The sequence below is a fragment of the Paenibacillus sp. NRS-1781 genome (assembly GCF_050467745.1).
Classification (GTDB): Bacteria; Bacillota; Bacilli; order Paenibacillales; family Paenibacillaceae; genus Paenibacillus; species Paenibacillus terrae_A.
In genome coordinates, this window is the sequence record NZ_JBITPI010000021.1 from 1 (window position 1) to 57671 (window position 57671).

The 57671-nt window shown below is 48.8% G+C and carries 60 protein-coding genes and 1 riboswitch (1 of these 61 running past the window's edge); of the genes, 57 read left to right on the top strand and 3 right to left on the bottom strand.

Annotated features, from left to right (window positions below):
- Window positions 1-203 precede the first annotated feature (203 nt).
- Window positions 204-623 (top strand): hypothetical protein, encoded by a 420-nt coding sequence (locus tag ACIFO6_RS07845; protein WP_430039751.1) that lies wholly within the window; start codon window positions 204-206, stop codon window positions 621-623.
- A 346-nt stretch (window positions 624-969) separates the two neighbouring features.
- Here the strand turns inward: ACIFO6_RS07845 and ACIFO6_RS07850 are convergent, their stop codons facing one another.
- Window positions 970-1494: a hypothetical protein gene (locus tag ACIFO6_RS07850; RefSeq protein ID WP_430039754.1), complete on the bottom strand. Its 525-nt coding sequence runs from the start codon at window positions 1492-1494 to the stop codon at window positions 970-972.
- Window positions 1495-1896: 402 nt separating this feature from the next.
- Here ACIFO6_RS07850 and ACIFO6_RS07855 point away from each other — a divergent pair, with 402 nt between their 5' ends.
- The 10 genes from ACIFO6_RS07855 to rsmI all read left to right on the top strand — a co-directional run bounded on the left by ACIFO6_RS07855 (window position 1897) and on the right by rsmI (window position 9820).
- Window positions 1897-2082: a sigma factor G inhibitor Gin gene (locus ACIFO6_RS07855; RefSeq protein WP_025682457.1), complete on the top strand. Its 186-nt coding sequence runs from the start codon at window positions 1897-1899 to the stop codon at window positions 2080-2082.
- 145 nt (window positions 2083-2227) lie between these two features.
- Window positions 2228-3811: an aminotransferase class I/II-fold pyridoxal phosphate-dependent enzyme gene (locus ACIFO6_RS07860; protein ID WP_430039757.1), complete on the top strand. Its 1584-nt coding sequence runs from the start codon at window positions 2228-2230 to the stop codon at window positions 3809-3811.
- A 102-nt stretch (window positions 3812-3913) separates the two neighbouring features.
- On the top strand, window positions 3914-4561 hold the full coding sequence (gene tmk / locus ACIFO6_RS07865) for a dTMP kinase (RefSeq protein ID WP_430039760.1): 648 nt from the start codon (window positions 3914-3916) through the stop codon (window positions 4559-4561).
- 74 nt (window positions 4562-4635) lie between these two features.
- A complete protein-coding gene (locus ACIFO6_RS07870) occupies window positions 4636-4965 on the top strand; it encodes a cyclic-di-AMP receptor (RefSeq protein ID WP_430039763.1) in 330 nt (109 codons plus the stop codon).
- A gap of 200 nt (window positions 4966-5165) precedes the next feature.
- A complete protein-coding gene (locus tag ACIFO6_RS07875) occupies window positions 5166-5609 on the top strand; it encodes a YaaR family protein (protein WP_404521360.1) in 444 nt (147 codons plus the stop codon).
- A 150-nt stretch (window positions 5610-5759) separates the two neighbouring features.
- Window positions 5760-6755 (top strand): DNA polymerase III subunit delta', encoded by a 996-nt coding sequence (holB, locus tag ACIFO6_RS07880; protein WP_430039766.1) that lies wholly within the window; start codon window positions 5760-5762, stop codon window positions 6753-6755.
- 138 nt (window positions 6756-6893) lie between these two features.
- Window positions 6894-7694: a PSP1 domain-containing protein gene (locus ACIFO6_RS07885; RefSeq protein ID WP_014279023.1), complete on the top strand. Its 801-nt coding sequence runs from the start codon at window positions 6894-6896 to the stop codon at window positions 7692-7694.
- Window positions 7695-7721: 27 nt separating this feature from the next.
- Window positions 7722-8096, top strand: a complete 375-nt coding sequence (yabA, locus tag ACIFO6_RS07890; protein WP_430039769.1) for a DNA replication initiation control protein YabA — start codon at window positions 7722-7724, stop codon at window positions 8094-8096.
- Between the two features lie 90 nt (window positions 8097-8186).
- Window positions 8187-8939, top strand: a complete 753-nt coding sequence (locus tag ACIFO6_RS07895; RefSeq protein WP_430039772.1) for a tRNA1(Val) (adenine(37)-N6)-methyltransferase — start codon at window positions 8187-8189, stop codon at window positions 8937-8939.
- Window positions 8939-9820: a 16S rRNA (cytidine(1402)-2'-O)-methyltransferase gene (gene rsmI, locus ACIFO6_RS07900; protein WP_430039775.1), complete on the top strand. Its 882-nt coding sequence runs from the start codon at window positions 8939-8941 to the stop codon at window positions 9818-9820. Before ACIFO6_RS07895 ends, rsmI begins: the two co-directional genes overlap by 1 nt.
- 124 nt (window positions 9821-9944) lie before the next feature.
- On the opposite strand, the gene ACIFO6_RS07905 is transcribed toward rsmI, so the two are convergent.
- Window positions 9945-10199 (bottom strand): AbrB/MazE/SpoVT family DNA-binding domain-containing protein, encoded by a 255-nt coding sequence (locus ACIFO6_RS07905; RefSeq protein WP_007428005.1) that lies wholly within the window; start codon window positions 10197-10199, stop codon window positions 9945-9947.
- Between the two features lie 330 nt (window positions 10200-10529).
- Here ACIFO6_RS07905 and ACIFO6_RS07910 point away from each other — a divergent pair, with 330 nt between their 5' ends.
- From ACIFO6_RS07910 to ACIFO6_RS07970, 13 genes are all read left to right on the top strand, one after another.
- Entirely contained in the window at window positions 10530-11813 is a 1284-nt protein-coding gene (locus ACIFO6_RS07910; protein ID WP_430039778.1) for an HD domain-containing protein, read from the top strand.
- Between the two features lie 41 nt (window positions 11814-11854).
- Window positions 11855-12625 (top strand): TatD family hydrolase, encoded by a 771-nt coding sequence (locus ACIFO6_RS07915; protein WP_430039781.1) that lies wholly within the window; start codon window positions 11855-11857, stop codon window positions 12623-12625.
- 201 nt (window positions 12626-12826) lie between these two features.
- Window positions 12827-13109, top strand: a riboswitch (cyclic di-AMP (ydaO/yuaA leader).
- Between the two features lie 269 nt (window positions 13110-13378).
- The gene (locus ACIFO6_RS07920; RefSeq protein WP_430039784.1) at window positions 13379-14527 is read left to right on the top strand and encodes a G5 domain-containing protein; all 1149 of its coding nucleotides are present in this window, start codon (window positions 13379-13381) and stop codon (window positions 14525-14527) included.
- 147 nt (window positions 14528-14674) lie between these two features.
- Window positions 14675-15220 carry a ribonuclease M5 gene (rnmV, locus tag ACIFO6_RS07925; RefSeq protein ID WP_430039786.1) on the top strand — a complete coding sequence of 182 codons (546 nt, stop codon included), beginning with the start codon at window positions 14675-14677 and terminating at the stop codon, window positions 15218-15220.
- Between the two features lie 7 nt (window positions 15221-15227).
- A complete protein-coding gene (rsmA, locus tag ACIFO6_RS07930; protein ID WP_430039865.1) occupies window positions 15228-16112 on the top strand; it encodes a 16S rRNA (adenine(1518)-N(6)/adenine(1519)-N(6))-dimethyltransferase RsmA in 885 nt (294 codons plus the stop codon).
- Between the two features lie 148 nt (window positions 16113-16260).
- Window positions 16261-17157 (top strand): sporulation peptidase YabG, encoded by an 897-nt coding sequence (gene yabG / locus ACIFO6_RS07935; protein ID WP_283656357.1) that lies wholly within the window; start codon window positions 16261-16263, stop codon window positions 17155-17157.
- A gap of 200 nt (window positions 17158-17357) precedes the next feature.
- A complete protein-coding gene (veg, locus tag ACIFO6_RS07940) occupies window positions 17358-17636 on the top strand; it encodes a biofilm formation stimulator Veg (RefSeq protein ID WP_044646031.1) in 279 nt (92 codons plus the stop codon).
- 164 nt (window positions 17637-17800) lie between these two features.
- Window positions 17801-17980, top strand: a complete 180-nt coding sequence (locus ACIFO6_RS07945) for a small, acid-soluble spore protein, alpha/beta type (RefSeq protein WP_283654048.1) — start codon at window positions 17801-17803, stop codon at window positions 17978-17980.
- A gap of 156 nt (window positions 17981-18136) precedes the next feature.
- Window positions 18137-18991, top strand: a complete 855-nt coding sequence (gene ispE, locus ACIFO6_RS07950) for a 4-(cytidine 5'-diphospho)-2-C-methyl-D-erythritol kinase (protein WP_430039789.1) — start codon at window positions 18137-18139, stop codon at window positions 18989-18991.
- A gap of 185 nt (window positions 18992-19176) precedes the next feature.
- Complete coding sequence (purR, locus tag ACIFO6_RS07955) at window positions 19177-20016, top strand: pur operon repressor (protein ID WP_430039791.1); 840 nt, start codon at window positions 19177-19179, stop codon at window positions 20014-20016.
- A gap of 162 nt (window positions 20017-20178) precedes the next feature.
- On the top strand, window positions 20179-20466 hold the full coding sequence (spoVG, locus tag ACIFO6_RS07960) for a septation regulator SpoVG (protein ID WP_007428016.1): 288 nt from the start codon (window positions 20179-20181) through the stop codon (window positions 20464-20466).
- 345 nt (window positions 20467-20811) lie between these two features.
- Complete coding sequence (gene glmU / locus ACIFO6_RS07965) at window positions 20812-22209, top strand: bifunctional UDP-N-acetylglucosamine diphosphorylase/glucosamine-1-phosphate N-acetyltransferase GlmU (RefSeq protein WP_430039793.1); 1398 nt, start codon at window positions 20812-20814, stop codon at window positions 22207-22209.
- A 59-nt stretch (window positions 22210-22268) separates the two neighbouring features.
- Window positions 22269-23222 carry a ribose-phosphate diphosphokinase gene (locus ACIFO6_RS07970; protein WP_025682473.1) on the top strand — a complete coding sequence of 318 codons (954 nt, stop codon included), beginning with the start codon at window positions 22269-22271 and terminating at the stop codon, window positions 23220-23222.
- Between the two features lie 68 nt (window positions 23223-23290).
- On the opposite strand, the gene ACIFO6_RS07975 is transcribed toward ACIFO6_RS07970, so the two are convergent.
- Window positions 23291-23491 carry a hypothetical protein gene (locus tag ACIFO6_RS07975; RefSeq protein ID WP_025682474.1) on the bottom strand — a complete coding sequence of 67 codons (201 nt, stop codon included), beginning with the start codon at window positions 23489-23491 and terminating at the stop codon, window positions 23291-23293.
- Between the two features lie 75 nt (window positions 23492-23566).
- On the opposite strand from ACIFO6_RS07975, the gene pth reads away from it, so the two are divergent.
- The 33 genes from pth to dusB all read left to right on the top strand — a co-directional run.
- Complete coding sequence (gene pth, locus ACIFO6_RS07980; RefSeq protein ID WP_430039795.1) at window positions 23567-24127, top strand: aminoacyl-tRNA hydrolase; 561 nt, start codon at window positions 23567-23569, stop codon at window positions 24125-24127.
- Between the two features lie 87 nt (window positions 24128-24214).
- The gene (locus ACIFO6_RS07985; protein WP_137061098.1) at window positions 24215-24445 is read left to right on the top strand and encodes an anti-sigma-F factor Fin family protein; all 231 of its coding nucleotides are present in this window, start codon (window positions 24215-24217) and stop codon (window positions 24443-24445) included.
- Window positions 24446-24576: 131 nt separating this feature from the next.
- Entirely contained in the window at window positions 24577-28104 is a 3528-nt protein-coding gene (gene mfd / locus ACIFO6_RS07990; RefSeq protein ID WP_430039797.1) for a transcription-repair coupling factor, read from the top strand.
- Window positions 28088-29206 carry a foldase protein PrsA gene (locus ACIFO6_RS07995; RefSeq protein ID WP_430039799.1) on the top strand — a complete coding sequence of 373 codons (1119 nt, stop codon included), beginning with the start codon at window positions 28088-28090 and terminating at the stop codon, window positions 29204-29206. The genes mfd and ACIFO6_RS07995 overlap by 17 nt, the downstream gene beginning before the upstream one ends.
- 167 nt (window positions 29207-29373) lie before the next feature.
- On the top strand, window positions 29374-29916 hold the full coding sequence (gene spoVT, locus ACIFO6_RS08000) for a stage V sporulation protein T (RefSeq protein WP_134911735.1): 543 nt from the start codon (window positions 29374-29376) through the stop codon (window positions 29914-29916).
- Between the two features lie 142 nt (window positions 29917-30058).
- Window positions 30059-31864, top strand: a complete 1806-nt coding sequence (locus ACIFO6_RS08005; RefSeq protein WP_430039801.1) for a putative polysaccharide biosynthesis protein — start codon at window positions 30059-30061, stop codon at window positions 31862-31864.
- 163 nt (window positions 31865-32027) lie between these two features.
- A complete protein-coding gene (gene mazG, locus ACIFO6_RS08010; protein WP_430039803.1) occupies window positions 32028-33527 on the top strand; it encodes a nucleoside triphosphate pyrophosphohydrolase in 1500 nt (499 codons plus the stop codon).
- 300 nt (window positions 33528-33827) lie between these two features.
- Complete coding sequence (locus ACIFO6_RS08015) at window positions 33828-34100, top strand: HU family DNA-binding protein (protein WP_007428028.1); 273 nt, start codon at window positions 33828-33830, stop codon at window positions 34098-34100.
- Window positions 34100-34378 (top strand): RNA-binding S4 domain-containing protein, encoded by a 279-nt coding sequence (locus ACIFO6_RS08020; protein ID WP_430039805.1) that lies wholly within the window; start codon window positions 34100-34102, stop codon window positions 34376-34378. Before ACIFO6_RS08015 ends, ACIFO6_RS08020 begins: the two co-directional genes overlap by 1 nt.
- Window positions 34379-34527: 149 nt before the next feature.
- A complete protein-coding gene (gene yabP, locus ACIFO6_RS08025) occupies window positions 34528-34812 on the top strand; it encodes a sporulation protein YabP (RefSeq protein WP_014279048.1) in 285 nt (94 codons plus the stop codon).
- Window positions 34809-35387, top strand: a complete 579-nt coding sequence (gene yabQ, locus ACIFO6_RS08030; RefSeq protein WP_430039807.1) for a spore cortex biosynthesis protein YabQ — start codon at window positions 34809-34811, stop codon at window positions 35385-35387. The genes yabP and yabQ overlap by 4 nt, the downstream gene beginning before the upstream one ends.
- A 4-nt stretch (window positions 35388-35391) precedes the next feature.
- On the top strand, window positions 35392-35721 hold the full coding sequence (locus ACIFO6_RS08035; RefSeq protein WP_430039809.1) for an FtsB family cell division protein: 330 nt from the start codon (window positions 35392-35394) through the stop codon (window positions 35719-35721).
- A 123-nt stretch (window positions 35722-35844) separates the two neighbouring features.
- Window positions 35845-36381 carry a S1 domain-containing RNA-binding protein gene (locus ACIFO6_RS08040; RefSeq protein ID WP_430039811.1) on the top strand — a complete coding sequence of 179 codons (537 nt, stop codon included), beginning with the start codon at window positions 35845-35847 and terminating at the stop codon, window positions 36379-36381.
- A 514-nt stretch (window positions 36382-36895) separates the two neighbouring features.
- A complete protein-coding gene (gene spoIIE, locus ACIFO6_RS08045; protein WP_430039813.1) occupies window positions 36896-39403 on the top strand; it encodes a stage II sporulation protein E in 2508 nt (835 codons plus the stop codon).
- Window positions 39404-39530: 127 nt separating this feature from the next.
- Window positions 39531-40280: a hypothetical protein gene (locus ACIFO6_RS08050; protein WP_430039814.1), complete on the top strand. Its 750-nt coding sequence runs from the start codon at window positions 39531-39533 to the stop codon at window positions 40278-40280.
- Window positions 40264-41205 carry a protein kinase domain-containing protein gene (locus ACIFO6_RS08055; protein WP_430039867.1) on the top strand — a complete coding sequence of 314 codons (942 nt, stop codon included), beginning with the start codon at window positions 40264-40266 and terminating at the stop codon, window positions 41203-41205. The genes ACIFO6_RS08050 and ACIFO6_RS08055 overlap by 17 nt, the downstream gene beginning before the upstream one ends.
- A gap of 64 nt (window positions 41206-41269) precedes the next feature.
- On the top strand, window positions 41270-42718 hold the full coding sequence (tilS, locus tag ACIFO6_RS08060) for a tRNA lysidine(34) synthetase TilS (protein WP_430039816.1): 1449 nt from the start codon (window positions 41270-41272) through the stop codon (window positions 42716-42718).
- A gap of 47 nt (window positions 42719-42765) precedes the next feature.
- The gene (hpt, locus tag ACIFO6_RS08065) at window positions 42766-43305 is read left to right on the top strand and encodes a hypoxanthine phosphoribosyltransferase (RefSeq protein ID WP_014279057.1); all 540 of its coding nucleotides are present in this window, start codon (window positions 42766-42768) and stop codon (window positions 43303-43305) included.
- A gap of 97 nt (window positions 43306-43402) precedes the next feature.
- Window positions 43403-45445 (top strand): ATP-dependent zinc metalloprotease FtsH, encoded by a 2043-nt coding sequence (gene ftsH, locus ACIFO6_RS08070; protein WP_430039818.1) that lies wholly within the window; start codon window positions 43403-43405, stop codon window positions 45443-45445.
- 278 nt (window positions 45446-45723) lie between these two features.
- The gene (gene nadB / locus ACIFO6_RS08075) at window positions 45724-47337 is read left to right on the top strand and encodes an L-aspartate oxidase (RefSeq protein ID WP_430039820.1); all 1614 of its coding nucleotides are present in this window, start codon (window positions 45724-45726) and stop codon (window positions 47335-47337) included.
- A complete protein-coding gene (gene nadC / locus ACIFO6_RS08080; RefSeq protein WP_430039822.1) occupies window positions 47327-48217 on the top strand; it encodes a carboxylating nicotinate-nucleotide diphosphorylase in 891 nt (296 codons plus the stop codon). Before nadB ends, nadC begins: the two co-directional genes overlap by 11 nt.
- Window positions 48218-48223: 6 nt before the next feature.
- Window positions 48224-48991: a type III pantothenate kinase gene (locus ACIFO6_RS08085; protein WP_430039824.1), complete on the top strand. Its 768-nt coding sequence runs from the start codon at window positions 48224-48226 to the stop codon at window positions 48989-48991.
- A gap of 223 nt (window positions 48992-49214) precedes the next feature.
- Window positions 49215-50099 (top strand): Hsp33 family molecular chaperone HslO, encoded by an 885-nt coding sequence (gene hslO / locus ACIFO6_RS08090; protein ID WP_430039826.1) that lies wholly within the window; start codon window positions 49215-49217, stop codon window positions 50097-50099.
- A gap of 20 nt (window positions 50100-50119) precedes the next feature.
- Window positions 50120-51064, top strand: a complete 945-nt coding sequence (locus ACIFO6_RS08095) for a peptidyl-prolyl cis-trans isomerase (RefSeq protein ID WP_430039828.1) — start codon at window positions 50120-50122, stop codon at window positions 51062-51064.
- A 217-nt stretch (window positions 51065-51281) separates the two neighbouring features.
- Window positions 51282-52220 carry a cysteine synthase A gene (cysK, locus tag ACIFO6_RS08100; protein ID WP_430039830.1) on the top strand — a complete coding sequence of 313 codons (939 nt, stop codon included), beginning with the start codon at window positions 51282-51284 and terminating at the stop codon, window positions 52218-52220.
- Between the two features lie 128 nt (window positions 52221-52348).
- On the top strand, window positions 52349-53971 hold the full coding sequence (locus ACIFO6_RS08105) for an anthranilate synthase component I family protein (protein WP_430039831.1): 1623 nt from the start codon (window positions 52349-52351) through the stop codon (window positions 53969-53971).
- A 5-nt stretch (window positions 53972-53976) separates the two neighbouring features.
- Window positions 53977-54552 (top strand): aminodeoxychorismate/anthranilate synthase component II, encoded by a 576-nt coding sequence (gene pabA, locus ACIFO6_RS08110; RefSeq protein ID WP_430039833.1) that lies wholly within the window; start codon window positions 53977-53979, stop codon window positions 54550-54552.
- 3 nt (window positions 54553-54555) lie between these two features.
- Window positions 54556-55452, top strand: a complete 897-nt coding sequence (locus tag ACIFO6_RS08115) for an aminotransferase class IV (protein ID WP_430039835.1) — start codon at window positions 54556-54558, stop codon at window positions 55450-55452.
- Complete coding sequence (folP, locus tag ACIFO6_RS08120) at window positions 55449-56294, top strand: dihydropteroate synthase (protein WP_430039837.1); 846 nt, start codon at window positions 55449-55451, stop codon at window positions 56292-56294. The genes ACIFO6_RS08115 and folP overlap by 4 nt, the downstream gene beginning before the upstream one ends.
- A gap of 21 nt (window positions 56295-56315) precedes the next feature.
- Window positions 56316-56678 (top strand): dihydroneopterin aldolase, encoded by a 363-nt coding sequence (gene folB / locus ACIFO6_RS08125; RefSeq protein ID WP_430039838.1) that lies wholly within the window; start codon window positions 56316-56318, stop codon window positions 56676-56678.
- 9 nt (window positions 56679-56687) lie between these two features.
- Window positions 56688-57236, top strand: coding sequence for a 2-amino-4-hydroxy-6-hydroxymethyldihydropteridine diphosphokinase (folK, locus tag ACIFO6_RS08130; protein WP_430039839.1), 549 nt, complete (start codon window positions 56688-56690; stop codon window positions 57234-57236).
- On the top strand, window positions 57188-57388 hold the full coding sequence (locus ACIFO6_RS08135; protein ID WP_430039841.1) for a helix-turn-helix domain-containing protein: 201 nt from the start codon (window positions 57188-57190) through the stop codon (window positions 57386-57388). The genes folK and ACIFO6_RS08135 overlap by 49 nt, the downstream gene beginning before the upstream one ends.
- A gap of 45 nt (window positions 57389-57433) precedes the next feature.
- Window positions 57434-57671: the 5' end (the start) of a tRNA dihydrouridine synthase DusB gene (gene dusB, locus ACIFO6_RS08140; RefSeq protein WP_430039843.1), read on the top strand. It continues 791 nt past the right edge of the window; only the first 238 of its 1029 coding nucleotides appear in the window; its start codon is at window positions 57434-57436; the stop codon falls past the right edge of the window.

The following is a 57671-nucleotide window of genomic DNA, read 5'->3' on the forward strand; positions in this document are numbered from 1 at the left end:
TGAGATTGTGGTCCTTTTTTGCGTATGTATATTTTAAAAATACTCTTACAAAAGGAAGGTAACATTTTTGTTACGGAATGTTATTGGAAACCCGGTATAATATAGGTACTGAATCCCATATACACACGCTGCATTCTTGCAGAATTATGCAAATTCTTGAATTGGGTTTGTATAGTGAATCAAGCTGGTAAGGAGGGAAGATCATGCGGCGAAATAAATGGCTTGCTCTATTAGTGCTATTCAGTGTCGCTGTCGCGATCCTTACCGGGTGCGGGACAGAGGAGCCTTCTTGGACATCGTTTGAGGGTGCAGCGAACGAAAAAACGTTTCCTGTCCCTAAAGAAGCGAGTAAAACTGATCGGGCTAGCAGTAACTCAGACATGGACTATGTACGCTATGCATTACCGGCTTTGAAGGAAAGTGATAGCTTGCCTGCTCCCTATCTGGAGGAAATTGCAGCCTGGGGCTGGACGGAAGAACCGAATCTATCGACTTATAATCAAAAAGTATTTCTGAAAAATAAGCTTATGGTGCACTTGTCTGTGCATGATGGTTCTTTTACTGTATTGGTCCCGAAGGATGGTAAAGCTGCTGCGAAAAGCAAAAGTGTAGATCTTAATTAGTAATTCACTGTTCTCGGCCTGGATACAGAGGGCTGCGGATATAGGGCTGTTTTAGGTAAGTCACAAGCGACCTCAAATGTAGCAGATAAGATGCTGTGTATAATGAACGATAAAGCTGGATATAAGGAAGCACTCAAAACTGCTGTTAAGTAGATGGGGCTTCCTTTTTTATATTGATTGGTATATTAGAGTGTTAAAGATGGTAGTGTGGAATGGTGAGGGGAATAAAAAGGAACAACCTTATAGGGCTGCTCCTTTTTTGATATGGGGTTCTAGCTTATGGGAGATGGGAGATATGCCAGATCAGGTATAAGCTTCTATCTATATGGATAGATGAATGGCTAGCCTACTGCTGATAATATGAGGCATCTTCATCGGTGAACTTCAACATGCCATCTTTCCTTTCGCCTGTGAGACGGCTCAGGATGTATAGGCGCGGTGCAATAAGCCACAGATGCCAAAAGAGCAAGGATACAGTAAAGGCTGGCGGAGACCAGAGAATGAATACAGCGAACAAGCAGATGCCGATCCATAGTGTATGTATATGCACACGGCGAAAGAGGCCGTAGCCTATGTACTGATCTGTCATATAACCCAGCCACGGCAGCTTGCGGTGAAATGCCCAACGCTTGCGGAAGGATGTTTTGCTTATGAACAGTACAGATCGGGAGATCACGAAGTGTACCCATAAGGTCAGGAAGAAAGCTAGAACAAACAAAAACAGGCTAGTCCATGAAAAGGCAAGAAGCAGGAAAAGAAGCATAATAACAGGCAACGAGATGTGACTCCATATCAGCTGACGCGGAATACTGATTTTTTTAATGAGCTTGTAGTGATAGTAGGTAGCTTTGGTTCCGGTTTCCTCTGTCATGCAAACAGTCCTTTCATTAATCTACTGCATCACAAATGGCTTCTCGACCGCCCACCCCGGAAAAAGGGACGGTGCTGCGCTCATGCGGCTCTGACAAGCACTAAATTGCTTGGGTAAGGCTATAGAATGATCGGCTTCTAGTGTGAGCCAACCTATTCTATACTTACAGGGAAAAGCTATTACGAATGAAGTATGAAACGGCTCCAATGAAAGGGTATCCATATGTAGGAGCTTTTCTTATTATATCGGCATAGACGGCTGTTTTTTAAACATGTGGGTACAAACACCATAAGGGCTCACATGGAATATATATAGAGTATATCGTCGAGCTGGGCTATGAAAAGGTTTAAAATAGTAGAAAGTGCCCATACTAATAGTAAAAGAAACAAGGGTGGGATGGATATGCATGATCAAGGCGGCCACCGCTGCATTATATGCGGACAACACAAGCATGAAGGCATCTTTATCGTTTCCGAGTTTATCTGCGATGCGTGTGAGGCTGAAATGGTGCGCACGGATGCGACAGACGCCAAATATCATTTTTTTATTGATCAACTAAAGCAAATTTGGGTACAGAAAAATGCATAATATCCTTTGTCAGCTAGTCTTTAAAGGGTTAGTATTCCAGGGCCTGTCGGTACGGGCTTTTTTTTCTGTGAGTAAAAGTAGGATTCCGCTTGATTTTACGATAAAATAGGGTAGATATAAAGCTTTGTTTCGGAAGGATTGCAGAATGATGGGGAAAAAGGCTTCACACGCACCATTAATGGAAGCTCTATTACGTTACCGGGCTCAAGGCAATGCTTCTTATCATGTGCCTGGCCACAAAAATGGACAAGTATATGAAAATGAAGATATTGCATCTCTCTTGAAAGAAGTAATGTCTATTGATGCGACCGAAATTACCGGACTGGACGATTTGCATCACCCTGAGGATGTGATCCGTGAGGGCCAGGAGCTGGCGGCGATGTGCTTTGGTGCAGAGGACAGCTTTTGGCTGATTGGAGGAAGTACAGTCGGTAATTTGGCAATGATTTTGACCGTGTGTACGAAACCGGGGGATTTACTGCTGGTACAGAGAAACGTACACAAGTCAGTCCTGAATGGTCTTATGCTGTCTGGGGCTGCTGCGGTATTTCTGGAGCCGAAAATAGATACGACCAGCGGGCTTGCGGTTGCTCCATCGACGGATACGATACAGACCGCATTAAAAGCCTATCCTTCCGCCAAAGGGGTATTGATTACGCTGCCTAACTACTATGGGATGGGTTATGATCTGACAGCAACGGCTAAAGCCTGTCATGCGGCCCATGTGCCCTTGTTGGTGGATGAGGCGCATGGTGCCCATTACGGGCTGCATCCCCGTTTGCCGGCTTCTGCTTTGTCCTGTGGGGCTGATGTGGTCGTCCAATCGACACATAAGATGCTACCAGCCATGACGATGGGAGCCATGCTACACGTGCAGGGGGGACGGATCAACCGGGAGCTGCTTCGTCAGCGACTGGCAATGGTGCAAAGCTCCAGCCCTTCGTACCCGCTCATGGCTTCGCTTGATTTGGCAAGGCGGCATATTGCGGTTCATGGGGCGAATGCCTTTACGGAAGGCTTGGCGGCAGCAGATGCTTTTAGAAAAGGTCTGAAGCAGCTTCCACGCTTTCTTCTCGTTGAGCCTATTGAGCAAGCGCCTCAGGGGAATGAGGCCCAAGAGGGCATTACAGAGCGCTTGGAGAGGGATGGAGAGAAGGTGGACGGCTATTCGACCCATGACCCTTTTAAAATGGTGCTGTACGATGCATTTGGTGTATTGGATGGCTTTGGCTTAAAGCATGAGTTGGAAGTGTATGGCTGTATTCCGGAGATGAGTGACGAAAAACATGTTGTTTTATTGTTTACGTTAGGCTCCACGATTAGAGATACTAATCACCTGTTGCAGGCTCTTGTGCATATAAATAATGATATACGGTTTAAGGGGACGGCTGGTGGGCCGGGTTCCATGCAGAAGGAGCAATGTGGACCAGATTTGGATTTTTCCACGTGGAACAATGATATTCCTACAGTTTACTCTATTCCGGTGCAGTTTGGACTTCAACCAGTTCAATCGAATCAGATGGAGGTAGTATCTGTGGAGGACTCCGCTGGCAGGGTGGCTGCGGAAATGATTATCCCGTATCCTCCAGGTATTCCACTGCTATACGCAGGAGAAATGATTACGGAACCGATTGCTCAACGAATGAGACGTCTCCGGGATTTGGGAGCCAAATGGCAAGGGGCAGCAGATGAAAGGTTGCTTACAATTCGGGTATTCCGTTTAAAATAAAGATTAGATGTTGGAGACTTAACCAATAAAGAAGACTGAATAAGAGAAGCAAATGAGCCTGTAGGTGACTCTTATTTTTCAGGCTGGAAAGCAGGGAATGGCATGAATCGCAAAGGAATTTTTATTACGCTGGAGGGGGGAGACGGCTCCGGTAAAACAACGATGATTCAACGGCTGGCCAAGTTTATGGAGGAAGAAGGCTATCCAGTTGTCACGACGAGAGAACCAGGCGGGATCGAAATTTCGGAAAAGATCCGCTCTATCATTTTGGACCCTGCCCATACCAGTATGGATGCCCGGACAGAGGCGCTTCTGTATGCGGCGGCCAGGCGCCAGCATCTGGTAGAGAAGGTAAAGCCGGCTATTGAAAAGGGAGCTATCGTATTATGTGATCGTTTTGTGGATAGCAGCTTGGTCTATCAAGGGTTTGCGAGAGGGATCGGTATGGAGGAAGTGGCTTCGATTAATCGTTTTGCGGTGGATGATTGGGAACCGGATGCTACATTTTATCTGGATATCGAACCTGAATTGGGATTGGCCAGAATTCATGCGTCCCGGGGAGAGGGAATGGATCGCCTCGATATGGAGAGTATATCTTTTCACCACAAAGTACGAGAGGCGTATCTGGAGCTTGCCCGCAAATTTCCGGAGCGAATTACGATTGTCGATGCATCTCCCGCAACGGAGCAGGTAGAGCAAGTATTGAAGGATTTGCTGAAAAAGCGGTTTATTCAAAACTTTAGCATGTAATTGTCGAAGGATATACGGTAAAATTGAGCTAGGGACTAGCTTGTTCCTAATATGGCTTGAAGGAGGAATACAGGATGAAGCTGATTATTGCGATTGTGCAGGATAAGGATAGTAACAGATTATCCAGCGGACTGGTGAAAGCTAATTTCCGTGCTACCAAGCTGGCGAGTACAGGCGGATTTTTGCGAGCAGGGAATACGACGTTTATGATCGGTGTCGATGACAATCAGGTGGGCTCGTTGATGAATGTCATTCGCAGCAGTTGCAAGGTACGTGAACAGCTGGTCACACCCGTTACCCCTATGAGCGGGACAACGGACTCCTATCTGCCTTTGCCTGTTGAAGTACAGGTGGGTGGAGCGACGGTGTTCGTGATGCCTGTAGACCGTTTTGAGCACTTCTGAATCTACACAAAAGGACCTATTCTGCCGATATGATAGAGGAATTGCCTGTTTCTTGCCCGTATCATGGGAATGAGGAACAGATCCACTATAACGGTAGCGCCAAGGCGCAGTCCCTGGAAAGCCGCTATGTTCCCCCAGTTCCATGTTGAGCTGTTCATTAAAGGGAAAAGCGGAAGTATTCGGGGGGAAAGCAGGTTTATATGAAAATAAATCCGGGCTATCGCCCTTTACAGAGTACGTTGTCTACCAATGAAATGAATACGAAGCCGATTCAGCCTAAGAGCTTTTCCGATGTTATGCAGCAAAATGGGGAGCGGGCTTCGCATGAAGAACTGAACCGTCGCTTCAAAGAAATTCAGATGCAGGGAGACCGTCTGGCGCGCTCGATGACGATTCGTGAGCTGAAGGCTTATAAGATGCTGGTGAAACGCTTCCTGGAGGATACGGTTCGGCGTGGCGTGTCGATGAAGGACACAAAGGGCTGGGATCGCCGGGGACGCAGCAAGCGGTATAAGCTGATTGATGAAGTGGATGAGCTGTTGCTCAAGATGGCAGATGATCTGCTCGAAACCGAGCAAGGCAAGATTGAGCTTTTGCAAGGAGTCGGTGAAATTAGAGGGCTGCTGATTAATCTCTCGTTTTAAATGTAGACCCTTTCATAAACGAATACAAACGGGCTGTCGCCACGAAGGAATAATCTGCTTGCTGATGATGCTGGCAGATTATTTTTGACTATATTCATGTAGGCAATGGTTGGAGATATGGAAAAATAGCAGCAGAATAGGTGAGGAAATATGTCTTTCCAAAAGATAATGGGTCAGGATATAGCTAAAAAAATGCTGCAAAGCGCACTTCGGAATGAGACGGTCAACCATGCCTATGTATTTAGCGGGCCGCCGGGAAGCGGACAGATGAAGATGGCGCAGACCTTTGCCAAGGCATTATTTTGTGAGCGAATGACGGATGATGCATGTGGCGAATGTCTGTCCTGTCGTAAGGTAGAGCATGGAAATCACCCGGATCTGTTTATCGTAGAGCCGGATGGAGCTACAATTAAAATTGACCAGATTCGCGGACTTCAGCGCATATTCTCTTACAAATCGGAAAGCTCCAATCCGAAGGTATATATTATCCAGCAGGCGGATACCATGACAGTGCAAGCTGCAAACAGCCTGCTTAAGTTTCTGGAGGAGCCTCAGGTTCCAGTGGTGGGTATACTCATTTCCGAAAATGGACAGGCATTGCTGCCTACGATTCAATCACGGACGCAGCAGGTTCCTTTTCATGCTTTACAGCCTGAAGTGATGATGCAGGCCTTAATCGGGGAAGGCTATACGGCCGGACTTGTTCGGTCGGCGGTTCATATTGCCTCGGGACTGGAATCATGTAGAGAAATTCTCCAGCAGAATTGGTTTGCAGAAATTAGAAACGTAGTGTTACAATTAGTGAAGGAGTCCATGAGCCGGGGAAGCTCGTCCATTATTCTCGCTCAACAGAAGATTTTTAAAACTGGACTTTCTGAACACCTGGATATTCTGTTTCATCTGTTTCATTTGTGGTTCAAGGATATGCTTCATTTCCGTTACGGAAGGCACGAAAGCATTGTTTTCATAGATCATTTGGAGTCCGTCTCCAAATTGGCAATCACCCGCAGCACGGAACAATGGGTCTCTTATATGGATTTGGCCGCGAATTGCAGGAAGAAGCTCCGTTTTCACGTCAATGGTCAATTGTGTGTAGAGCAGCTTTTGATTGGGTTGTCCGATACAAGCGGTTCCATCACCGGCTAACAGGAAGGCGCGCTTGTTCCACTCTGCACAATCCGCGACGCCAGGTTCCCGGTTTGTGCGACAGTGAGACTTCAATTGCGGCCATTCGTAACATGTCGGCTTCAAATGAGGTTTAGTGGCATACAAGGGGGTTAATTTTTGTATAGTGTAGTGGGTGTCCGTTTCAAGAAGGCGGGCAAGACTTATTATTTTGATCCGCTGGACCTTCCGGTGGAGAAAGAAAACTGCGTTATTGTAGAAACCGCGCGCGGTATCGAATATGGCAAGGTTGTGGTGGGCAAAAAAGAAGTCAATGATTCGGACGTTGTCCTGCCCTTAAAGAAAGTCATCCGTATTGCCGGAGATGATGACGCTCTTGTTGTAGAAGAGAATAAACTGGCGGCCAAGGATGCATTTGGTACGTGTTTAAATAAAATCAAAGACCATGGCCTTAAAATGAAGCTGGTAGACGTGGAATTTACATTTGACCGCAATAAGATCATTTTTTATTTTACGGCAGAGGGCCGTGTGGATTTTCGGGAGCTTGTAAAGGATTTAGCCAGTATTTTTCGTACACGGATTGAGCTGCGGCAGATCGGAGTACGGGACGAGGCTAAAATGCTGGGCGGGATCGGTCCTTGCGGACGTATTCTGTGTTGCTCTTCGTGGCTGGGAGATTTTGAACCGGTATCCATTAAGATGGCGAAGGATCAGAGCTTGTCGCTGAATCCGACGAAGATTTCCGGGTTGTGTGGAAGATTGATGTGTTGTCTCAAGTTCGAACATGATAACTACGAGAGCATGAAGGAAGAATTGCCGCAGGTTGGCAAGATGGTCGTCACCTCTCTCGGAGAAGGCAAGGTCGTAGGCGTAAATGCTGGACATCGCACAGTACATGTTCAACTGTTTGAGATTAGCAAGGTCAAGGAACTTCCAATGGACGATGTAGTCGTCAAGTAAACCATTAGGTTGCTTCGGGGTGGAAACTTGGATAAATTAAATGTTTTTGCGCGTATTCACGAAATGGAAACCCAAATGGGACAGTTGCATAGTGATCTGGGTGAATTGAAGCTGGCAGTTAAAGAACTGCTGGAGGAAAATCAACGACTAACGATTGAAAACGAACAGGTGCGAAAGATACTCAAACGTGAAACCTCCAGAGAAGAAAAGGCGGCAAAAAGGCCGAAACTTTCTCCTCCGATTGTCATTAAGGATGAAGAGGAAACGGGTGAGGTTGTGGGCGAAGGCCACGACAATCTGGCAAGGCTGTATCATGAAGGATTTCATATATGCAACGTGTATTACGGACATTTGCGAACGGAAGGCGATTGCCTTTTCTGTCTGTCATTTTTGAATAAATAAAAAAAAGCCGTAGGAGCAAGGTGCCTACGGCTTTTTTTGTAAGGAAGTATGGGTTTAGAACGATTTGGGGTAAAAAGATGGGAGAGCGCTATGTACGAAAATGAACAGAAGTCTGAACGAATTGATGATCTATTGTCACATAATTTGCGTATTATCCAAAGTGATGAGGTGTTCAGCTTCTCCATGGACGCGGTTTTGCTAGCACGGTTTGCCGGTATACCGCAGCGTGGGAAGATTTTGGATCTATGTACAGGTAATGGGGTTGTTCCCCTGCTGCTAACGACACGAACCAAAGCTGCTATCGAAGGAATTGAAATTCAACCGCGCTTGGCAGATATGGCTAGACGCAGCGTCAGCCTGAACGGATTGGAGGCAGCGATTCAGATTCGGGAAGGCGATCTACGTGAGTTGGTTCAAATCACGGGACATGGTGTATATGATGCAATTACGGTAAATCCCCCCTATATGCCGCTAAACGGTAGCGATATTAAGCTAAACCCTCATCAAGCGATTGCACGTCATGAGGTGCATTGTACGCTGGAGGAGGTCATTCAGGCATGTACCCGGCTTGTCCGTAACGGTGGCAAAGTATCCATGGTTCATCGTCCGCAGCGGCTAGGTGAGATTATAACCCTGATGCGTGCCAACAGACTGGAGCCGAAACGGATTCGGTTTGTCCACCCACGGGCTCATATGGAGGCGAATATGGTGCTCATCGAGGCGCTATGTGATGGTAAGCCGGAGGTTCGTCTGTTGCCGCCGCTCATTGTATATCAGGAGAATGGGAATTATACTCAGGAAATAAGGGATATCTATGGAGAAGTAAGCAAGGGGGATTTATAGTGAAGGCAGCGGTGCAAAAAAGTTTTATAACCGGCGGAGAGGAACGGGGCAAGCTGTATCTCGTTGCGACACCGATTGGTAATCTGGACGATATGACCTTTAGGGCGATTAACACCTTAAAATCGTGCAGTATTATAGCAGCAGAGGATACGAGGCAGACGCGCAAACTGCTCACACATTTTGATATCACGCCGGAAATGCTATTCAGCTATCATGAACATAATAAAGCTGCCAGTGGGCCTGAGTTGATACGTTATATAATAGAAGGAAAAAATTTGGCACTGGTTAGCGATGCAGGTCTGCCGGCCATTTCGGACCCGGGTTCGGATCTGGTCAAGCTGGCGCTAGAGGCGGATGTTAGCGTTATTCCCATTCCCGGGGCGAACGCAGCATTGTCAGCTTTGATTGCCTCTGGACTGGATACGGAAAGATTTACATTTGCCGGATTCCCTCCACGAGAGAAAAAAGATCTGGAGAGGCTGCTACAGTCATTTCAGGTATCTCACGGCACGATCCTGTTTTATGAATCCCCTCATCGTATTGTGCGGACGTTGACGGTATTGAAGGAAACACTGGGAGAACGCAGAGTGGTGCTTGCACGTGAGTTGACCAAGCTGCATGAGGAATGGTTACGAGGAACGGCGGAGCAATGTCTTGCCAGACTGGAGGAGCATCCACCACTTGGTGAATATTGCCTGGTAGTTGAAGGGAAAAGCGAAGCAGAAGAGGAAGAGGAGCGACAGGCATGGTGGCAGTCCTTATCATTGGAGGCCCACGTTGCGCATTATGAGACAGAAGGGCTGACACGCAAGGACGCTATGAAGCGTACAGCTACCGACCGCTCCATTTCCAAAAGGGATGTATATAACGCTCTTTTATAAAAACTTCCTTACACAAAAAAGGGCCTTCCAACGGTTGGGTTCAAACCGTGGAAGGCAACAAGGAGTGTATATGAAAAAGGTTAGAATTAACAATCTCTTATGAGTCTATTATATACTAAAAATCTTAGTTTGTCACAGGTGTTGGAATTTCTGAGATGCAATCTTGACAAACAATTTTCCCTTTAAAGTAAATTACGTTCTCGGCGTTGCCGCAGAAGATACAAGCAGGCTCGTATTTTTTGAGCATAATGCGTTCGCCATCAACATAAATTTCCAAAGCGTCTTTTTCGCCAATACCCAATGTGCGGCGCAATTCAATTGGAATAACAACACGTCCGAGCTCGTCAACTTTTCTTACAATACCAGTGGATTTCATCATAATAAATCAGGCTCCTCTCGCCTTTAAAATAATATAAGTGTCATGATTCGACAAATTTTTCTCTTTTCTGATATTTACTATACCAACGATTCCCAAAACAGTCAACCTTAAAAATTTGCTAACAGCTTGATTATGCAAAAATATTTTGAATAAAGAGCATGATGTGTGTGTATTACCTTATTTTATTGATGATTTTAGCCATTTGTCGATTTGGAAATGTCGAAAATCTATAATTCGACATAATACGACAAACGATGTCGAATGAAGGAGATCGTTTAGGATTTTATTGTATCTTAATCCATTATTCAGAATATTAAAGGAGCTGATATCTTGCACCAGCCACTTAGTGAAGAAAAAGTTTTTAAGGACCCGGTACATAACTATATCCATGTTCAGGATACAGTGATATGGCGTTTGATCAATACTCCAGAGTTCCAACGCTTGCGCCGCATTCGGCAGTTGGGTACATCTTATCTTACGTTTCATGGAGCGGAGCATAGTCGTTTTTCGCATTCGCTAGGTGTGTACGAGATTACACGGCGTATTATTTCCCAATTTGAACGCGGCGAATTTTCCGATTGGCCGAAGGAAGAAGGTTTAGTCGCGCTGTGTGCGGCTTTGTTGCACGATGTGGGGCATGGTCCGTTTTCCCATTCCATAGAAGAAGCCTTTCATATGAACCACGAGGATTGGACATGCCGGATTGTATTGGGGAATACAGAGATTAACGCTGTGCTGAAGCAAGTCGATGAAGAGCTTCCAACGAAGGTGGCTGCGGTCATTGCCAAAACGTATGACAAGCCAATTGTCGTTAACCTGATCACAAGCCCACTGGATGCGGATCGCATGGATTATCTGCTGCGGGATGCTCACTCGACAGGCGTCAATTATGGCACCATTGATCTGGATCGTATTTTACGGCTGTTGCGTCCTCATAATGGAAGAATTGTAGTGAAGGAGTCAGGTATGCATGCGGTAGAGGATTATCTGATGTCACGCTATCAGATGTATTGGCAAATTTATTTTCATCCTGTGACGCGCAGCTCGGAAATTTTATTGCGTAAGATTTTCAAGCGGGCGAAGGAGCTGTTTGGAAACGGATATGAGTTTAGTTTTCTGCTGGAACCGTTGCCGGATCTCTTTCGGGGAGAGCTTACGGTGGAACAATATTTGATGCTCGATGAGTCTTTGATTCAGACAGTATTCAGTCAGTGGAAACAGGAAAAGGACGAGATTTTAAGCGATTTGAGCGCCCGTTTTATGGATCGCAAGCTGTATAAATATGTAGAGATTGAAAATATGGATACAGATACCATTGACGACATTCGGACAGCGCTGAAGCAGGTTGGTTTACATCCCGAATATGATCTGGAAATTGATTTTCCGACGGATCTTCCTTATGATGTGTTTCGGCAGGGTGGCTCGACGGACAACCAGATTTTACTGCTTGGACGTAAAGGAGAAGTGAGAGAAATTTCCGAAGTATCGGAAATTGTGCGCTCCATTAGCGGTATTCACCGGGGTAAATATCACATGTACTATCCCCAAAACAAATTGGATGGGGTAAAGGACAAGCTTCCTGCCGAAATAAGGAATTATTTTGTCAAACAATAGACAAACATATGCCAATAAAAGTAAATAAGGGGACATGAATTTTGAATTTATTTGACACTCATACCCATCTGGATGCGCCGCAATTTGACGAAGATCGGGAAGAAGTTATAGCACGTGCTGTCGAAGCGGGAGTAACCCGCATGATTAATATCGGATTTAATCGTGAGACGATTCCATCCACGATGAAATTGGCTGAGACGTATGATTTTATTTATGCGGCAATTGGATGGCACCCACAGGATGCGATTACGATGCAGGAGGGGGATTTGGAATGGATTGCATCGTTATGCAGTCATAAGAAAGTCGTGGCGATCGGGGAGATTGGTCTGGATTATTATTGGGACACATCACCGAAGGATGTACAGCATCGGGTGCTACGCAACCAGATTGGACTGGCTCGTGAGCTGCACATGCCAATTGTCATCCATAACCGGGATGCGCATGAAGATATTGTTAAGATTTTGCGTGAAGAAAAGGCGAGTGAGGTTGGCGGAGTCATGCATTCCTTTTCCGGAAGCTGGGAGACGGCTAAAATGGTGCTGGATATGGGCTTTCACCTCTCTTTTGGCGGACCCATAACGTTCAAAAATGCCAAGCAGCCAAAGGAGGTACTCGCACAGGTGCCGCTGGACCGTCTGCTCATTGAAACGGACGCTCCCTATCTAACGCCCCATCCGTTCCGCGGGAAGCGAAATGAGTCCGCACACGTGGGACTGGTCGCAGAGGCGGCTGCCCAAATCAAGGGAATTACGGTGGAGGAATTAGTGTCAATAACGACCCAAAATGCCTTGGAACGATTTGACATTAAGTGAAAAAGTGAAGGAATCGATCAAAATAAAGAGATAGACGAAGCTAATCATGAATTTGTTGCAGGAAACTCGAGAATATTACAATATTTTAACCGAATATTTTAAAAAATGTACTTGAAACCTGCTTTACAACATGCATAGAAACAGGATATCATCTTTTCAGTGAATTGTTGTTTGAGTGTAAACATCAACAGCTCATTTCATGAACCAGTCTCGCTGAGTCCCTTTTACAGGGAACGGGGGAACCGATATGGCTTACAGTACGTCCGGCGTATGGCAAGAAGGGAACGTCTCTTCCGTCCAGCCGGCTCGACCGAAATTCTTTTCCCGGATGGGATTGAACAGGTGGAGGGGCCGTATTTCGATTTCTTTCTGGGTCTTCGGGGTGAATGCGAAGGCGACCGCCATGAGCGGTTGACCCAAGCTAGGGCGTCTCTCTACGTCCGAACCCGACAGCTAACCCCGTAAGCGTAACAAGAGAGAAGCCATCTCGTGCATGATTTTTCCGCATATTCGCACATGCCGGAAGCCACGAAAGAGCTCTCTAGTCTCTTTTTCTGGCTTTTTTTGTTGTGAATAAAAGAAAATCTGTCATCATACTGTGATTAAACAGGGGAGGACAGCATGCCGCGAAGACGGGTACATGGTGCAGGACAGTCGCATTACGGGCTTGTCTTGTAGAAAATCTGTTATAGTCACGTCAATCTCAACTATGTCTTACTCCAGACGGCGGGCTATGTAAGGAGGACGGAGGAAATGGGCATTTTCCAAAAAGAGGAGACCCATGAGTCACGCTCATCCAGCATGTCTTACGTATTGCGTTGGAAGCAAGAAAATGTGCGCCAGGCTGCTTTGGTTGCTATTTTTCTAATCGCACTAACGATTATGATTTCAATTCTGGTGTACACTGAATCTAAAAAACAGGTCTTTTTTGTCATCGATGGTAAGGCATCTGCGGTAGAAACCCGGCAATCCCAGCTCCAAGATTTGCTCAAAGAGCATTCGATTTCACTTCAGCCGCATGATACGGTTTCGATGCCGCTGAACGGAGCAGTACAGGATGGGGATCGCGTAGTCATCAAACGTGCCAATCAGGTCAAATTATCCTTAGCCAACGAGACGAAAAAATTGTACACAACAGAAAATACAGTAGAGGGTGCCATTCGCACCTCGGGCTATAAATTATCGTCAAATGATAAAGTTTATCCTGCTCTGGATGCTTCTGTTTCGTCTAACATGGACATAAAAATCATCCGTGTGAAGAAACAGCAGGTTGAACAGAAGCAACAGGTACCTTATCAGGTCATCAAAACGGCCGATCCAAGTCTCTATAAAGGTGATAATCGGGTCATCCAAAGCGGTAAAACGGGTGTTGTGGTCCAGCATGTTCAAAAGGTATACCATGACGGAAAATTGGTATCCAAGCAGCTGGTAAACAAGGAAGTCGCACAGAATCGTGTGGATAAGGTGATTGCGGTAGGAACGAAGAAAAAACCGGTCGTTCTGGCTGCTTCTGTCGGTCCTGAAGATGCCGTTAAGGCAACACGGGTTAGTTCGGACAATGCTGTCCGTAAAGCAGGTGTGAATTTTAAATATAACAAAGTATTACAAAACGTCTCCATGACGGCCTATTCGTCACAGGAGCCAGGTATCGGTACACGTACCGCATCCGGCACGCGTGTCACGGAAGGACGCACCATCGCTGTCGATCCGAGTGTGATTCCAATCGGCTGGTGGGTATATATTGAAGGGGTGGGCTTCCGCCGTGCGGAGGATACCGGTGGCGCAATTAAAGGCCACAAAATCGATGTGTATTATGAGAGTTTGAGTCAAGCCAATCAGTTTGGTCGCAAGCACGGTAAAACCGTATATGTGATTGGACCCGTGAAGCCTGAAATGAACTAAAAACGTGTTGTATATGTTTAGGGCAATGCGATAGTATTAACATCATAGTTATGCCATGCTAAGAAGAGGATACCCTCTTCTTATTTTGTTTTCAAAAGCAGGGAAAGATGAATATAGCTGACTGTGTAGCAGTGGAGGGAAACGCAAATGATCAAGGAAGTGATCGTGGTAGAGGGTCGGGATGATACGGTCGCTATTCGCCGTGCTGTCGAAGCGGATACGATAGAAACGGGCGGCTCAGCCATTAATAAAATGACGCTGCGCAAAATTGCGCTGGCGCAGGAGCGGCGGGGTGTCATTATTTTGACCGATCCCGATCATGCAGGGGAGCGTATCCGCAAAATTATCGCCTCCAAGGTGCCTGGCTGCAAGCAGGCCTTTATACCAGAGGCAGAAGCGACGCGCAAAGGGGATATTGGCGTGGAGAATGCCTCGCCTGAAGCGATCAGACATGCTCTGGCACGGGTGCATACGACGGTGGAAGGGGCCGATCCGCTAATTGATTGGGCGGACCTGATTGACGCCGGGCTGATCACCCACCCGAATGCTGCTGCACGACGTATGGCTTTGGGTAATATGCTGGGTATTGGTTACTGTAACGGTAAGCAGTTACATAAACGGCTCGCTGTGTTCCAGATCAGCCGTGAGGAATTTGCCGGTGCGCTGGCACAAATTGAAAGTGAAGGAATGTGATATCCGTATGACAGGGATTCAAAATATAGCAACACCGCGGCGCACGAAGGAAATTATTCAGCGGCACGGGTTTTCGTTCAAGAAGAGCTTGGGACAAAACTTTCTGATTGATCAAAATATTCTGAACAAGATCGTGAATGCTGCGGGATTGGACGAAACGAAGGGCGCACTGGAGATCGGTCCGGGGATTGGCGCTTTGACCGAGAAGCTGGCGCAATCGGCCAAGGTAGTTACAGCTGTCGAAATTGACCAGCGGCTTTTGCCTATTCTCGAAGAGGTGCTGGCCCCTTATGAGCATGTGAAGGTACGCCATGGGGATGTGCTGAAGCTGGATTTGCGAGAGGTGTTTGCTTCCGATTTTGCCGGGGTCAGTAAAGTGAGCGTCGTCGCTAATCTGCCGTACTACGTCACTACACCGATTCTGATGAGGCTGCTGGAGGACAAGCTCCCTCTGGAGAATATTGTCGTCATGATTCAAAAGGAAGTGGCTGAGCGTATGGCAGCGTCTCCTGGGACGAAGGATTACGGCAGCTTGAGTATTGCAGTGCAATATTACAGCGAACCCGAATTGGTCTGCATCGTACCGAATACGGTATTTATTCCCCAGCCGAATGTAGAATCGGCGGTCATCCGTTTGCGTGTGCGGGAAGTGCCTCCGGTAGAGGTGGTGGACGAGCAGCATTTCTTCGAAGTCGTACATGCTTCATTTGCCCAGCGTCGCAAGACCATTTCGAATAACCTGAAAAGCCGCTTCTTTACCAAAGAGAACAGGGACACGCTGGAGCCGCTGTTGCTTCAGGCAGGCATAGAGCCTTCCCGTCGGGGCGAGACGCTGAGTATCGAGGAATTTGCGCGTCTGAGCGCTGTGTTGCTGGAAGCCGGGATTTCCTGACCTGACGTACGAGCTATCGCTTAGCAGCAATCAGAGAGTCTCTGGTTGCGCTTTGCACGGTTGTGGCTGGTTTGTATAAGCTCTTGAGCATGATAAGGAACCAAACTGTGCATTCACCCATACGATATGGGAGGGGTGATACAGTGTGATGATTTTAGGAGACTTGGTCGTTCGAAAATCGTATGGCGGAGATGTCACGTTTCGCGTTGAGGACATCCAGCGGGATAAAGCGATCATTAAAGGGACGGAATTTCGGCTTCTTGCCGATTCCCCTGTGAACGATCTGGTCAAGGTGCCTGCAGACCAGATTAGCGGGAAGACACGGCAGGCCCATATTAAGGCGGATGAGTCTCTCAATCTGTTGCAGCAGGCACGACAGAAGCAAGCAGCCCGCAGTCAGGCGGCTTTGATCGGGGAGTGGAGTGATCCGGTGGAGTCGACGTATTTTGAAATGCCCGGCAAGGTACTTCATCTGGATGGGGACCCCGGCTATTTGAAAAAATGTCTCAGCTTATATGAGCAGCTTCGCGTTCCTGCAGAGGGACATCATGTTCACGAATCAGCTATGGCCGACACGTTGTATCGTCTGCTTCCCCGTATTCGCCCGGATATCGTAGTCATTACCGGACATGACGGGGTGTTGAAGCAGCCACAGCCTTATGATTTATATAGCCTGAAAAGCTATAAAAATTCGCAAAATTTTGTGGCGGCGATCCAGGTAGCGAGACAATATGAACGTCATCTGGATTCATTGACGATTGTGGCGGGAGCGTGTCAGTCCCATTTTGAAGCGCTGCTGCGTGCAGGAGCGAACTTTGCCAGCTCACCAGGGCGTATACTGATTCACGCGCTGGACCCGGTATATGTGGCTGCCAAGGCTGCCTTTACGTCGATCCGTGATACAGTGAACATGGGCGACTTGTTTCATCAGACGATTAGTGGCAGCCGTGGCGTAGGTGGTATCGAAACCCGGGGAAGTTATCGTATCGGTTTGCCGAAGCTGGAAAATTTGTCGACTCTTAAAGTAACGCCTTCCGCAATCTAAGGTTTGAACCTGTTAAATAGGATTTATCTGGATAAAAAGCCTCTGTGTACAGGGGCTTTTTGGCATTTTTATACGCATATTCCTGTTCGCAAAAAATTAAATTGACAACTTATTTTTCGGGTTGATATAATATTTAGCTTGATTTGACATTGTCTCTAAAATTCGTTATAATGGACAAGGAAAGAGGTGGTCGTTAGGCAATGGCTAAAAATACGCTGTTGGAAATCAAACGCAGTCTCGACGCACATGTAGGGCAAAAAATTTTGCTGCGGGCTAACGGCGGACGCCGTAAGACCGTCGAACGAACTGGTGTCTTGGAAGAAACGTACCCTTCTGTTTTTATCGTCAAGCTGGATCAGGAGCAACAAACGTTCAAGCGTGTCTCCTACAGCTATGCTGACATTCTTACCGAGTCGGTAGAAGTTACCGTCTATGATCCCGACTCCCATACAAGTGTCGAATGTTTTGACACACCTTAATTGATTTTATGTAATCTATACCGGCTTTGCAGGTTTAACGGCGGCTTCGTCATTCCAAATGACGGGGCCGTTTTGTATATATGGGGCAGGATGAAGCATCGCGTCTTTGCGCATACTAAGGCGGGAATGATCTTCCTTATTCCACTGCCGAAGGAGGCGTACGCATGAGTCGGAGAAGACGAGGTGTCATGTCGGAAGAGCTTAAGTATGAGCTGGCTAAGGATCTTGGATTTTACGATACGGTCAAGGAAGAGGGCTGGGGAGGCATTAAAGCCAAGGATGCGGGCAATATGGTGAAGCGGGCCATTCAGCTTGCAGAGCAGGCAGCTTCCCGCAAATCGTAGCCATCGTTAGTGCTTCGGTAGTACTGATGAAAAAGCGGGGATCTCCGGTATTATACCGGGTGGTCTCCGCTTTTTTGAACCTCATGACTTGACACGCTGAGTCTGATATAATATGTTAAGCTGTCTTGAGGGAAAAGTTGAAGGTGGGTGAACGCCTTGAAAATATACGAAAAAGCACCGGCAAAAATCAATTTAATGCTTGATGTATTACGCAAACGGGATGACGGATATCACGAGGTTGAAATGATTATGACCATGGTCGATTTGTCTGATCGTTTGACCATGTCCGAGTTACCGCGTGATACCATTATCATTTCAAGCCAAGCCGGGTACATACCGCTAGATGAGAAAAATCTGGCTTTTCAGGCCGCGCGTCTGATTAAGGAACGTTATGATGTCTCTACGGGCGTGCATATCCATTTGGACAAGCATATCCCGGTAGCCGCAGGGTTAGCAGGCGGAAGCAGTGATGCCGCGGCAGCGCTGCGTGGGCTAAACAAGCTGTGGAAGCTTGGCATTTCGGATGCTGAATTAAGAGTACTGGGCGCTGAGCTTGGTTCTGATGTGCCCTTCTGTATTACAGGCGGTACGGCTTTAGCGAGTGGACGCGGGGAATTACTTAGGCCACTTCCGAATCCACCCCAATGCTGGGTCATTCTCGCGAAGCCGCCGATTAATGTATCGACGGCTGAAGTGTACGGACGCGTTAAAGCGGATCAGATCACGCATCACCCGTCTGCCCGGCAGATGGAGCAAGCGATCCGCAACGCTTCTTTTACCGATGTATGTAATGCGCTCGGGAATGTACTGGAGGATGTCACACTCAAGCTGTACCCGGAGGTGGAGCATCTTAAAAACTCTATGATTCGATTAGGAGCGGATGGGGTGCTAATGTCAGGCAGTGGTCCTACAGTGTTCGGGCTGGTGTCGAAGGAAGCCAAAGTACCGCGCATTTATAACGGACTCAGAGGATTCTGCAAGGATGTGTACGCAGTACGACTTCTGACCTGATTATGGTTTTTTATTTCTAATTTTAGTGGTATTTGTTGTACAAATACGTACGAAGATGATATATTTACTATTAAATATTCGGATTTTACTATATCACTTACATTCCGCCAGCAGCCGGCCAGTCCGCCGGTGCTTTTACTGTACGAAGCGGGCGGCAGGAGAAGAATAGATCGCGAGGAATTGTTGTGAAAAAACTTAAAAGAAGCTCACGATTGGTGGAAATGACACAATTTTTGCTGTCACGGCCGCATACGCTGGTGCCTCTTACGCATTTTGCGGATCGTTATGGGGCGGCAAAATCGTCCATAAGCGAAGACCTGGCCATTATCAAGGAAGTATTTGAGGATGAAGGCATTGGTGAGCTTCTGACGTTGGCGGGAGCGGCAGGAGGCGTCAAGCTGATCCCAAGACTGTCCAAGCAGCATGCGCTTACATTTGCGAATGACCTGTGTGCACAGCTGGAGCAGCCGGATCGTATCTTACCCGGAGGATATCTGTATCTGTCGGATTTGCTGGGTCAACCGGCGATGATGAATGAGGCTGGTAAAATATTTGCTACTGCATTTGCCAACAGACAGATTGATGTAGTCATGACGGTGGAAACGAAAGGGATTCCGCTTGCCTATGCAACCGGGGCACAACTGAACTTGCCCGTTGTCCTCGTACGGCGTGATCATCAGGTAACGGAGGGCTCGGCAGTGAGTATTAATTACGTCTCAGGGTCACAAAAGAGCCTGCATACGATGTCATTGTCCAGACGGGCGATGCGCGAGAAATCGCGTGTACTCATCGTGGATGATTTTATGAAGGCAGGTGGCACGATTCAGGGGATGGTCGACTTGCTGGCTGAGTTTAATGCTGAGGTAGCCGGAGTAGGTGTGCTGGTAGAATCGGGCGAGGTGGAGAATGGAGAACGCTTGCTGCACGATTATATTTCACTGGCGAATCTAACCGCGGTCGATTCTCGAAGCAAGCAAATTACAGTCAAGCTGGGGAATTATTTTGATGAATCTACAGGTCAGTAAATGTCACATTTCATCAAAAAATACCTAAATATGTCGAAAAGAAATCTTTTCAAAAAAATTACCTGAATTTAGGATACGTTTTGTCCAAAAAAAGAAGGAATTCGAAATGCTGTGTGGAATGTATACACCAAGTCCTATTTGGAAAAAGGTGGTGAAACACACATGCAGATTACGGATGTTAGACTCCGCCGAGTGAACTCAGAAGGAAGAATGAAGGCGATTGCATCCATTACAATTGATAACGAGTTTGTTGTTCATGACATTCGTGTTATCGATGGTAATAACGGGATGTTCGTGGCTATGCCTAGCAAACGGACCCCGGACGGAGAGTTTCGCGATATCGCTCATCCGATATCTTCAGGAACCCGGGAGAAAATTCAGGCTGCTGTACTAACTGAGTACGAACGCGCCGCGGTGGATGAAGAAGTAGCTATTGAAGAAGGCGCTTAATTCGTCTAAAGCAAGATTGGGGTACAAAAGAAAAGAGGGCCACAAACTGTGGCTCTCTTTTCTTTTTGTCTGGAATGAGATATATTCTTTAATGAGTTAACAGTCAGTTTTAAGGCAACTTGGAGCCATCCGGGCTGCCGAAGCGACTTTTTCATAAGACAGGGATCAAGCAGCGATGCATCCCGGGGATGAATGTCCAGCACAAGCTGGCCTGAAAAAATAGCCATTAACTAAAGGTTCGCCGTTATTTTTCAGGAGGATTGTGAAAAGTTAAGCAAAAATCTGATCTGGAAATTAACGTTTTAGCCAAAGGGAAATTGTTATTTTCAGGATAGGAGGTTGGACTTGTTGGAAAGGTTGGCAGTCATTCTTGCCGCAGGGCAGGGAAAACGTATGAGATCCAAATTATATAAAGTTCTGCATCCGGTATGCGGGAAACCGATGGTCGGTCATGTACTCGACACGGTTCGTGACATCGGAGTGTCCCGCAGTGTGGTGATTGTGGGTCACGGTGCGGAAGCGGTACAGTCTTATTTGGGACTGTCGGCAGAATATGCGCTTCAGGCAGAGCAGTTGGGAACGGGGCATGCTGTCAAGCAGGCCAAAGACTTGCTCGGTCAGGAGAAAGGTACGACCATCGTTATCTGTGGAGACACCCCCCTGATTACAGCGGAAACACTGGAGGGCTTGGTGCAGCTACATGAGAGCCGGGGAGCGGCCGCAACAATTCTGACCGCTGAGCTGGACGACCCTAAGGGATACGGCCGGGTCATCCGTGATGCTGCAAGAGCAGTGCTCAAGATCGTGGAGCAGAAGGATTGCTCACCTGGGGAAGACGCTGTTCGGGAAATTAACACGGGAACGTACTGCTTTGATAATGCCAAGCTGTTCGCAGCGTTGGACAAAGTAACCAACACCAATGTACAGCAGGAATACTACCTGACGGATGTCATTGGTATTTTGCATGGCGAAGGCGAGAAGGTTGAGGCATATTTAACAAATGATGTGTCGGAATCTATCGGTGTGAACGACAGGGTCGCTTTATCAGTGGCTGAGGGATACATGCGAGAACGCATTGTGCGCAAGCATATGCTGAACGGTGTGACCATCATTGATCCGTCCTCTACCTACATCGAGAGCGAGGTTGCCATTGGTTCCGATACCGTGCTGTATCCGAACACATGGCTGCGAGGTCAAACACAAATCGGTGAAGATTGTATGATTGGTCCGCAGACTGAGATTCAGGATACCCTGATTCATTCGGGCGCAACGGTGAAACATTCGGTGTTGAACGAAGCTGAAGTGGGTAGCAGTACATCTGTGGGTCCGTTTGCCTATCTGCGTCCGGGTGCGAAGCTGGGCGAGCATGTGAAGATTGGTGATTTTGTTGAGGTAAAAAATGCGACCATTGGTGATCATTCCAAGGTGTCCCATTTGAGCTATGTTGGTGATGCCAAGGTAGGTACAAACGTTAATATCGGTTGTGGGGCAATAACGGTTAATTATGATGGGTATAATAAATCTATTACAGAAATTGAAGATGATGCCTTTATTGGCAGTAATGTGAATCTGATTGCCCCAATTAAGATCGGAAAAGGCGCTTATGTCGTAGCGGGCTCCACCGTAACACATGCTGTCCCTGATAACGATCTGGCCATTGCCAGACCGCGTCAAGAGAACAAAGCCGGATATGCGGATAAAATCCGCGCGCGTGCCAAAGCGAAGAAGAAAAGATCGGAATAACCTTAATCAGCAAGTAGTTGGATCTGTAATGAATGAATCAGCACGGAGGGTTTCTATAAATGACTTATTGCGATTCCAAACTCAAAATATTTACTTGTAACTCCAATCCGAAGTTGGCCCACCAAATTGCGGACTACATCGGAATTCCAATGGGGGAATCCCATACCACATCGTTTAGTGACGGTGAAATTCAAATCAAACTGTCTGAAAGCGTGCGCGGTTGCCACGTATACATTGTGCAGTCGACTTGTCTGCCAGTTAACGACAACTTGATGGAGTTACTGGTTATGGTTGATGCACTCAAGCGGGCTTCTGCCAAAAGCATTAATGTCGTTATGCCATATTACGGCTATGCCCGTCAGGATCGGAAAGCACGTTCACGTGATCCGATCACGGCGAAGCTTGTCGCTAACCTGATTGAAAAAGCGGGTGCTCACCGTGTAATCAGTATGGATTTGCATGCGATGCAAATTCAGGGATTCTTTGATATTCCGGTGGATCACATGTTCGGCGCACCAATTCTGGCCCAGTATTTCCGTTCGAAGCAGATTGAAAACCCGGTTGTCGTTTCCCCTGACCACGGCGGTGTTGTGCGTGCGCGGAAGTTAGCGGATTTCCTGAATGCCCCGCTGGCTATTATCGACAAACGTCGTCCTGAGCCAAACGTAAGTGAAGTAATGAACATTATCGGAAATATTGAGGGTAAAACCGCTATTCTGATTGATGACATTATTGATACAGCGGGAACCATTGTGCTGGGTGCGAATGCGCTCAAGGAAGGCGGCGTAACGGATGTGTATGCGTGCTGTACGCATGCCGTGCTCTCCGGGCCCGCTATGGAAAGACTGGAGAATTCACCGTTAAAAGAGGTGGTCGTGACGGATACCATTCCGATCGTTCACCCCAATCCGACAAGCAAGCTGAAGGTATTATCTGTGGCTCCATTAATGGGAGAAGCCATTATCCGTGTGCATGAGGAATTGTCAATCAGCAAACTGTTTGAAATCGAATAAGCGCTGGCTCATTAAAAAAGGGGTTGCCTTTTCCAACTGGAAAAGGTAACCCCTATCAGCATGTCAGGCTAAAAGCCCGGTCTGGATATAAAGGTGAAGCGCTGACGATTGTATAGCGTGTCCTCCATTTCGACAAAATGCTCGTTAAAACGCGCAATGATGCCAATTTGGATATGTACATTCCCGTCATAGACTTGGACAGGAACCGAATGTTTTAAATGATATAGAAAATGGCTGTCATATAAGAGGATATCACCCTGATTGAGCATACCAGCACGCACCTTCCTGTTCAGTATAACTATTTTACCAAAAAATCAAGACTTCGAAAGAGGGTGTCACGGTTTATGAAGTGGATTGTAGGATTGGGCAACCCCGGTCCCCAGTACGAAAAAACGAGACATAATGTTGGATTTATGGCGCTGGATGCTCTGGCCGCCCGTCATAACATCCAGATTAACCAAAGCAAATGCAAGGCGTTGATTGGAGAAGGACATATTGGCGGCGTAAAAACGGTGCTGATCAAGCCGATGACCTATATGAATCTCTCGGGCGAGTCTCTGCGTGCTTATATGGACTATTACAAAGCGAATATAGATGATTTGGTCGTAATTTATGATGATCTGGATACAGAGGTCGGCAAAATAAGACTCCGGTATCAAGGCAGTGCAGGTGGTCATAACGGGATCAAGTCGATTATCCAGCATACGGGCACACAATCCTTTAATCGGGTTCGTATGGGCATTTCCCGTCCTGAGCCTGGCTATGCCATCGTGGACTATGTTCTGGGAACCTTTCCGAAGAAGGAGAAGGAGTTGCTGGCTGGAATGATAGAGGATACGTGTGATGCTTTGGAATACAGCTTGGGTCATCCTTTTGAACGGACCATGGCAGAATTCAATAAGTAAGGTCCAGAGCAGGCAGGATGGGCTTAAATGGAAGTTTATTGGACATACTGAAAGGTATAGAAAACTTTCAGGAGGCATATACATTACATGATTGTGAATTATGTATGCAGACATTGTCGAACTTTCTTGGGACGGATTGATTCCGATGCAATAACCGAAGAAAGGCTGGGCTTCCATTCCTTGACCCCTGCCGAGCGTAGAGATATAATAGCGTATAATTCGGGCGGTGAAGTGACCGTCAAAGTCATTTGCGAGCATTGCAACCAGGCGCTGGAAAATAATCCGGAGTTGAGTCTGCTCGTAAATCCGCTCCAATAACAGGTATTCAACTGGTCTGTACCAGCTTGAGAGGTGAAGCGGTAATCCCGCTTATGGAGCCTTGGCAGCATTGCTGAGGCTTCTTTTTCAGTTTACATGCAACTATTTATAAGCATAAAGGGGTGCCTTTTTTGTTACAAGCACTTATTCAGGCTTTTACCAAGGATGCTGATTATGCATCCATTGCAGCAGGTATATCATCAGGCATGAAGGAACAGCTCATATCTGGTTTGTCGGGCTCTTCCCGACAGGTACTGATGGCCGCGCTTGCCGAAGATACCGGACGACCGATCCTGGTCATGACGCACAACATGTTTGCTGCTCAAAAAATAGCAGATGATTTGCAGGAAGCGCTTCCTCCAGAACGGGTTTTGTTGTACCCCTCGAATGAGCTGGTAGCTGCTGAGGCCGCCATATCCAGCCCGGAGACGCTATCCCAACGAATTGAAGTATTGATACGATGCGCCCAGGGTTTTCGTGGGATTGTTGTCGTGCCGTTTTCTGGTGTCCGGCGTTTGCTGCCGCTTCCAGAGACATGGAGTGAAGCCCGAATCGAGCTGAGAGAAGGCGAAACGATCCAACTGGAGCCGTTTTTGCTGCATATGGTCGAGATGGGGTACCAGCGGGTGGAGCGTGTAGAATCACGTGGAGAGATGAGTGTCCGTGGCGGTATTATCGATTTTTATCCGATGACAACCCGTTGGGGCTACCGTGTGGAGCTGTTCGATGATGAAATTGACTCCATCCGTATGTTCGACCCGCAAGATCAGCGTTCGGTGGAAAAGGTGCAGGAAGTTACCGTAACGCCGTGCAAGGAAGTCATAGCGGATAACGCTCGTATGGATCAGGCGGCAGATGCCGCAGCGATTCTGTTGGAGGAGCAGCTCGGCAAAATGACAGACCGTCAGGCCAAGCTGCATCTGAAAGAAGAGATTCACCGCGAAATTGAGCTGCTGCGTGAGCATGTGTATTTTGACGAAATCTATAAATATATCTCGCTGTTGTATCCCGAACGCAAAACCTTGGCAGATTACATGCCGGAAGACACCATTCTGATCATTGACGAGCCTGCGCGGATGCTGGAAACAGCCAAGCAGCTTGAACGGGATGAGTCCGAGTGGAATCTGCATTTGCTTCAAAACGGTAAAACGTTACCGCAGCTAGAGCTGTCGGATAACGCGGACAATCTGCTGTATAACCGGAGATTCCAGACGTTGTTCCTGTCGATCTTTCTCCGTCAGGTTCCACATACACAGCCGCAAAATATTTTGAATTTCATCTGCCGGGGCATGCAGGATTTCCACGGTCAAATGAATGTGCTCAAGGCGGAAATGGATCGCTGGCGCAAGGCGGGTACACAGGTTATGATGCTGGCGAGTGGAGACGAGCGGCTGGATCGGATGCGCCGGGTGCTTCAGGATTACGGTATTGATGAGCCAACGATGGCTATCGGCAATTTACAAAGCGGTTTTGAGATGCCATCTATTCATTTGGTAGTGATTACTGAGGGCGAAATGTTCTCGCAAAAGCAACGCAAAGCACGCAAGCAGGGCCGCCATGTGGACAACGCAGAACGGATTAAGAGCTATAGCGAGCTGAAGGTGGGCGACCATGTCGTACACCAGAATCACGGGATCGGGAAGTACATGGGGATCGGTACGCTGGAGGTTGGCGGTATCCATAAGGATTACATGCACATTCTCTATGCGGGCGGCGATAAGCTGTCTGTACCGATTGAGCAGATTGACCTGATTCAGAAGTATGTCGGCTCAGAGGACAAGGAACCTAAGATTTACAAGCTGGGCGGAAATGAATGGACACGGGTGAAGAGCAAGGTTCGCAGCTCGGTTCAGGACATTGCTGATGATCTGATCAAGCTGTATGCAGAACGGCAGTCAGCGCCTGGTTTTGCTTTTGAAAAGGATTCACCGGAGCAGCAGGAATTCGAGGATATGTTCCCGTATGAAGAGACACGTGACCAGATTCGGGCGATTGAAGAGATCAAGAAGGACATGGAGCAGAGCCGTCCGATGGATCGTTTGCTGTGCGGTGATGTAGGCTACGGCAAAACAGAGGTCGCCATTCGTGCTGCGTTTAAGTCAGCCATTGAGGGCAAGCAGGTGGCCGTGTTAGTTCCAACGACGATTTTGGCACAGCAGCATTATGAGACGTTTCGCGAGCGCTTTTCCGGGTATCCATTCAATATTCAGGTGTTGAGCCGTTTTCGTTCGCGCAAGGAGCAGAATGAGACGATTAAAGGGGTTCGTCAGGGGACCGTCGATATTGTCATTGGCACCCATCGCCTGCTGTCGCAGGATCTGGTGTTTAAGGATCTGGGGATGCTCATTGTCGATGAGGAGCAGCGGTTTGGCGTGACGCACAAGGAAAAGCTGAAAAAGCTGAAAACGAATGTGGACGTGCTGACGTTAACGGCTACGCCTATTCCGCGTACACTGCACATGTCTATGCTCGGGGTTCGCGATTTGTCGGTCATTGAGACACCGCCGGAAAACCGTTTTCCGGTGCAGACCTATGTTGTCGAGCATAGTCAAACGTTGGTGCGTGAAGCGATTGAACGCGAGATGGCACGTGGAGGACAGGTGTACTATCTGTATAATCGCGTACAGGGCATTCAGGAAATGGCTGCCGAGATCAATGCGCTCGTGCCGGATGCCAAGGTGGGCGTGGGTCACGGTCAGATGTCCGAATCCGAGCTGGAGAAGACGATTTTAGACTTCCTGGACGGTGAATATGATGTACTGGTCAGCACCAGCATTATTGAGACCGGGGTGGACATTCCGAATGTGAATACACTTATTGTGCATGATGCCGATAAAATGGGGCTGTCCCAGCTTTATCAGCTGCGTGGGCGTGTAGGCCGTTCCAACCGGATTGCCTATGCTTATTTTACGTACCAGCGGGATAAGGTGCTGACGGAAGTGGCAGAGAAGCGCCTTCAGTCGATCAAGGAGTTTACGGAGCTGGGCTCCGGGTTCAAGATCGCGATGCGTGATTTGTCTATTCGCGGAGCGGGGAATTTGCTCGGTGCAGAGCAGCACGGATTCATTGCATCCGTCGGTTTTGACCTTTACTCGCAAATGCTGGCTGAGGAAATCAATAAGCGCAAGGTTAGCGTACTTGGAGAAGAGGATCTGTCGAATCGAAATTGGAGTACGTCCATTGATTTGGGCGTGGATGCTTACCTGCCGGGAGATTATATTTACGACAGTATTCAGAAGATTGAGATTTATAAAAAGGTTGCGGCAGTCAGCACGTTTGACGAGGCTATGGAGCTGGAGGATGAACTGGTCGACCGCTTTGGTGATTTGCCGGAGGCTGTGCGTCATTTGCTGGCTGTGGCCCGTCTCAAGGTATACGGACGCATGTATGGCATTGAGTCCATTGTCCAGCGGGATGACAACATCGTGTTGAAATTCCACGAAGGGCGCCAGCAGGCGGTACAGACCGCCAAGCTTGCAGAGATTGGCAATCGCTTTGAAAGACGTGTACAATTTGAACAGGGCACTCCTATGAGCGCACGTATCAAGGGCAAAGGTCTGGATGATCCACAGATACTAGAGCTGCTGGAGCAATTTTTGAGTGCACTAAAAGATGCATTCACATTGAAGGAGGAACTGCAAAATGTCACTACCAAATAAAAGAAAACCTTGGAGAATGCTATCGGTGGCCATTGCCGCGGTGCTGGCTATATCGGTGCTGGCAGCATGTACGAAGCAAGTCGAGGAGAGTAAGGTCAAGGACCAACCGAAGGACAGCAGTAAGGTTGTCGTGACCTACACTGGCGGAACCATTACAGAAAATGAGTTTAACCAGGAAATCAGTATGATGAAATTCCTGTATCCGGAATATGGAGCGATGCTTGCTTCGGATCAGGTGCGGGAGCAAATTGCCAAGCAAGAAGTGGTGTACAAGCTGCTGGCTGAAAAAGCAGACGATAAGTCCAAGGAACAGGGCGCCAAAGAAGGAACCGAACAACTGGAGCAGTATAAGAAGTCGGTCGGAGATGCTAAATTCAAGACATTTTTAAGTGATCAAAAACTGACTGAGCAGGGTGTGAAGGATTACTTTACCCGTGTGATGACGGTGATCAACAGTGAGACGAACAAAGTGACGGACGATCAGCTGAAACAGGAATTTGAGAAAAACAAAGATCAATTCACGACAGCAACCGTGCGTCATGTACTGATTAATTTCCAGGATCCAAAAACCAAAAAAGAACGCAAGAAAGAAGATGCTCTCAAGCTGGCCAAAGAAGTGAAGGCGAAGTTGGATGGCGGAGCTGATTTTGCGACGATTGCCAAGAAATACTCAGAAGATCCGGGTTCGGCTTCCAATGGCGGTTTGTATGAGAATGCATCCGTAGCTCAATGGGTGCCTGCATTCAAGGAAGCAGCCGAGAAGCAGCCGATTAATAAAATCGGAGATCCGGTGGAAACAGAATACGGATATCACATCATCAAGGTGGAATCCCGCAATGAACCTACGTTTGATAAATTGAAGGACAACGAGAAGGCTGCTTTGAAAAACAAGCTGGCTGGTGAAAGTATTCAAAACTTTACCGAAAAAGATTTGGCCAAACTTAATTTGAAATTCACCCTGCCGAAGGCACCTGCTACGCAAGAGAAAAGCGGCACCACACCGGGCGCTGGCAGCACAGCTACGCCTGAAGGCACTACAGGTGGAACAACTGATACCAAAGCAGGAACAGCCAAGGACGGAGCTACAACCGAAGGTAAATAACTGAACATGCATAAGGAATTGGGAACAGATGAATACTATGGTCAGATATCACCATAAACACCATGACCGTGACGTTCTTCGTGACCGCTTCCGGGGGAGCGGAAGCGTCTTTCGATACCGTCAGTAGTTTACTAAATTCTTCTTGAGAAAGTGGGGCAACATGTGAAATGAAAGCTACTGGTATAGTTCGCCGTATTGATGATCTGGGGCGGGTAGTTATTCCTAAGGAAATTCGCCGCACCTTGAGGATTCGTGAAGGAGATCCGCTTGAAATTTTTGTGGATCGTGACGGAGAAGTCATTTTGAAAAAGTATTCGCCTATCGGTGAACTTGGTGATTTCGCCAAAGAATACGCTGAGTCCCTGTTTGAAAGCACAGGCCATATTACGATGATTACCGACCGGGACACCATTATTACGGTGGCCGGAGGCTCCAAAAAAGAGTTTCTGGACAAGCCGGTCGGCAGTATTATCGAAGGTAGTATGGATAATCGCAAAACGGTACTGGAAACAGCCAGCGGCTCCTATGAGCTGACAAGAGACCACGAAGAAACACTTTCGTCCTTTGTGGCGGCTCCCATTGTTTCGGGTGGTGATCCTATTGGTTCCGTTGTGTTGCTGAACAAGGATGAAAACGTGAAGATGGCCGAAATGGAGATCAAAATGGCTGAAACAGCCGCTGGTTTCCTCGGTAAACAAATGGAACAGTAATCCCCCGGTCCGACCCTGTAAGACGTACTGAATGGCGAAAGCCGTCTGTCGTCTTGCAGGGCTTTTTTTCTTTCCAGAGAAAGAGGCGGTATAATAGGACTCGTGAAGGATGCATATTTCAGGTAGGAGTGGGGAACGGACGATGCAGGAAAATCGCGCTGCTTCGCGGCTACTACGGGGTGCTGTCATTTTGACACTGGCGGCGGTAGCGAGCAAGCTGATCGGCACATTGCAAAAAATCCCGCTGCAAAATATCGGCGGTGACGGCGTTTTCGGTATTTATAATACGGTTTATCCTTTTTATACGCTGTTGATTACTATTGCCGCTGCTGGATTTCCGGCAGCGATATCCAAATTTGTAGCAGAATATGAGGCGGTGGGAAACCGGGCCGCAGGGCAACGTGTAGCCCGATTGTCCTACCTTGTATTGGGCATGTTTGGTGTGATTCTGGGCGTGCTGATGTATACGTGCGCACCGCTGATCGGTCAGTGGATCGACAATGCTCATGTTATTCCCTCGGTGAGGGCGGCGGCCTTTGCCTTTTTGTTCGTGCCGGTTATGGCAGGGCTAAGGGGATATTTTCAGGGCTTGCAAAATATGATCCCGACCGCTGTCTCCCAAGTGACGGAGCAGGCGGTACGGGTGGGTGTGATGATCATGCTGTTGCTGGTTATGCTGTCGCAAGGAGCCGGACCCGATATGATTGCTGCCGGGGCTGTTTTTGGTTCTGCGGCTGGCGGGGCAGCGGGTCTGGTCGTCATGCTGCTATTCTGGCGCAACCACAGGAAGAAGCTCACAAGGCAAGGGAGGCTGTCTGAGCAGGCTTTGCAGGTCGCGGGGAAGACAGAACAGAAGGGCATACAGGAGACTGCGTCTGGACGTTCTGACGTCATAGAGAGAACGACGGACGATTGGGTGAGTGGTAGTCGTGCTGTCGTATCAGGTGTGCTCAAGAGTGCAGCCGGGACAGCGCAGGAGCGGGCTGGAGAAGCCCACCGGACGGAGAGCTACGGTGTTTTGCTAAAGGCATTGCTTCGTTATGCCCTGCCTGTTTGCCTGGGAGCGCTGGCGGTTCCGCTGATTAGCCTGGTGGACACGTTTACGGTGCCTCGTTTGTTAAAGCAGGAGGGCTTGGATGATACAGGAGTTATGGTGGCCTTCGGTGTCTATAACCGGGGTCTGCCGCTTGTACAGCTGGTGATGATGTTTGCCACTACGCTGTCGGCATTATTCATTCCGTCGCTGGCGGAAGCCCGGGTAACGGGCGGCACGGAGCTGGCCCGCCGCCAATGTGAGCAATCGCTGCGCTGGTTCTGGCTACTGGGACTAGCCGCCGCTACAGGCTTAATTGTGCTGGCGGTGCCCGTCAATGTGATGCTGTACGCGGACGACACCGGCAGCGGAGTCATGCGCTGGATGGCGCTGACCGCCGTAGGCGGCACGCTCAGCATCATCTCGGCGGCGCTGCTGCAAGGGCTGGGCGCAGTTCGCGCTCCAGCCTTGGCGATGCTCGCCGCAGCAGCAGCCAAAGCGCTGCTGAACTGGCTGCTCGTGCCGCAGCTGGGCACGGCTGGAGCCGCCATCGCGGGAGCCGCCGCCTATCTGCTGGCAGCGGCGATCAACATCGCGCTGCTTGCCCGCCTGGCGGGGCTGCGCTGGAGCTGGTCCGCCAGCGTGTTCAAGCCTGCGGCACTGCTTGTCGCCTTGGCCTGCGCAGCTGCGGCGGCGATGTGGGGCACCAGCGCCGCGCTGGGTGCCTTGGGTTGGGCCGCCGGAGGCCGTGCCACGGCGGCGGCGGAAAGCCTGCTGGGCGTAGCCGCAGGCGCCGTGGTGTTTGTGATCGGCCTCGCACGCTTGAGGCTGATCACAGAGGCGGAGCTTGTGGCGGTGCCCAAGCTCGGACGCCCGCTGGCAGCCCTGCTGCGCAGACTGCGCGTGCTGGCGTAGCCTTGTGGTTATGCCGCTTGCAGTTGCGCGGCGGAGGTAGCGATTTTATGAGCCTGTATATACTTTGTGGTATAGTAGTGCCAAAGCAAAGGAAGCGGAAGCAGGCAACGCGCCGTACATTGACGGAGTGTGTGCCACGTTTCAGCGGAACGGAGGATTGAACATGAGTGCAATACTAACAGTCGTAGGACTAGGCTCGGGAGACCCGGATCAGCTTACGATAGGGATATTGAACAAAATGCGGGGCGCTTCTGCGCTGTATCTGCGGACGAAGGAGCACCCGGTAGTTAAGGTACTGGATGAGTTTGGAGTGGCCTACGAGTCGTTTGACACCGTGTATGAGACCAAGGAATCTTTTCCAGAGGTATACGAGGAAATTACCAGTCAGTTGATAGCAGCGGCCGTTAAAGCTGTGGATGGAAGCGAAATCGTCTATGCGGTTCCAGGGCACCCGATGGTAGCGGAAGCGGCGGTGCAATTGCTCAAAGAGCGTTGTCCTGTGCAGGATATTCAACTGGAGATCCTTGGCGGTGAAAGTTTTCTGGATGAAGCTTTTGTGCGTCTTGGTTTTGACCCGATTGAAGGTTTCCAGTTGTTGGACGCAGGTACGCTGGATGCGAGCTGGCTTCAACCTCAGTTGCACACGTTGATCGGACAGGTATATGATACGTTTACGGCTTCAGATGTGAAGCTGTGTTTAATGGAGCGCTATCCTGATGATTATGAGGTTTATATAGGTCATGCGCTTGGCGTGGAGGGCGAGGAAGCGGTGCATAAAGTGCCACTGTACGAGCTGGATCGGGTGGTGGGCTACGGAAACCTGTCTCTGGTGTACATACCGCGTAGTGAGGATGATGCGCTAAAACGGCGTTCTTTTGACCGTCTGCATGAGATTGTTGATATTTTACGCAGTCCGGAAGGCTGTCCATGGGACCGGGAACAGACGCATCAGTCGATTCGCAAAAATCTGATCGAGGAAACCTATGAAGTCATCGAAACGATAGATGAGGACGATCCTGATCACATGAAGGAAGAGCTGGGCGACCTGCTGCTGCAAATTTTGCTGCATGCCCAGATGGAAGAAGAAGTCGGAACCTTCAATGTGTATGATGTGATTCAAGGGCTGAATGACAAGCTGATATTCCGCCATCCGCACGTGTTTGGAGACAATCAGGCGAAGGATGCGGAAGAGGCGCTGCAAAATTGGGAGCAAATGAAAGCCGAGGAAAAACGGATGAAAGGCATAGCTTCAGCACAGTCTTCTGTACTGGATGGTGTCCCGCGTGATTTGCCTGCGCTTATGAAGTCGTACAAGCTCCAGAAAAAGGCGGCGAAAGTAGGCTTTAACTGGGATGGCATTGAAGGCGTATTCGACAAATTGGACGAAGAAGTGGCTGAGCTGAAGGAAGCGGTCCGCGAAGGACATTCCGTGCAGGCGCAGTTGCTGGAGTTGGGCGACGTGCTCTTCGTTGCTGTGAACGCGGCCCGTTTTATGGGAGTTGATCCGGAAGAGGCACTGTCCGCCACCAACCGCAAATTTATCGACCGATTCCAGTACATTGAGAAAAGATTACGCGAGCAGGGACGACGTCCCGAGGATAGTAGCGTGGATGAGATGGAGACGTACTGGCAGGAAGCGAAAAAAACTCTTGGTAGATCTTAGGCCGTAAAGGCGGCAAATGCCTGTGTGGAGCTTGTCCGTTTGAGGAGACTTGCCAATGGGGAGGCTTTTGTAGTAGGATGTTGGCTTAACTGGGGTCGAATTAAAAAACGACTGCCATTGCAGGATTTTTAAGGCCTAGCCAGAATAACTTGTAGTAATTCTGAAATAACTGTAGCCTACGGGCAACTGTGTTCTAGTTGTATTCAGAGCGGCTTCGGCCACAGCTTGACCTCACTTCTGCCCCATTTATGGACATGCAGCGTGATGATTATTTTTTGACATTTGGGAGGCTTTTAACTTATGAACAAGACAGATCTAATCAACAATATTTCCAGCAAAAGCGGTTTGAGCAAACGTGACGTTGAAGCTGTATTGAATGGCGTACTTGGTGAAATTACAGATGCACTCGCCAGCGGCGATAAAGTGCAACTGATCGGCTTTGGTACTTTTGAAACGCGCAAGCGTTCCAGCCGTACAGGCCGCAATCCACAAACCGGCAACACGATTGAAATTCCAGAATCGACCGTTCCTGCTTTTAAAGCCGGTAATAAGCTTAAAGAAGCCGTTAACTAATGCGTCTTGATAAATTCTTGAAAGTCTCGCGGCTGATTAAGCGGCGTACGGTAGCCAAGGATGTCTCCGAACAAGGGAGAGTCATGGTGAACGGACGCGAAGCCAAGCCGAGCAGTGCGGTCAAAGTGGGGGATGAAATCACCGTCCAGTTTGGCCAGAAGCTGGTGACTGTGCGAGTGGAACGGCTCGCCGACACTACACGCAAGGACGAGGCTGCAAGTATGTACACTTTGGTGAAGGAAGAGCCCATTGCCAGAGACAATGGTTTGAACTGGTAACTGGAATCTAACTTTCTAATATGCTGTACATTAAAGCATCCCTTCATATTCTCATGAGGGGGTGCTTTTTCTTATGCAGTTTCTTTTCATGTAGTTCTAAATCCTGTTGTCCCCTTCATAAGCTAAGAACAGAAGGAGGGGTACATGCCATGATTGAACAAGGGAAGCCCAAACACCATGACCTGCGCATGCAAAGCCGAAAGCAGCTCGACATTTCAGGCGTCAGCAATGTGGAGAGCTTTGACAGTGAAGAGTTTCTGCTTCAGACCGAGCTGGGTCATCTCACCATTCGCGGACAGCATTTACATATCAAAAATCTCAGTCTGGAAGAGGGGCTGCTGTCCATTGAAGGTCTGATTACTTCCCTCGTCTACCTGGAGCCCGGGGCCCCGGCCAAAAACGGAAAAAGCCTATTCGGCAAGCTCTTCAAATGAACCCTCACACACAATGGCTGACATTGACGTGGATGCTGCTGTCGGGCATAGCCATGGGAGTGGTGTTCGACAGCTACCGGGTGCTGTCCATCCGCTTTCATTTTGCCCGTTGGAGCATTCATATGTTGGACGTGCTGTATTGGGTGGCCTCGACCCTGTTTATTTTCCGTGTGCTGTACGCGAGTAATCGCGGTGAGCTGCGGTTTTATGTCTTTTTAGGACTACTTTTGGGGGTTTGGCTCTATTTTTGGGCCTTTAGTGTTACAACCCAACGTTTTGTGGTAATGTTATTAAAGATAGTCCGCAGACTGACGTTGATCGTGAACAGCATACTGCGCATCCTGATTGTTCATCCGGTGTTGGCGCTGTATCGGCTGGTACGCAAGCTGGTCGGATGGATATGGGCACTTATTGTGTTCCTGGGAAGGATGCTGATATACATCTTGATGCCGGTTTGGAAGCCGCTCGTCTGGCTGATCGGTCCGCTTAAAGCGCGCTGGAGGACTCCAGAATTGCTTGTAAAGCTCGGCATCAGACTGAAAAACACAGCAAAAAGATGGTTTGGAGGGAGGTAGTATCATGCGTAATTCGTCTGTAGATCGCCATTCATCTCCTACGTCCAAGTCCAACGCGGGCGGGCGCAGGCGAATCATGATTTGGTTGCTATCGCTTGCCGCCTTTGGTAGTTGGGCTATTTTCACCTTTTTTTCTCAAGGTATGATTATGGCCGATCGAAGTGAACAGCTCACTCAGAAGGAAGAACAGAAGCAAGCTGCTACACAAACGGAACAACAGCTCCAAACTGAAGTGAATCGTCTCAAGGACCCCGAGTATATCGGAGAAATTGCCAGAAGCAAGTACGGTCTGTACAAACCGGAAGAGACGCCGATCATCGGGGAGCAGAAATAGGCGCATCATTGGGTCAATGCTTAGTTGACCTTGGTTCCGCCATTTTGTATAATCAAATCACCACAGCGGGATTTTTTTGCAAAAAAATCGGTTGTATATTTTAAGGGAGGATCATTTTATTCTATGGCAATTGAAGTGGGCACCAAGTTAGAGGGCAAAGTGACAGGCATCACGCATTTTGGAGCATTTGTGGATTTGTCTGGAGGTGTCACGGGTCTCGTTCACATCTCGGAAATCGCCGATAACTACGTTAAGGATGTTAACGATCACCTGAAGATTAATGATGTCGTGACGGTGAAAGTCATTAATGTTGACAAAGACGGCAAGATCGGACTTTCCATTAAGCAAACGATTGACAAGCCAGCAAGTGAAGCCCGTCCGCCAAGAGCTCCAAGACCGGAGCGCACAGGAGGACCAAGTGGAGGCGACCGTTTCGGCGGTGGAGGTTCAGGTCCAAGTCAAGGACGCGGCGGCGGCGGCGGTGGCGGTGGCGGTGGTTTCAACCGCGATCGTGGAGGCCGTTCGTTCAAGCCTGCACCGGGTAAACCTTCATTTGAGGATAAAATGTCACGCTTCCTGAAAGATAGTGAGGAACGCATTTCGTCGCTGAAAAAGAACACCGAAGGTAAACGCGGAGGACGCGGCGCGAAGCGTGTTTAATTCACTTTCACAACCGTATCAACCATACACGGAAAACCGTACAGTCGAAAGACTGCTACGGTTTTTTTTGCGTTCTGCCGACAAAAGCTGAAATATATGAAGAGCTATGGGAGCGTGGGAGATCCATACCACTGTTATCTTGCATGCGTTTTATGGTATTCAAGATTTGCTGAAGAAAAAGCAGGGCGATCAAGCTGAAAAGTGGACGTTTTTTTTGTCGTGTGGACATAATCGTCCGACAAACTCCAACGGTTTTCCGTCTATCTTCTGTGCAAATCGCTAGTCTAAGCGAAGGTGTGGGCGACAGGAAGGGGCTTTGTAGGGAGAGGGCGCTCGTAATTACCATGCGCTTCCAAGCGGACGTAGCTTGGCTTGAGGCCGATGCTCTGTGCTTTCGCGCAGAACGTTTTTTTGTCGGAAATTTCTTGGAATAAGACGTGAGGTTCTGACAAACTTTCTCAGTCGTTCCGGTTTAAGATGGGAACATCAAATTGATGAATGGGGTGCCTGACGCATGATGGAGAAATGGAACGTGGTACATTTTCCAGGGTTGAAATCCAGAAAGTCCAAATCTAAAGAACGTACGGAAGGTTGGTCTTCCAGACTCAAGAAGCGACTGGATTCACATAAAGCAGTGCAATGGGTAACGGCGCAAAGATGGATGCTGCTATTGTCTGCTATGGGATTTTTACTGGGACGCGCCACCATTTTGGACGAGCTATCCCCTTTTGCCCTCGCTTATTTTGCAGTCATCATGTTCCTGCGGCGTGATTTGATGCTGCCTGTAGCTGTATCGGTCGTGTTGGGCAGTCTGCTTGCCCCTTATCCATCCTTATTCATGATTGGCGGCGAGCTGCTTGTATTCTATCTCCTGTATCGTGGGCTACGAACCTTTGATCGGCTGGAATTATCTTATGCCCCGCTTATGGTTTTCCTGTCTGTGTTTATGGTCAATTTATTTTACGCGGTGATGGCCCCGTCCTTCACATGGTATGACCTTATCATCGTAGGGACGGATGCGGTTCTCAGCTTTATGCTGACACTTGTTTTTACGCAGGCCATTCCATTGTTTACGTATCGCAAAAAGACAAGCCAGCTCAAAAATGAGGAAATTTTGTGTCTGATCATTTTACTGGCCTCTGTGATGACGGGAGCGGTAGGATGGACGATTCACTCACTGTCTGTCGATCATGTGCTATCTCGCTATTTGGTCTTGGTATTCGCCTTGGTGGGAGGCGCTTCGTTGGGTGCTTCGGTCGGTGTGATTACCGGTTTAATTTTAAGCTTGGCCAATATGTCTGCGATTGTGCAGATGAGTTTGCTCGCTTTTGCCGGGTTGCTGGCAGGGATGCTGCGTGAAGGGCGAAAAGGTGCAGTGGCGCTCGGGATGTTGCTAGGTTCCTCAATTCTGACGATCTATTTGGACGGAACCGGGGATGTGCTAACATCGACCTGGGAGAGCTGTGCGGCGATTTTATTATTCTTAATGACCCCAAAAAGCTTCTTTAAAGCGGTTTCTACCTATGTTCCTGGTACGCAGGACCACGCCAAATCCCAGCATGAGTATGCCAAAAGGGTCCGTGATCTCACTGCCGAGCGGGTGACGAAATTCTCCCGCGTATTCAGTCAGCTATCCCGCAGCTTTCACCAGATATCTGCGAGTGAGAGCGCGAAGCCGGAAGGTGAAATCGAGCATTTTATGAACGCTGTAGCGGAGGGAACGTGTGCCTCCTGCTTCAAGTGCGAGCAGTGCTGGGACGGCAAGTTTATGCAAACCCATCAGTATATGACGGAAATGATGAGTGCTATTGAGGATAATCCGAATTTGATGCCGGAGCAGATGCCGCCGCAGTGGAGCAAGGCATGCGCCAAGACGGGCGCGGTGCTGCAAGTGATGAAGCAGCAATACAGCCTCTACCAGCATAATATGCAGTGGAAACGCCAAGTATACGACAGTCGTCAGCTTGTTGCTGATCAGCTATCCGGCGTATCACAGATTATGGAGGATTTGGCGCGGGAAATTCAGCGGGAAGGGCAAACCATGCATCGGCAGGAGGAACAAATACGTGAGGCGCTTGATCGGCTGGGCTTATCCATACAATCTATTGAGATTATTAATCTGGATGCGGGCCAAGTCGAAATTGAGATTGTCCATGCTTATACAAGGGGATTTGACGAATGCCGGAAAATCATTGCTCCACTGCTGTCGGACATATTGGACGAGCATATTGCTGTGATGCGCGAAACGGCGGCAGATCGCCGCCAGGGATTGGCTACGGTCATGTTTGGCTCCGCCAAAACCTATGAAATTGCAACGGGAGTAGCAAGCGCTGCCAAAGGAGGGGATTTTTTCTCGGGAGACAGCTACAGCATGATGGAGCTGGGGAACGGGACCTTTGCGGTCTCTTTGAGCGATGGTATGGGCAATGGAGAGCGGGCGCAGCAAGAGAGCAGCGCGGCGCTTAATATTTTAGAGGAATTACTGCAATCCGGCATGGATGAAAAGCTGGCGATTAAGTCGGTCAACTCTGTTCTGATGCTGAGATCACCAGAGGAGATGTATGCTACGGTCGATATGGCGCTGATTGATCAGTATACGGCCCGGACGACATTCATGAAGATTGGGTCAACACCGAGCTTTATTAAAAGAGGGGAGGAGGTCATTCCCGTATCTGCCAGTAATTTGCCGATTGGCATTATACAGGATATTGAAATTGATCTGGTGTCGCTTCAATTACAGCCGGGTGATATTTTGATCATGATTACAGATGGTATATATGACTCACCGGGTTATGCGGTAAACAAGGAAATATGGATGAAGCGCATGATTCAGGAAATTGAAAGCGATGACCCGCAGCAGTTGGCCGACTGCCTATTGGAACGAGTTATTCGTTACCAGCAAAATCAAATCTATGATGACATGACGGTAGTTGTTAGCAAAATAGATCATTTCCGCCCAGAATGGGCCACGCTTCATGTACCGGGTATGAGCTGGATGGAGCGTCCGCGTACGGTTAGCTGAATAGACATTGCCCGGGAAATTCCGCTTCCTTGTTAAAAATCCGCGTTCTTCGTTTGAATCGTTCCAGATTCGGCAAAGATAGAATCTATCGGAATAGATTAAGAGGAAGCGGGAGGTCAAGAAGCTTATGAAGCAAATTTTGATCATTACAGACGGATGCTCTAATGTGGGTGTCAGCCCGGTCATGGCGGCGGCCCAGGCTTTACAGGAAGGCATTACGGTGAACGTAGCCGGAGTCATAGATTATGGGACGATTGGCGAGCTTGGAAGTACAGAGATTCAGGAAATCGCTAAAGCGGGAGGAGGTTTCAGCCAAATCGTAGGCACGAGGCAGCTGGCACAGACCATGCAGATGATGACCCGTAAAACAGTGGTTCAAACGATTCAGCAGGCGGTTAATAGAGAGTTAACGCATATTTTGGGTGAGGGGGGCGCTCGACATATCGGTGAACTGCCGCCAGCCAAACGGGCTCAGGTGGTTGAGGTGATGGATGAACTGACAGAAACAAGCGCTTTGGAAATTGCTTTGCTCATTGATGCCAGTGCGAGTATGAAGCCCAAGCTGCCTGCCGTAGAAGACAGTATCCGGGATTTGCTGCTCAGTTTACAGTCCAGAAGCGGGCCTAGCCGTATTTCTGTCTTTCATTTTCCTGGGGGACGGATGGGAGAAGATGCGGTCATGGATATGGGTTGGACCTCTGAACTTAGCCAGGTTAAGTCGATATTCGGCCGTTTGCGGATGAAGGGGGCGACGCCAACAGGTCCAGCCATTTTACAAGTGATTGATTATTACCGATATGTTACACTAGGGGAACAGAAAGATATGGAAGAATCCTATGGCAAAGGAGAAGGGATGCTCGGTGACTACGTCGTCTGATCCCGTTCTTGCACCCGGAACGGTCATCAAGGGCAAGTGGAAGCGGAGCAGCTATGTCATTCAGCGTCTGCTGGGCCGTGGGGCGAACGGAACTGTATATTTGGTAAAAGGGGCACAGGCAGATCGACAATTTGCTCTGAAAATGGGGAAGAACACGCTTGATCTGCAATCAGAGATTAACGTGCTAACCACATTGCAGTCGCAGGGAACCCAATCTGCTCTCCAGCAAAACGGACATCCATCCTTTTTGTTCGAGGTGGACGATGTATCATTGCGTAGCGGCGGGGAGATACCCTTTTATGTCATGCGATACGTCAAGGGAGATCCGCTTCACCGTTTTGTGGCGCTCAAGGGAGCGGAATGGTATGGTGTGGCTGGAACTGGCATATTGAATCGTTTGGCTGATCTACATCAGGCAGGATGGGTATTTGGCGATTTGAAGCCTCAAAATATTTTGGTCAATGCCTATGGAGAAGCCGAGTTGATTGATTATGGCGGGGTGTCCCTTGCGGGACGGAGCGTCAAGCAATTTACAGAATGGTATGACAGGGGATTCTGGAATGCGGGCAGTCGAAATGCCGATTCTCAGTATGATCTGTTTGCCTTCGCCCTTCTGACTATTCATATATTGGAGGGCGAATCGCTAAAAGTAGCGGCGGGCAGGCTACCACAGCTGCGTAATACGGCGGAATTAACCATCATCATTCGTCGTAGCCGTGTATTACGACCCTATGCCGAATGGCTGATGGGTGCAGTGCGTGGAGAACATCCCGATACCCGTGTGGCGGCTCGTTCCTGGTCGCGTCTGGCTGCTGCACATGTCAGGCAATCGTCCGTGAAAAGAGGAACTCCACGCTGGCTGGGATATGCTTTCACTCTCTCGCTTTTGCTGCTTGCCGGAGCGCTCTGGATTGCGCTAAGATAGCGGCAGGACTTACATAATATAAAGATGATCATCATTTTTCGGTCGGCAGAAAAGAGGGTCGTGAATGGGAACAACAAAACCGACCGGTGTTGTACAGGAAGTGCTCGCCCTCGCGCGGGATCATTCGCTGTGGAGCCCCGGAGACCGCATTGTGGTTGCTGTATCCGGCGGGCCGGATTCGGTGGCCCTTTTGCACATTTTACATGAAATATCCGTTGTACATATGCCTTTGCAGTTGATCTGTGCTCACGTCCATCATGGCTTCAGGCCGGAGGAATCGGATGCGGAGGCGGAAGAGGTACGCCACATGGCCCGGAAACTTGAGGTTCCGTTTGAAATGATTCGCGTTGATGTACCCGTTTATATGAAGGAGAGCGGCAAGGGGCCGCAGGAAGCGGCTCGCGAGCTGCGCTATACCTTTTTGCATGATATGGCTGCAAAGTGGGCGGCACAGCATATTGCGATGGCTCATCATGGGGATGATCAGGCCGAAACTGTTCTTCTGCACTTGCTGCGCGGTAGTGGCCCGGCGGGTTTGGCGGGTATGCGGCTGACACGCAAGGAAAAAAATGTGCAACTCATTCGCCCGTTGCTTCGTATGTACAAGGCTGACCTGATTGAGTTCTGCAAGTATCATGACCTTTCCTATGTAACGGATAGCAGTAATTTATCATCGAAATACCGCCGCAACTCCATTCGTATGGATGTGCTTCCTTTTTTGGGGCAATATAATGAGCAACTAACACCTTCTCTAAATCGGCTGGCTGAAACCATGGCTGACGAAAATGATTTTATGGAGGCATCCACGCTGGCGGTATATGAGGAATTGGTGCACATAGATAACAGCAGGTATATGTTTTCCATCGCTTCCTATCGTAAGCTATCCATTGCTTTACAACGGAGGTTGATTAAACTAATATTAAATTATCTGCCTTCGGACAGTGAAAATTTAGATTTTCGTAAAATTGAGACCGTTCGACTGAGACTTCTCAAGGAACGACCGTCTACGTGGAGTCTGGACTTAGGCGGTGGCGCAGTTGGAGTCCGCGAATATGACCAAGCGGTTTTGTTTGACCGTACGCAAGGCGTTATGGGCGAATGGTGCTATGGACTGGACGTATTGCCTATTTCCGGTGAGCTTGAATTGCCTGAGGCGGGAGGTATACTTCGGTGGCGAAGAACTTCGTATCCGGTTGGACAAAATCCGGCGAATGAGGAGGAAGCATGCTTCGACGCAGATGAATTGGTCCTGCCGTTGACAGTACGCTCGCGATTACCTGGAGATACCATGTATGTAATGGGATTAAACGGAAGAAAAAAGGTTAAAGATATTTTCATTGATGAAAAAATACCTCCTTCGCTGCGTCCCGTTATTCCCGTCGTCTGCGACTGTTCCGGAGCTATTCTCTGGATTCCGGGCGTGCGACGCTCTGTACATGCCGCGGTGCAAAAGCACACGTCTTCGGTTATATACATGTCATGGCAAAGACAGGAGAGTCCAGGGCATCGGTAATTGCGCAGGAACGGCTTTCATAGTATAAACTTAGGAGGTTTACACCGTTGCAAAATGATATTCAGGAAGTATTGATCAGCGAAGAAGAAATTCAGAGTAAAATCAAGGAATTGGGCGCACAGCTCAGCGTGCAATACGAAGGAAAGAATCCGTTGGTGATCTGCGTGCTGAAGGGTGCGTTTATCTTTATGGCGGATTTGGTTAAAGCTATTACAGTACCACTGGAGCTTGATTTCATGGCTGTATCCAGTTATGGTGTGTCCACCAAGTCATCAGGCGTCGTTAAAATTATTAAGGATTTGGACGCTTCGGTTGAAGGACGCGACGTTCTGATCGTCGAAGATATTATCGACAGTGGCCTGACGTTGACTCATTTGATTGAATTGCTTAAGAACCGTAATGCCAATTCGGTATGTGTCGTAACCCTGTTTGACAAACCTGCCCGCCGGACGGTTAATCTTGAAGCTGATTATACCGGATTTACTCTTCCGGATGCGTTTGTTGTGGGTTATGGTCTGGATTATGCCGAGCACTACCGGAACCTCCCATACATAGGGATTTTGAAGCCGGAAATCTACACCAGCTAATCTCAGCCTCCAGTCCTAGGACTAAATAGCGTCCTTTGTTGAGAAGGGCTTATAGGCTATGGTAAAATAACTTAAGTGTTTCGAGAGGAGGTAGGGGATGAATCGGTTCATCCGGAATTCTGGTTTTTATTTGATTCTTTTTTTAGTTGTGGTGGGTATCGTTCAGTTTGTCAGCAACAGTAGCGAAGCCTCCGATCTCCCTAGATATGACCAATTACGGCAAGAGGTTAAAGCTAATAATATCTCTAAAGTAACGGTCCAATTTGACGGTTACGCCTATCTTGTAACCGGTGCATATAAGAAGCAGCCGGCTGATGCCAAATCCACCAATTTTTCTGTGTATGTTCCGCCAACGGACTCTGCTTTAACCGAACTGGTTACTGCTAGTGAAACGAACGGATTTGAATACGTACAGAAGAAAATGGAAGGCGAAAGTATTTGGCTGACGTTCTTGACTTCTATTGTTCCTTTGGTGATCATGTTCCTGCTGTTCTTCTTCCTGTTTAATCAGGCACAGGGCGGTGGCGGCAAAGTTATGAACTTCGGCAAGAGCAAAGCTCGTCTCTATAACGAAGAGAAGAAGAAAGTTACCTTCGAAGACGTGGCAGGAGCCGACGAAGAGAAGCAAGAGCTTGTTGAAGTCGTAGAATTCTTGAAGGATCCGCGTAAGTTCGCAGCTGTGGGCGCCCGTATTCCAAAAGGTGTTCTGTTAGTGGGCCCTCCGGGTACTGGTAAAACACTCTTGGCGAGAGCTGTTGCAGGCGAAGCTGGAGTACCTTTTTTCAGCATCTCGGGTTCTGATTTTGTAGAAATGTTCGTCGGTGTCGGCGCTTCCCGTGTACGGGATTTGTTCGAAAACGCGAAAAAGAACGCACCATGTATCATTTTCATTGATGAAATTGATGCTGTCGGACGTCAACGTGGCGCTGGATTGGGTGGCGGACATGATGAACGTGAGCAGACGCTTAACCAATTGCTCGTTGAGATGGATGGATTCGGAGCGAACGAAGGTATTATTATCGTAGCTGCAACGAACCGTCCGGATATTCTGGATCCGGCATTGCTTCGTCCGGGACGTTTTGACCGTCAAATTACAGTTGATCGCCCAGACGTTAAAGGTCGCGAAGCTGTGTTGTTTGTACATGCACGCAACAAGCCATTAACTAAAGATGTTAAAATGGATGTTATTGCGAAGCGTACAACAGGCTTTACAGGCGCTGATCTGGAAAACCTGTTGAACGAAGCTGCGTTGTTGGCAGCCCGTCGTGACCGTAAAGATATTTCGATGCGAGAAGTGGATGAAGCGATTGACCGTGTTATCGTAGGTACAGAAAAACGCAGCCGCGTAATCAGTGACCGCGAGAAACGGATTGTAGCTTATCACGAAGCAGGCCATACGATTATCGGCTTCTTCCTGGAAAATGCCGACATGGTTCACAAGGTAACGATTATTCCGCGTGGACGCGCAGGCGGATATGTCATCATGCTTCCGAAGGAAGATCGCATGCTGACGACCAAGCAGGAATTGCTGGACAAAATCACTGGTTTGCTGGGTGGACGCGTATCCGAGGAACTGTTTATTGGTGAAATTGGAACGGGAGCCTACAGTGACTTCCAGCAAGCAACAAGCATCGCACGCAGCATGATCGTGGAATACGGTATGAGTGAGAGGCTCGGTCCAATGCAGTTCGGCACTTCGCAAGGCCAGGTATTCCTTGGACGGGATATCGGTCATGAGCAGAACTACAGTGATCAGATCGCTTATCAGATTGACCAGGAGATGAACCGTTTCATCACCGAGTCTTATGAGCGTGCCAGAGAACTCCTGACCAAATATTCCAAAGAGGTTCATTTGATCGCCCAAACCTTGCTGGTAGAAGAAACTCTGGAACTTGAGCAAATTAAACGTTTGATTGAGACAGGTTCTTTGGACGGCAGCACGAATGAGGGAGAAGGAACACCGCCTGAAAATGGTGAGCCTGTGATCGACAACATCGGAGACGTTCGTGTACGTATTCAAGGCAAGGATGACGAGCCAAAGAATACAACGGATCAACCGAATGATATTCCTAATCTGCAAAAGCCAGAGGACGGTAATAATTCGGGCAACTCTGGTGGTACTCCACCGACAACAACCTGATCATCGGGTTGACAGTTGAATAAGCTTAGATGAAAGCTCCGGGGAACCAGTAATGATGGTTTTTCGGAGCTTTTTAAATACTGGAAAAATAGCTGAGGTGATTTGACAGACGAAGGAACGTTGTGTACATTTATTGTTAAATAAACGGCTGTTCGTGTTCTTGGCATATACAAGCTGTCAGCCGCTGTAACCGACTTTCAATCCTTTTGAACATATACCGTGAGCACATACTGTACGACCTATGGTGTGCGCTATTCTTCTGTGAAACAGGTGAAGGCATGACTCCAAGATATCTGGTTGATTTTGATGTAGCGGAATTACCCAAATTCGAAGCCGACGTGATGATTATCGGCTCCGGCATTGCGGGCTTATATACGGCCATTAAGGCTGCGGAGAATCGGCGGGTGTTGCTAATTACCAAGAAGGCATTGTTGGAAAGCAACACCAAGTATGCTCAAGGCGGCATCGCCGCTGTCACTTCGGCTGAGGATGCACCCGCTTATCATATTCAAGATACTCTGATTGCAGGTGCAGGTCTGTGTGAACCGGAAGCGGTCAGGACCCTTGTTCATGAGGGTCCAAATGGTGTACAGGAATTAATTCGCTTAGGGACGGCCTTTGACCGGGAGAATGGTGAGCTTGCGCTGACACAGGAAGGCGCACATAGCCATCGGCGCATCTTGCATGCAAATGGGGATGCCACAGGCTATGAAATTGTCCGTGCATTGTCAGAGAAGTTCGCTAATCATCCCGCTATTGAAGTGTGGAACGAGCATATGGTGATTGACCTGCTGACCGAGCATGGCGAGTGCATCGGCGCTCTGGTGCAAAAGCCGAATGGCGAACGATTATATGTCACTGCGAATGCAACGATTTTATGCTCCGGGGGCGGTGGACAGTTATATCGCTACACGACCAATCCTGATATCGCGACCGGGGACGGCGTTGCTATGGCATATCGCGCCGGCGCAGCTGTGCGGGATATGGAATTTATACAGTTTCATCCGACAGCGTTGTGTCATCCGGGTGCTCCAAGATTCCTGATTTCCGAAGCCGTGCGGGGCGAGGGGGCAGTGCTGCGCAATATTCATGGAGAGCGATTCATGGAGCAGTATGATTCCCGACAGGAACTGGCACCAAGGGATATTGTAGCTCGTGCCATCGTTCATGAGATGGAACGTACGCAGGCTGCGTTTGTATATCTGGATATTACACATGAGCCTTCTGAACGGATCAAGCTACGGTTTCCTACCATTTATCGAACATGCCTGTCCTTTGATCTCGATATAACGACGGACTGGATTCCTATAGCGCCCGCTGCGCATTATATGATGGGCGGCGTCCAGACTAATTTGCATGGAGAAAGCACCCTTGCACGCCTGTTCGCTTGTGGTGAGGTGTCTTCCACTGGTGTACACGGGGCTAATCGGTTGGCGAGTAATTCGTTATCTGAGGCGGTCGTATTTGGCGGCAGGATTGTCGAGCGGTTACATTCTTTACTGCCGCTGGCTGGTCATACGCTGATATCCTACAATGACAACCGCGTGGACTCTCTGGCTTCGTCTATCATGGAGCAGCAGCTTAAGCTGCAAGAGACAATGGTCCATTATGCCGGAGTCCGTCGGAATGGGGAGGGGCTGCAAGCAGCCCTGGATCAGCTACGGGGGCAGATGTCCGTTTTCAGCGCTGTCCTGTCCAGTCGGGAAGAGATCGAGTTTGCCAATTTGCTCACCTGTGGTTTGCTGGTCACGGATGGGGCGTTGCTGCGTGAGGAAAGCAGGGGAGCACATTACCGTGACGATTTCCCGACAGCAGACGATGGCGTATGGCGCAAGCATGTCCAGCAGCGACGTGAGCAAGGGATAACGGAGGAGTGCATTCATGACATCTAACAGCGAGCATTACGGAGAGTTTAGCGGGTATCAGGAAGAGCTGACAGCACAAATTCGCAGCTGGCTGCGAGAAGATACAGGATCGGGCGATGTGACCACGCGCTGGACCATCGAGCCGAAGCATCAATCCAAAGCGGTAATCCATGCCAAGGAATCCGGTGTTGCTGCGGGCTTGCCTGTGGCAAAACTCGTATTTCGGGTCGTAGATCCCTCGCTGTCCTTCACTCCACTGGTGACCGATGGGCAATGGATCGAGCAGGGAACCGTTCTGGCAGAAGTGACAGGGAGCACCCATGCGATTCTGACGGGAGAACGTTTGGCTCTAAACTTGATTCAGCGGATGTCCGGCATTGCGACGCGAACCAAATCTTTTGTCGACCAGCTCCACGGACTTTCGACGCGCTTGGTGGATACACGGAAAACAACACCAGGGCATCGGTTGCTTGAAAAATATGCTGTTCGTGTGGGTGGCGGTTCCAATCATCGGTTTGGCTTGTACGATGCCGTTATGATAAAGGATAATCATATCAAGGGTGCGGGTGGGATCATGCAGGCCGTGACCCGGGCACGTACCCATATTCCGCACACGATGACGATTGAAGTAGAGACGGAAAATATGGAACAGGTTCAGGAAGCGCTGAATGCCGGAGCGGATATTATTATGCTGGATAACATGTCCGTTCAGGATATGAAGGAAGCCGTTCGTTTTATTCGGGAACAGGCTCCACATGTCAAAACGGAGGCTTCAGGCAATGTATCGCTGGAAACAGTGCGTGCGATGGCTGAGAGCGGCGTAGATGTGATTTCTGTAGGCAGGCTGACGTACTCTTTTCATAATCTGGATATCAGCCTTGACCTTAACGCAAAGAAAGATAGGTGACACCGATTGATTCTTGTAGTGGATGTAGGCAATACCAATATTGTGCTGGGGATATATCAGGGCCGGGAGCTATTGCATCATTACCGGATCAGCACCTCCAGACAGGCAACCGCAGATGAATACGGCGTGCTCATACATAATCTTTTTAGTATGGGCGGTGTATTAAAGGATGATATTGAAGGGGTCATTATCTCCTCAGTCGTTCCACCGCTGGTTCATGTGTTGGAGGAAATGTGCGACAAATACATAGGCAGAACGCCCCTAATTGTCGGACCGGGAATCAAGACCGGTCTTAATCTGCGTTATGAAAATCCGCGTGAAGTAGGGGCTGACCGGATCGTGAACGCCGTTGCTGCTGTCGAGCGGTATGGCGGCCCTCTGGTTGTGGTGGATTTTGGAACAGCCACGACGTTTGATTGTATTGATGACAAGGGAAACTACTTGGGCGGAGTCATTGTGCCAGGTATCGGAATATCGACGGAGGCGCTGTATCAACGGGCTTCCAAGCTGCCTCGCATTGAGCTGGAAAAACCCAAGAAGGTCATCGGCCGCAATACGGTTCATGCTATGCAAGCGGGGATCATTTTTGGTTATGCGGGGCAAGTGGACGGTATTGTGGAGCGCATAAAGGAGGAAATGCAGGTAGAGCCTACGGTTATTGCTACCGGAGGTCTTGCCGAGTTAATTGCCTCAGAGACACGGAGCATTCAGAAAGTGTTGCCGATGTTGACGCTGGAGGGCTTGCGTATTATTTACCAACGTAACGCTGAATAGAAAAGATATAAGCTGCCGCCGAGGCCAGCCGGAGATGAAACCGGTTTGGATTGGCGGCGTTTTTCGTCTATACTGAAATATGTTACGTTTTTGAACGATTCGCGTGATCTGTCAATGCAGGTTGTTTATATAGCAGGAATCATGCTTTAGTGATGCGGAAAAAAATATACACTAACGAAAATAACAGCCTATAGCTGCTCTGAGAATAGGGGAGGAAATCAATATGGAAAAGAAACAGGATCGACTTATTCGTGGTACAGCTATGGATGGAAGGGTCAGAGCCTTTGCGGTCCGGACAACAGAACTGGTGGAGGAATTGCGGAGAAGACATGATACGTATCCTACCGCCACCGCTGCTTTGGGACGAACACTTACAGCGGGTGCCATTATGGGCTCTATGTTAAAAGGCAAAGAGCGACTGACCATTCAGGTTAAAGGTGACGGTCCCATCGGACAAATCGTTGTTGATGCCAATGCTGTAGGTGAGGTGCGGGGCTATGTGTCCGAGCCACATGTTCATTTGCCGAGCAATAGTATGGGCAAACTGGATGTAGCAGGTGCTGTCGGAACAGAGGGCTTTATTCATATCATCAAGGATTTGGGATTAAAAGAACCCTATCGTGGAAGTACGCCGATTATTTCCGGCGAGCTGGGTGAAGATTTTACTTATTATTTTGCCAAATCAGAGCAGACACCTTCGGCGGTGGGCTTGGGCGTGCTGGTGGATACCGATAACTCGGTTATCGTGGCGGGTGGATTTATTATTCAGTTGCTTCCGGGCTTGGATGATGATGAGATTACAGCCATCGAAAATGCAGTTGGTTCCATTCCGCCAGTTACAGCTCTGCTGGATCAGGGCTTAGAGCTTGATGAAATGCTGCGTTGGATGCTGCCGGACGTTCGGATTCTCGACGAAATGGATATTCATTTTCAATGTGAATGCTCGCGAGAGCGTGTGGAAAAAACATTAATCAGCTTGGGAGAAAGCGAATTGGAGCAGCTGATTGAGGAAGAGGAACAGGCCGAGGTCGTGTGCCACTTCTGTAATGAGGCTTATCAGTTTAATAAAGACGAATTGCAAAATCTGTTAGATCAAGCCAAAGCCTAACCGGATGGGCGGTGCGAGCGATGACTACACGGGAGAAAGGATTATGGACGACTGTCATTATCCTGACCGTCAGTGTCGCCGCCTTGGGGGGGTTTATCATGCTTCGCGGGCTGTTAAAGCCGGGTGATGTAACCAAGGACGACGGCGATCATAATGTGGCGGAGATGGGTCAGGAAGGCATATCTGAGGAACAGTGGATTGCAGAGCTGAAAAAACGCTATGGAGCCGCTACATTGTTGCAAATGTTAAACCGCAAAGTTGTGGAGGCGGAGGCTGGACGTCTCGGTATCAAGGTTACCCAAGAGGATTTGCAGCAGGTGCTGAAGCAGGATAGTAAAGGGTATGCCTCGGATCGCGCCTATTTTGATGAAATGCAGCAACAGTTCGGATTAAATCCGGATGATTTGCGGAATGAGGCGGAATACCGGATTGGGTTGGAGAAAATAGCCACACAGGGTATTCAAGTTCAGGAAGCTGAGATTGAGGAGTACTGGAAGCAACATCCTGAGGAATTTGCAGTCGGCAAGAAGATCAAGCTGGCAACCATATACCTGACCCAATCGGAGGAAGCTGAGAGGCTACTTGAACGGGTTAAGCAGGGAGAAAGCTTTGATACACTTCTTCAAGAACATTCCAGTCATCTTGACGGCAAAGACAAAAGCGGACAGCTGGGATGGGTGGATGCGTATGATCCTTTTCAGCCGCAAGAGATTATGGAGGCAGCGAGAGAGCTAAGCTCCGGTGATGTTGCTGGTCCCATCGCTGTTAACGAGGGCTACGCCGTCATTTTTGTACAGGATATCCGCCTGGAAGGTCCCCCGAACGAACAACAGATTCGACAGCAAATTCGCCGCTCGCTTGCACTCGCTCAAGCTGCCCCTCTGGAGGAGGTAGAGAAAAGCCTGCGTGATAAATACGGGGTACGCATTTTGCCTGGAAAAGATATGCCCTCCATTGCTCTATAAACAGGGTGAGCAATCCTGGGTTTGAAGGAAGCGCGATGCTGAAAATCAGAGCAGAAGGCATCGTGTTTTTTATGGCTCGTATTGACAATGGATTTGAAGATTGTTATGATTATCGTATAATACCTACCTTTTTTATCGGAAATTAAAACCAGGATGGATTAACAATGTGATTTCGCAAAAACTTAATATAACATTCAATGTCAGGGAGGAACTTATCATGGCTAAAGTCGTCAATAACGTTACCGAGCTTATCGGGGAGACCCCTCTCGTCCGTCTTAACCGGATCGTACCGGAAGATAGCGCAGAAATTTATTTGAAACTGGAATACCAGAACCCGGGGTCCAGTGTAAAAGACCGCATCGCGATTAGTATGGTGGAAGAGGCCGAACGTGAAGGATTGCTCAAACCAGGCGGTACGATTATTGAAGCTACCAGCGGTAATACAGGAATCGGCTTGGCTATGGTTGCAGCTGCAAAGGGATACAAGGCAGTAATCGTTATGCCAGAAACAATGAGCTTGGAGCGTCGCAACCTGCTACGCGCTTACGGAGCAGATCTGGTGCTGACACCCGGATCGGAGGGCATGAACGGCTCTGTTAAGAAAATGGAAGAGCTGCTGAGTGAGAATCCCGAGTATTTTGCTGCCGAGCAGTTCAAGAACAAAGCCAACATCAAGATTCACCGTGAAACGACAGGCCCTGAGATCGTTGAAGCCATCCGCTCCATCGGTGGTAGCTTGGACGGTTTTGTAGCCGGGATTGGTACAGGTGGTACTATTTCTGGTGCAGGGGAAGTGCTTAAGAAAGAATTCCCTGAAATCAAAATCGTTGCTGTAGAGCCGGCTGCTTCTCCAATCTTGGCTGGTGGCAAGCCAGGACCGCACAAAATTCAGGGGATTGGTGCCAACTTCATTCCTGAAATTTTGAACCGTGACATCTATGATGAAATTATTCATGTAGAAAACGATGAAGCTTTCGAATTGGCGCGTACAGTAGCCAAGGAAGAAGGCATCTTGTCTGGTATTTCCTCCGGTGCGGCTGTTCATGCCGCTTTGAAGCTGGCTAAAGAATTAGGCAAAGGCAAGCGTATTGTTGTCATCATTCCAAGTAATGGTGAACGTTACCTGAGTACGCCACTGTATAATTTCGAGCTGTAATTACGTCGTAATTGTGTATACTATATGTAAGGAGTCCCTCATTTCCCTGTTCCCAGGGGGGTGGGGGATTCTTTTTAAAAAAAGCTTATAGACTTTGCGCAAAGTAAGGGAAGGGGAAGCACACACGTATGAAATCGACAGCTAGAGTAACGGAGGTACAGTGGCAGGCCTGGCAGAAGGAAGGATGGAGTATACTCCCATATATCGCTGAGTATCAGTTACCTGCGGACGGTTTACCGTTATCATGGCAGAGGGCATGGGAGGATTCGTCACCCAATGCCTTTTTACTGGAGAGTGCTAAAGGCGGGAGATACACCTATCTGTGCTTAAATCCGGTTGCTATATTGGAAGGTAAGGGGGAACAGGCAGTCTGGACCGATCTAAAAAGCGGCAAGCGTGATCTCATGCACGGTCAGCCCCTGACCGTCATGAACGACTGGATCGCTTCCTACCGTGCGCCGCACGTACCGGGCATCCCTTTTTTCACTGGAGGCTTTGCCGGTTATTTCGGCTACGATGTAGCTCGCTCACTGGAGCGCCTGCCGATACAGGCAGCAGACGATACAGGCATACCGGACTATGTATGGATGCAAGTGAACGAGCTATGGATCTATGATCATGAGGAAGGCCGTATTTATTGCGCTGTTCATACGCCCGCACCTGTTCACCTGGATACCGTCAGTAGTAACACCGCCAGTGTCGATGATGTAGCTTTGGATCAGCGGAAAGCCATACTTTCCGAATATTACGCAGAAGCTGTCCAGCATGCAGAACGTATGCTGACCCAGTGGGAAAACATCATACAAGCCGGAGCACCTGACCCTGCTTATATTCGCCGTTGCGCAAGGCTTGCCGAAGAAGAGCTGTTCGTTGCTCATCATGAAGCAGAAGGCTGGAAAGCAGCTTTCAACCAAGAGGATTTTGAACACGCTGTAAAGCGCGTGCAGGAATACATTGCACAAGGTGACGTGTTTCAGGTGAACCTGTCGATTCGTCAGCAACGTACGCTGGCAGCCCAACCTGAGGATATCTATGAGTGGCTTCGCCTGCTGAACCCTTCCCCTTACATGGGCCTGCTGCGGATGCCGGATTTACGAATCGTCAGCGGTTCGCCGGAATTACTGGTAAAGCTGGAGAATGGACGCGTCAGCGCACGTCCCATTGCAGGTACGAGAAGGCGAGGACTCACACCGGAAGAGGATACTGCCATGGCTGCCGAGCTGCTATCGAGCGAAAAAGAGCGCGCCGAGCATATCATGCTCGTCGATCTGGAACGCAATGATATCGGACGGATTGCTGAATACGGAACGGTGCATGTGCCGGAACTTCTGACAGTGGAGTATTATTCGCACGTGATGCATCTCGTTTCTCAAGTAGAGGGTAAGCTGGCCGCAGGTCGTACCGCTTTAGATGTGATCGCCGCCACCTTTCCCGGGGGAACCATTACCGGAGCGCCCAAGGTGCGCACCATGGAAATCATTGAAGAATTAGAGCCTGTCCGGCGTGGTCCTTATACAGGGTCCATGGGATGGATTGACTATAACGGCAATATGGAATTAAATATTATAATAAGAACACTAGCTGTCAAAGGCAGCACGGCCTACTTACAGGCAGGTGCAGGCATTGTCATTGACTCAGACCCGTACAGGGAATATCGCGAGTGCCGAAATAAGGCAAGAGCCGTCATGAAGGCAGTACAATGTGGTGAAGAAGAAGCCGCTTTGAGCAAAAGCGGTATCACAGGAGGGTGAGTCGTATGATCTTGGTGATTGATAACTATGATTCGTTTACGTACAATCTTGTTCAGTATTTGGGTGAGCTAGGCGAGGAAGTAACCGTAAGACGGAACGATGAGATTGATCTGAAAGGCATAGAAGAGCTGGCGCCGGAGCATATTCTGATTTCACCGGGTCCATGCACGCCGAATGAGGCGGGAATATCGCTGGACGTGATTAGCCACTTTAAAGGGCTGATTCCGATCTTCGGCGTTTGTCTCGGTCACCAGGCCATCGGACAGGCGTTTGGGGGTCATGTCATCCGGGCTGAACGACTCATGCACGGCAAAACATCACCGATTCTCCACCATAATACATCGGTATTTGAAGGTTTGCCTTCCCCGTTTACAGCGACCCGGTATCATTCTTTGCTAGTGGAGCGCGAGAGCCTGCCTGAATGTCTGGAAATTACCGCTGAAACTGCGGAAGGTGAAATTATGGGCTTGCGGCATAAAGAATTTGCCGTGGAAGGAGTTCAGTTCCATCCGGAGTCCATTATTACGGACCACGGGCATCAACTGCTACGCAATTTCCTGAAACGCAAGGTAGGCGTCTGATTCATGAAATATATCGGAGTCAATGGCGCCCTCACGGAAGCCGCAGATGCCGTGATTCACGTAAGTGATCACGGCTTTTTGTACGGAATGGGCCTATTTGAGACCTTTCGTACCTACAAGGGAGTTCCGTTTCTGCTCGATCGTCATTTGCACAGACTGGCAGAGGGCTGCCAGATGCTGGGCATTCCTTTTCAACCGGACAAGAACCAACTTATCGCGCATATCCAAAGTCTGATGGCCGCGAATGGTCTGAACGAAGCATATATCCGCTACACCGTGTCAGCGGGCGAAGAGGTACTCGGCTTGCCATCTGGTGACTATACGCGCCCTAACCATATTTTGTTCGCCAAGCCGTTACCCGCTACGCATATAGAGGCCGTGGGAACAACTTCCATATCGGCGCTTCAGTTGTTGCGAACTCCGAGAAACACGCCCGAGGGCGAGGTTCGTTTAAAATCGCTCCATTATATGAATAACATTCTCGCCAAGCGGGAGCTTCAGCAGTACGCCACTGCCGTCCAGCATAAGGCTGAAGGGATGATGCTTACGGCAGACGGTTTCCTGGCAGAAGGAATGGTCAGCAACCTGTTTTTTGTCCGAAACGGTACGCTGTACACCCCAGATCTGTCCACAGGTATCCTGTCAGGGATTACACGCGGACTCCTTCTGGAGCTGGCGCAAGCGAGGGGCATCCGCTGTGAGCAGGGTCTATACCGTTGGGACGAGCTGCGGCTGGCTGATGAAATATTGATGACGAACTCCATACAGGAAATTCGGCCTGTGAACCTACTGCTGGAGCGGGATGGAACGATGCACCGGTTATCCGATGCCTGGAAACAGGCTGGTTCCATAACAGCTCTGCTGATACACGATTACAGAGAGAAAGCAGGGATGAATTGAACATACCGACCTTGTACCGACGAAGCTATCAGATGGGCGAGGCCAAGCTTACGCTCGGAGATTCCACATTGGTGATGGGTATACTGAACGTGACCCCGGATTCATTTTCCGATGGCGGATTGCACACTAGTCTGGAGATTGCCGTTTTACATGCCTTAAAGCTGGTGGAGGATGGAGCCGATATGATTGATATTGGCGGAGAGTCCACCCGGCCGGGGCATGATCCGGTAGGCGTGGAAGAAGAACTGGCACGTGTCATTCCGGTCGTACAGGCTATCCATCGTATTGCTCCGCACATTCCATTATCCGTGGATACTTACAAAGCTGAAGTAGCCCGGCAGGCGCTTGAAGCAGGTGCGCATATCATCAATGATGTGTGGGGGTTTAAGGCAGACCCTGACATGGCAAGTGTGGCTTCACAATTCGATTGTCCAGTCATTTTAATGCATAATCGTCATGACCGTAGCTATAGCGATTTTATACCTGATATGATAAATGATTTAAAAGAAAGTATCGGATTGGCGCTGGATGCAGGTGTACGTGCGGAACAGATTATTTTAGATCCGGGCATCGGATTTGCCAAAGATTATGACGAAAATATTCATGCTATGACTTCTCTCGATACACTAAGTCAGTTGGGCTACCCGCTGTTGTTGGCGACGTCACGCAAAAGATTTATTCGTACAGCGCTGGATTTGCCTGTGGATGATGTGGTTGAGGGCACTGCGGCTACTGTCGCCTTTGGCATTGCCCAAGGCTGTCAGATTGTGCGTGTACATGATGTTGCGCAAATCAAGCGCACAGTGCGTATGTGTGATGCGATGGTGTACGGGTCAAAATAAAAAAACAGGGGGACTACCACGATGGATAAAATAGTTTTGCATCGCATGGAGTATTATGGATATCACGGCGTTTTTCCTGAAGAACGCAAGCTGGGACAGCGTTTTTACATTGATTTGGAACTGGAGCTTGATCTGCGTGAGGCGGGCGAGCAAGACGCATTGGACAAAACGGTTAATTACGCTGAGGTGCATTACACCGTTAAAGATATTGTAGAAAAGGAATCTTACCAATTGATTGAAGCTTTGGGCGAACGTATTGCATCTTCCTTACTGGACACTTATACTAGTGTCAATGCACTGACTGTCAAAGTCACGAAGCCGCATCCGCCGTTCGATATTCATTTTGAGGGCGTGACGGTTGAGCTTTATCGCGCAAGAAAGTAGGAACGGTACATGAACGCACATTCGACCTCTGAGGCATCAGAGGCTTATATTGCTTTAGGGGCTAATTTGGGGGATCGTGAGCATACCCTGTATGAAGCCATCACGGCGCTGGACGAACATCCGGGTATACGGGTGCTGCGTTGCTCCAGCCTGTACGAAACAGAGCCTGTAGGTTATTTGGATCAGCCTTCTTTTTTGAATATGTCAGCAGCCATATCCACAACACTTGCTCCAGAGGAGCTTCTGGCCTTCATGCTGGAGGTAGAGAGTCATCTGGGTAGAGTAAGACATATTCCTAACGGTCCGCGCACTATTGATCTGGATTTGTTATGGATGGAAGCGGTGCAGCTCGCTACACCGGATTTGGAGCTTCCTCATCCCCGCATGCTGGAGCGTGCTTTTGTACTTGTGCCATTAGCTGATATCGTTCCGAACCAAGATCCATCCGGTCTGTACAGTATCGTGCATACTGCATTGAAATCATTGGATGGAAAGGACGGCATACAGTTTTGGAAAACAAGCAGCTGGCGCAACGGCTTCGCGCCTTTCGGAAGCTAAAAGGATTCACGCAGCAGGAGTTGGCTGAGCGAACCGGCATATCCTTGGCTGTGCTGGGTGCTGTGGAACGGGGCAACCGAACAGTAGAGCCTGACATGTTGGACATTATTGCCCGAACGCTAGAAATTGAAGTCCGGGAACTGACGGAATGACGATAAGTGTACGATATAAAAGAAGGAATAAAGGAGTGAACAGATATGTTGAAAATCGGCGGTATTGAAATGAAAAACCAAGTCGTCCTGGCTCCGATGGCGGGCGTGTGTAATCCTGCTTTTCGCCTGATTGCCAAAGAATTTGGCACAGGCTTGGTATGCGCAGAAATGGTTAGTGACAAGGCGATCATTCACGGTAACAAGCGCACGCGTGAGATGCTGTTCGTAGATGATCGCGAGAAACCGCTTAGTCTGCAAATTTTCGGGGGAGACCGTGAATCTT

What these genes read in the sequence shown, in the direction of transcription:
- ACIFO6_RS07845 (WP_430039751.1), top strand. Translation starts at nt 204, where the DNA reads ATGCGGCGAAATAAATGGCTTGCTCTATTAGTGCTATTCAGTGTCGCT.
- ACIFO6_RS07850 (WP_430039754.1), bottom strand. Translation starts at nt 1,494, where the DNA reads ATGACAGAGGAAACCGGAACCAAAGCTACCTACTATCACTACAAGCTC.
- ACIFO6_RS07855 (WP_025682457.1), top strand. Translation starts at nt 1,897, where the DNA reads ATGCATGATCAAGGCGGCCACCGCTGCATTATATGCGGACAACACAAG.
- ACIFO6_RS07860 (WP_430039757.1), top strand. Translation starts at nt 2,228, where the DNA reads ATGATGGGGAAAAAGGCTTCACACGCACCATTAATGGAAGCTCTATTA.
- tmk (WP_430039760.1), top strand. Translation starts at nt 3,914, where the DNA reads ATGAATCGCAAAGGAATTTTTATTACGCTGGAGGGGGGAGACGGCTCC.
- ACIFO6_RS07870 (WP_430039763.1), top strand. Translation starts at nt 4,636, where the DNA reads ATGAAGCTGATTATTGCGATTGTGCAGGATAAGGATAGTAACAGATTA.
- ACIFO6_RS07875 (WP_404521360.1), top strand. Translation starts at nt 5,166, where the DNA reads ATGAAAATAAATCCGGGCTATCGCCCTTTACAGAGTACGTTGTCTACC.
- holB (WP_430039766.1), top strand. Translation starts at nt 5,760, where the DNA reads ATGTCTTTCCAAAAGATAATGGGTCAGGATATAGCTAAAAAAATGCTG.
- ACIFO6_RS07895 (WP_430039772.1), top strand. Translation starts at nt 8,187, where the DNA reads ATGTACGAAAATGAACAGAAGTCTGAACGAATTGATGATCTATTGTCA.
- ACIFO6_RS07905 (WP_007428005.1), bottom strand. Translation starts at nt 10,199, where the DNA reads ATGATGAAATCCACTGGTATTGTAAGAAAAGTTGACGAGCTCGGACGT.
- ACIFO6_RS07920 (WP_430039784.1), top strand. Translation starts at nt 13,379, where the DNA reads ATGGGCATTTTCCAAAAAGAGGAGACCCATGAGTCACGCTCATCCAGC.
- rnmV (WP_430039786.1), top strand. Translation starts at nt 14,675, where the DNA reads ATGATCAAGGAAGTGATCGTGGTAGAGGGTCGGGATGATACGGTCGCT.
- rsmA (WP_430039865.1), top strand. Translation starts at nt 15,228, where the DNA reads ATGACAGGGATTCAAAATATAGCAACACCGCGGCGCACGAAGGAAATT.
- yabG (WP_283656357.1), top strand. Translation starts at nt 16,261, where the DNA reads ATGATTTTAGGAGACTTGGTCGTTCGAAAATCGTATGGCGGAGATGTC.
- veg (WP_044646031.1), top strand. Translation starts at nt 17,358, where the DNA reads ATGGCTAAAAATACGCTGTTGGAAATCAAACGCAGTCTCGACGCACAT.
- ACIFO6_RS07945 (WP_283654048.1), top strand. Translation starts at nt 17,801, where the DNA reads ATGAGTCGGAGAAGACGAGGTGTCATGTCGGAAGAGCTTAAGTATGAG.
- spoVG (WP_007428016.1), top strand. Translation starts at nt 20,179, where the DNA reads ATGCAGATTACGGATGTTAGACTCCGCCGAGTGAACTCAGAAGGAAGA.
- ACIFO6_RS07970 (WP_025682473.1), top strand. Translation starts at nt 22,269, where the DNA reads ATGACTTATTGCGATTCCAAACTCAAAATATTTACTTGTAACTCCAAT.
- ACIFO6_RS07975 (WP_025682474.1), bottom strand. Translation starts at nt 23,491, where the DNA reads ATGCTCAATCAGGGTGATATCCTCTTATATGACAGCCATTTTCTATAT.
- pth (WP_430039795.1), top strand. Translation starts at nt 23,567, where the DNA reads ATGAAGTGGATTGTAGGATTGGGCAACCCCGGTCCCCAGTACGAAAAA.
- ACIFO6_RS07985 (WP_137061098.1), top strand. Translation starts at nt 24,215, where the DNA reads ATGATTGTGAATTATGTATGCAGACATTGTCGAACTTTCTTGGGACGG.
- ACIFO6_RS07995 (WP_430039799.1), top strand. Translation starts at nt 28,088, where the DNA reads ATGTCACTACCAAATAAAAGAAAACCTTGGAGAATGCTATCGGTGGCC.
- spoVT (WP_134911735.1), top strand. Translation starts at nt 29,374, where the DNA reads ATGAAAGCTACTGGTATAGTTCGCCGTATTGATGATCTGGGGCGGGTA.
- ACIFO6_RS08005 (WP_430039801.1), top strand. Translation starts at nt 30,059, where the DNA reads ATGCAGGAAAATCGCGCTGCTTCGCGGCTACTACGGGGTGCTGTCATT.
- mazG (WP_430039803.1), top strand. Translation starts at nt 32,028, where the DNA reads ATGAGTGCAATACTAACAGTCGTAGGACTAGGCTCGGGAGACCCGGAT.
- ACIFO6_RS08015 (WP_007428028.1), top strand. Translation starts at nt 33,828, where the DNA reads ATGAACAAGACAGATCTAATCAACAATATTTCCAGCAAAAGCGGTTTG.
- ACIFO6_RS08020 (WP_430039805.1), top strand. Translation starts at nt 34,100, where the DNA reads ATGCGTCTTGATAAATTCTTGAAAGTCTCGCGGCTGATTAAGCGGCGT.
- yabP (WP_014279048.1), top strand. Translation starts at nt 34,528, where the DNA reads ATGATTGAACAAGGGAAGCCCAAACACCATGACCTGCGCATGCAAAGC.
- yabQ (WP_430039807.1), top strand. Translation starts at nt 34,809, where the DNA reads ATGAACCCTCACACACAATGGCTGACATTGACGTGGATGCTGCTGTCG.
- ACIFO6_RS08035 (WP_430039809.1), top strand. Translation starts at nt 35,392, where the DNA reads ATGCGTAATTCGTCTGTAGATCGCCATTCATCTCCTACGTCCAAGTCC.
- ACIFO6_RS08040 (WP_430039811.1), top strand. Translation starts at nt 35,845, where the DNA reads ATGGCAATTGAAGTGGGCACCAAGTTAGAGGGCAAAGTGACAGGCATC.
- spoIIE (WP_430039813.1), top strand. Translation starts at nt 36,896, where the DNA reads ATGATGGAGAAATGGAACGTGGTACATTTTCCAGGGTTGAAATCCAGA.
- ACIFO6_RS08050 (WP_430039814.1), top strand. Translation starts at nt 39,531, where the DNA reads ATGAAGCAAATTTTGATCATTACAGACGGATGCTCTAATGTGGGTGTC.
- tilS (WP_430039816.1), top strand. Translation starts at nt 41,270, where the DNA reads ATGGGAACAACAAAACCGACCGGTGTTGTACAGGAAGTGCTCGCCCTC.
- ftsH (WP_430039818.1), top strand. Translation starts at nt 43,403, where the DNA reads ATGAATCGGTTCATCCGGAATTCTGGTTTTTATTTGATTCTTTTTTTA.
- nadB (WP_430039820.1), top strand. Translation starts at nt 45,724, where the DNA reads ATGACTCCAAGATATCTGGTTGATTTTGATGTAGCGGAATTACCCAAA.
- nadC (WP_430039822.1), top strand. Translation starts at nt 47,327, where the DNA reads ATGACATCTAACAGCGAGCATTACGGAGAGTTTAGCGGGTATCAGGAA.
- hslO (WP_430039826.1), top strand. Translation starts at nt 49,215, where the DNA reads ATGGAAAAGAAACAGGATCGACTTATTCGTGGTACAGCTATGGATGGA.
- ACIFO6_RS08095 (WP_430039828.1), top strand. Translation starts at nt 50,120, where the DNA reads ATGACTACACGGGAGAAAGGATTATGGACGACTGTCATTATCCTGACC.
- cysK (WP_430039830.1), top strand. Translation starts at nt 51,282, where the DNA reads ATGGCTAAAGTCGTCAATAACGTTACCGAGCTTATCGGGGAGACCCCT.
- ACIFO6_RS08105 (WP_430039831.1), top strand. Translation starts at nt 52,349, where the DNA reads ATGAAATCGACAGCTAGAGTAACGGAGGTACAGTGGCAGGCCTGGCAG.
- pabA (WP_430039833.1), top strand. Translation starts at nt 53,977, where the DNA reads ATGATCTTGGTGATTGATAACTATGATTCGTTTACGTACAATCTTGTT.
- ACIFO6_RS08115 (WP_430039835.1), top strand. Translation starts at nt 54,556, where the DNA reads ATGAAATATATCGGAGTCAATGGCGCCCTCACGGAAGCCGCAGATGCC.
- folB (WP_430039838.1), top strand. Translation starts at nt 56,316, where the DNA reads ATGGATAAAATAGTTTTGCATCGCATGGAGTATTATGGATATCACGGC.
- folK (WP_430039839.1), top strand. Translation starts at nt 56,688, where the DNA reads ATGAACGCACATTCGACCTCTGAGGCATCAGAGGCTTATATTGCTTTA.